The sequence below is a fragment of the uncultured Arcticibacterium sp. genome (assembly GCF_964021845.1).
Lineage (GTDB): Bacteria > Bacteroidota > Bacteroidia > Cytophagales > Spirosomataceae > Arcticibacterium.
Genome location: NZ_CAXHZC010000001.1, coordinates 1 through 57,671 on the forward strand (window position 1 = coordinate 1; position 57,671 = coordinate 57,671).

The 57,671-nt window shown below is 37.3% G+C and carries 49 protein-coding genes (1 of these 49 running past the window's edge); 15 read left to right on the forward strand and 34 right to left on the reverse strand.

All coding sequences use genetic code 11. The features are described from left to right. Positions 1–1,556: hypothetical protein (locus AADJ06_RS00005; RefSeq protein ID WP_341224327.1), on the forward strand; the 1,556-nt coding region annotated here is incomplete at its 5' end. On the opposite strand, the gene AADJ06_RS00010 is transcribed toward AADJ06_RS00005, so the two are convergent. Further along, complete coding sequence (locus AADJ06_RS00010) at positions 1,548–2,255, reverse strand: NUDIX domain-containing protein (RefSeq protein ID WP_341224328.1); 708 nt, start codon at positions 2,253–2,255, stop codon at positions 1,548–1,550. The two genes, AADJ06_RS00005 and AADJ06_RS00010, sit on opposite strands and share 9 nt — an antisense overlap. A gap of 101 nt (positions 2,256–2,356) precedes the next feature. Between AADJ06_RS00010 and AADJ06_RS00015 the strand changes: the two genes are divergently transcribed. Further along, entirely contained in the window at positions 2,357–3,337 is a 981-nt protein-coding gene (locus AADJ06_RS00015; RefSeq protein ID WP_341224329.1) for an ABC transporter ATP-binding protein, read from the forward strand. 1 nt (position 3,338) lies between these two features. Here the strand turns inward: AADJ06_RS00015 and hpt are convergent, their stop codons facing one another. Beyond that, entirely contained in the window at positions 3,339–3,869 is a 531-nt protein-coding gene (gene hpt, locus AADJ06_RS00020; protein WP_341224330.1) for a hypoxanthine phosphoribosyltransferase, read from the reverse strand. Between the two features lie 96 nt (positions 3,870–3,965). On the opposite strand from hpt, the gene AADJ06_RS00025 reads away from it, so the two are divergent. Further along, a complete protein-coding gene (locus tag AADJ06_RS00025; protein WP_341224331.1) occupies positions 3,966–5,198 on the forward strand; it encodes a tetratricopeptide repeat protein in 1,233 nt (410 codons plus the stop codon). Here the strand turns inward: AADJ06_RS00025 and AADJ06_RS00030 are convergent. The 8 genes from AADJ06_RS00030 to AADJ06_RS00065 form a co-directional block, all read right to left on the reverse strand. Continuing rightward, on the reverse strand, positions 5,184–5,654 hold the full coding sequence (locus tag AADJ06_RS00030) for an Lrp/AsnC family transcriptional regulator (RefSeq protein ID WP_341224332.1): 471 nt from the start codon (positions 5,652–5,654) through the stop codon (positions 5,184–5,186). The genes AADJ06_RS00025 and AADJ06_RS00030 overlap by 15 nt on opposite strands. 126 nt (positions 5,655–5,780) lie before the next feature. Beyond that, entirely contained in the window at positions 5,781–6,107 is a 327-nt protein-coding gene (locus tag AADJ06_RS00035) for an MGMT family protein (protein ID WP_341224333.1), read from the reverse strand. Then, positions 6,094–6,657: a DUF3109 family protein gene (locus tag AADJ06_RS00040; protein ID WP_341225646.1), complete on the reverse strand. Its 564-nt coding sequence runs from the start codon at positions 6,655–6,657 to the stop codon at positions 6,094–6,096. Before AADJ06_RS00040 ends, AADJ06_RS00035 begins: the two co-directional genes overlap by 14 nt. Before the next feature lie 51 nt (positions 6,658–6,708). Continuing rightward, positions 6,709–8,796, reverse strand: coding sequence for a LysM peptidoglycan-binding domain-containing protein (locus AADJ06_RS00045; protein ID WP_341224334.1), 2,088 nt, complete (start codon positions 8,794–8,796; stop codon positions 6,709–6,711). Between the two features lies 1 nt (position 8,797). Beyond that, a complete protein-coding gene (locus AADJ06_RS00050; RefSeq protein WP_341224335.1) occupies positions 8,798–9,439 on the reverse strand; it encodes an O-methyltransferase in 642 nt (213 codons plus the stop codon). A 131-nt stretch (positions 9,440–9,570) separates the two neighbouring features. Next, positions 9,571–12,498: a translation initiation factor IF-2 gene (infB, locus tag AADJ06_RS00055; protein ID WP_341224336.1), complete on the reverse strand. Its 2,928-nt coding sequence runs from the start codon at positions 12,496–12,498 to the stop codon at positions 9,571–9,573. Positions 12,499–12,550: 52 nt separating this feature from the next. After that, positions 12,551–13,795 carry a transcription termination factor NusA gene (gene nusA / locus AADJ06_RS00060; RefSeq protein WP_341224337.1) on the reverse strand — a complete coding sequence of 415 codons (1,245 nt, stop codon included), beginning with the start codon at positions 13,793–13,795 and terminating at the stop codon, positions 12,551–12,553. A 20-nt stretch (positions 13,796–13,815) separates the two neighbouring features. Then, entirely contained in the window at positions 13,816–14,277 is a 462-nt protein-coding gene (locus tag AADJ06_RS00065; RefSeq protein ID WP_341224338.1) for a ribosome maturation factor RimP, read from the reverse strand. A 360-nt stretch (positions 14,278–14,637) separates the two neighbouring features. On the opposite strand from AADJ06_RS00065, the gene AADJ06_RS00070 reads away from it, so the two are divergent. Next, positions 14,638–15,567, forward strand: a complete 930-nt coding sequence (locus tag AADJ06_RS00070) for an endonuclease/exonuclease/phosphatase family protein (protein ID WP_341224339.1) — start codon at positions 14,638–14,640, stop codon at positions 15,565–15,567. On the opposite strand, the gene nadE is transcribed toward AADJ06_RS00070, so the two are convergent. The 3 genes from nadE to AADJ06_RS00085 form a co-directional block, all read right to left on the reverse strand. Continuing rightward, a complete protein-coding gene (gene nadE / locus AADJ06_RS00075; protein WP_341224340.1) occupies positions 15,564–17,588 on the reverse strand; it encodes an NAD(+) synthase in 2,025 nt (674 codons plus the stop codon). The genes AADJ06_RS00070 and nadE overlap by 4 nt on opposite strands. Positions 17,589–17,679: 91 nt before the next feature. After that, positions 17,680–18,141 carry a RidA family protein gene (locus AADJ06_RS00080; RefSeq protein WP_341224341.1) on the reverse strand — a complete coding sequence of 154 codons (462 nt, stop codon included), beginning with the start codon at positions 18,139–18,141 and terminating at the stop codon, positions 17,680–17,682. Between the two features lie 21 nt (positions 18,142–18,162). Further along, positions 18,163–18,936 carry a prolyl oligopeptidase family serine peptidase gene (locus AADJ06_RS00085; RefSeq protein WP_341224342.1) on the reverse strand — a complete coding sequence of 258 codons (774 nt, stop codon included), beginning with the start codon at positions 18,934–18,936 and terminating at the stop codon, positions 18,163–18,165. Positions 18,937–19,109: 173 nt separating this feature from the next. Here AADJ06_RS00085 and AADJ06_RS00090 point away from each other — a divergent pair, with 173 nt between their 5' ends. Next, a complete protein-coding gene (locus AADJ06_RS00090) occupies positions 19,110–19,706 on the forward strand; it encodes a trimeric intracellular cation channel family protein (protein WP_341224343.1) in 597 nt (198 codons plus the stop codon). Between the two features lie 3 nt (positions 19,707–19,709). Here the strand turns inward: AADJ06_RS00090 and AADJ06_RS00095 are convergent, their stop codons facing one another. The 6 genes from AADJ06_RS00095 to AADJ06_RS00120 form a co-directional block, all read right to left on the reverse strand. Then, complete coding sequence (locus tag AADJ06_RS00095) at positions 19,710–21,647, reverse strand: GDSL-type esterase/lipase family protein (RefSeq protein WP_341224344.1); 1,938 nt, start codon at positions 21,645–21,647, stop codon at positions 19,710–19,712. A gap of 9 nt (positions 21,648–21,656) precedes the next feature. Continuing rightward, positions 21,657–22,025 carry a glyoxalase gene (locus AADJ06_RS00100; protein ID WP_341224345.1) on the reverse strand — a complete coding sequence of 123 codons (369 nt, stop codon included), beginning with the start codon at positions 22,023–22,025 and terminating at the stop codon, positions 21,657–21,659. A 152-nt stretch (positions 22,026–22,177) separates the two neighbouring features. Beyond that, positions 22,178–23,179, reverse strand: coding sequence for a sugar phosphate isomerase/epimerase family protein (locus AADJ06_RS00105; protein WP_341224346.1), 1,002 nt, complete (start codon positions 23,177–23,179; stop codon positions 22,178–22,180). Between the two features lie 162 nt (positions 23,180–23,341). After that, positions 23,342–23,947, reverse strand: coding sequence for a Pr6Pr family membrane protein (locus AADJ06_RS00110; protein ID WP_341224347.1), 606 nt, complete (start codon positions 23,945–23,947; stop codon positions 23,342–23,344). A 221-nt stretch (positions 23,948–24,168) separates the two neighbouring features. Then, entirely contained in the window at positions 24,169–25,476 is a 1,308-nt protein-coding gene (locus AADJ06_RS00115; RefSeq protein ID WP_341224348.1) for a gluconate:H+ symporter, read from the reverse strand. A gap of 151 nt (positions 25,477–25,627) precedes the next feature. Next, the gene (locus tag AADJ06_RS00120; RefSeq protein WP_341224349.1) at positions 25,628–26,059 is read right to left on the reverse strand and encodes a MarR family transcriptional regulator; all 432 of its coding nucleotides are present in this window, start codon (positions 26,057–26,059) and stop codon (positions 25,628–25,630) included. Positions 26,060–26,268: 209 nt separating this feature from the next. On the opposite strand from AADJ06_RS00120, the gene AADJ06_RS00125 reads away from it, so the two are divergent. Then, positions 26,269–26,940, forward strand: coding sequence for a porin family protein (locus tag AADJ06_RS00125; RefSeq protein WP_341224350.1), 672 nt, complete (start codon positions 26,269–26,271; stop codon positions 26,938–26,940). Between the two features lie 51 nt (positions 26,941–26,991). Here the strand turns inward: AADJ06_RS00125 and AADJ06_RS00130 are convergent, their stop codons facing one another. The 12 genes from AADJ06_RS00130 to AADJ06_RS00185 all read right to left on the reverse strand — a co-directional run bounded on the left by AADJ06_RS00130 (position 26,992) and on the right by AADJ06_RS00185 (position 37,692). Continuing rightward, positions 26,992–28,599: a M1 family metallopeptidase gene (locus tag AADJ06_RS00130; RefSeq protein ID WP_341224351.1), complete on the reverse strand. Its 1,608-nt coding sequence runs from the start codon at positions 28,597–28,599 to the stop codon at positions 26,992–26,994. 70 nt (positions 28,600–28,669) lie between these two features. Further along, positions 28,670–29,569, reverse strand: a complete 900-nt coding sequence (locus AADJ06_RS00135; RefSeq protein ID WP_341224352.1) for an SDR family oxidoreductase — start codon at positions 29,567–29,569, stop codon at positions 28,670–28,672. A gap of 16 nt (positions 29,570–29,585) precedes the next feature. After that, entirely contained in the window at positions 29,586–30,281 is a 696-nt protein-coding gene (locus AADJ06_RS00140) for a peptidylprolyl isomerase (RefSeq protein ID WP_341224353.1), read from the reverse strand. A gap of 3 nt (positions 30,282–30,284) precedes the next feature. After that, the gene (gene hemC, locus AADJ06_RS00145; protein ID WP_341224354.1) at positions 30,285–31,202 is read right to left on the reverse strand and encodes a hydroxymethylbilane synthase; all 918 of its coding nucleotides are present in this window, start codon (positions 31,200–31,202) and stop codon (positions 30,285–30,287) included. A 2-nt stretch (positions 31,203–31,204) separates the two neighbouring features. Beyond that, the gene (locus AADJ06_RS00150; RefSeq protein WP_341224355.1) at positions 31,205–31,777 is read right to left on the reverse strand and encodes a hypothetical protein; all 573 of its coding nucleotides are present in this window, start codon (positions 31,775–31,777) and stop codon (positions 31,205–31,207) included. A gap of 129 nt (positions 31,778–31,906) precedes the next feature. Then, positions 31,907–33,403, reverse strand: a complete 1,497-nt coding sequence (gene rpoN / locus AADJ06_RS00155) for an RNA polymerase factor sigma-54 (RefSeq protein WP_341224356.1) — start codon at positions 33,401–33,403, stop codon at positions 31,907–31,909. Between the two features lie 246 nt (positions 33,404–33,649). Further along, a complete protein-coding gene (locus AADJ06_RS00160; protein WP_341224357.1) occupies positions 33,650–34,837 on the reverse strand; it encodes a chorismate-binding protein in 1,188 nt (395 codons plus the stop codon). Between the two features lie 6 nt (positions 34,838–34,843). Then, the gene (locus AADJ06_RS00165) at positions 34,844–35,281 is read right to left on the reverse strand and encodes a cytochrome c maturation protein CcmE (protein ID WP_341224358.1); all 438 of its coding nucleotides are present in this window, start codon (positions 35,279–35,281) and stop codon (positions 34,844–34,846) included. A gap of 4 nt (positions 35,282–35,285) precedes the next feature. Next, the gene (locus AADJ06_RS00170; protein ID WP_341224359.1) at positions 35,286–35,477 is read right to left on the reverse strand and encodes a CcmD family protein; all 192 of its coding nucleotides are present in this window, start codon (positions 35,475–35,477) and stop codon (positions 35,286–35,288) included. After that, a complete protein-coding gene (locus tag AADJ06_RS00175; RefSeq protein ID WP_341224360.1) occupies positions 35,478–36,146 on the reverse strand; it encodes a cytochrome c biogenesis protein in 669 nt (222 codons plus the stop codon). It lies immediately after the preceding gene. A gap of 32 nt (positions 36,147–36,178) precedes the next feature. Next, positions 36,179–36,841, reverse strand: coding sequence for a heme exporter protein CcmB (locus tag AADJ06_RS00180; RefSeq protein ID WP_341224361.1), 663 nt, complete (start codon positions 36,839–36,841; stop codon positions 36,179–36,181). A gap of 32 nt (positions 36,842–36,873) precedes the next feature. Further along, on the reverse strand, positions 36,874–37,692 hold the full coding sequence (locus tag AADJ06_RS00185) for a DUF1080 domain-containing protein (protein WP_341224362.1): 819 nt from the start codon (positions 37,690–37,692) through the stop codon (positions 36,874–36,876). 301 nt (positions 37,693–37,993) lie between these two features. Here AADJ06_RS00185 and AADJ06_RS00190 point away from each other — a divergent pair, with 301 nt between their 5' ends. The 4 genes from AADJ06_RS00190 to AADJ06_RS00205 all read left to right on the forward strand — a co-directional run bounded on the left by AADJ06_RS00190 (position 37,994) and on the right by AADJ06_RS00205 (position 46,715). Then, complete coding sequence (locus AADJ06_RS00190) at positions 37,994–41,188, forward strand: TonB-dependent receptor (RefSeq protein ID WP_341224363.1); 3,195 nt, start codon at positions 37,994–37,996, stop codon at positions 41,186–41,188. A 10-nt stretch (positions 41,189–41,198) separates the two neighbouring features. Further along, positions 41,199–43,043 carry a RagB/SusD family nutrient uptake outer membrane protein gene (locus AADJ06_RS00195; protein ID WP_341224364.1) on the forward strand — a complete coding sequence of 615 codons (1,845 nt, stop codon included), beginning with the start codon at positions 41,199–41,201 and terminating at the stop codon, positions 43,041–43,043. A 72-nt stretch (positions 43,044–43,115) separates the two neighbouring features. Then, on the forward strand, positions 43,116–46,415 hold the full coding sequence (locus tag AADJ06_RS00200) for a VCBS repeat-containing protein (RefSeq protein WP_341224365.1): 3,300 nt from the start codon (positions 43,116–43,118) through the stop codon (positions 46,413–46,415). Positions 46,416–46,424: 9 nt separating this feature from the next. Then, a complete protein-coding gene (locus AADJ06_RS00205) occupies positions 46,425–46,715 on the forward strand; it encodes a hypothetical protein (RefSeq protein ID WP_341224366.1) in 291 nt (96 codons plus the stop codon). Here the strand turns inward: AADJ06_RS00205 and AADJ06_RS00210 are convergent. Then, entirely contained in the window at positions 46,701–47,705 is a 1,005-nt protein-coding gene (locus AADJ06_RS00210; RefSeq protein ID WP_341224367.1) for a LacI family DNA-binding transcriptional regulator, read from the reverse strand. The genes AADJ06_RS00205 and AADJ06_RS00210 overlap by 15 nt on opposite strands. A 414-nt stretch (positions 47,706–48,119) precedes the next feature. On the opposite strand from AADJ06_RS00210, the gene AADJ06_RS00215 reads away from it, so the two are divergent. The 5 genes from AADJ06_RS00215 to feoB all read left to right on the forward strand — a co-directional run bounded on the left by AADJ06_RS00215 (position 48,120) and on the right by feoB (position 56,449). After that, entirely contained in the window at positions 48,120–49,286 is a 1,167-nt protein-coding gene (locus AADJ06_RS00215) for a galactokinase (RefSeq protein WP_341224368.1), read from the forward strand. 16 nt (positions 49,287–49,302) lie between these two features. After that, the gene (locus AADJ06_RS00220) at positions 49,303–52,362 is read left to right on the forward strand and encodes a glycoside hydrolase family 2 TIM barrel-domain containing protein (RefSeq protein WP_341224369.1); all 3,060 of its coding nucleotides are present in this window, start codon (positions 49,303–49,305) and stop codon (positions 52,360–52,362) included. A 34-nt stretch (positions 52,363–52,396) separates the two neighbouring features. Next, complete coding sequence (locus tag AADJ06_RS00225; protein ID WP_341224370.1) at positions 52,397–54,037, forward strand: FAD-dependent oxidoreductase; 1,641 nt, start codon at positions 52,397–52,399, stop codon at positions 54,035–54,037. A gap of 76 nt (positions 54,038–54,113) precedes the next feature. Further along, positions 54,114–54,359, forward strand: coding sequence for a FeoA family protein (locus AADJ06_RS00230; RefSeq protein ID WP_341224371.1), 246 nt, complete (start codon positions 54,114–54,116; stop codon positions 54,357–54,359). Continuing rightward, the gene (gene feoB / locus AADJ06_RS00235; protein ID WP_341224372.1) at positions 54,356–56,449 is read left to right on the forward strand and encodes a ferrous iron transport protein B; all 2,094 of its coding nucleotides are present in this window, start codon (positions 54,356–54,358) and stop codon (positions 56,447–56,449) included. The genes AADJ06_RS00230 and feoB overlap by 4 nt, the downstream gene beginning before the upstream one ends. Before the next feature lie 15 nt (positions 56,450–56,464). Here feoB and AADJ06_RS00240 read toward each other — a convergent pair whose 3' ends face one another. Then, positions 56,465–57,328: an ion transporter gene (locus AADJ06_RS00240; protein ID WP_341224373.1), complete on the reverse strand. Its 864-nt coding sequence runs from the start codon at positions 57,326–57,328 to the stop codon at positions 56,465–56,467. 94 nt (positions 57,329–57,422) lie between these two features. Continuing rightward, positions 57,423–57,671 carry the 3' portion of a DUF2200 domain-containing protein gene (locus AADJ06_RS00245; protein WP_341224374.1) on the reverse strand. The gene runs 120 nt beyond the window's last position, so the window shows 249 of its 369 coding nt (coding positions 121–369); its start codon lies off the right edge, out of view; the stop codon is at positions 57,423–57,425.

A 57,671-nucleotide genomic window follows, 5' to 3' on the forward strand; every position in this document is an offset into this window, starting at 1 on the left:
TTGAAAATGATAGCCTAAGTGACGGAAGTTCTATTGTAGACCTAACAGACATCACTTTAGATTTAGACCCAGCGACAGCCGGCATCCAAGATACTTTGATAGTAGCAGGTGAAGGAGTTTATGTGTATGATACCTTGACAGGTGAAGTGACATTTACCCCAGAAGTAGGTTTCACAACCGACCCAACACCAATCGTTTATAACTTGATAGAAGACGCAACAGGTTTAGATAGCACGGCAACGATAACGATTACGTATTTAGAAGTTAATCCTCCTATTGCGGAAGATGACTCTAGGTTTGATGTACCTGTTGGACTCGAGGTTACCCTTAATATTGTTGGTAATGATAGTTTAGGAAATATTAATAATATTATTATTGATTTAAACCCAGGAGTTCCTGGAATTCAGGACAGCCTTATTGTTGATGGTGAAGGTATTTACGTTTATGATACTATAACGGGTTCGGTTACTTTCACGCCAGAAGATGATTTTTATGGCCAACCAACCCCAGTTACGTATGAATTGATTGATGGTGAAACCGGCCTTTCTGATGATGCAATAATTACCATAACCTACCAGGATATTGACATGAAGCTTTCTAAGAGTGTTAGCAATAGTTCACCAATGGTAGGAGAGGTAGTGACATATAGTATTACGGTAAGTAACGCAAGTGCCGATACGGTAAACAATATCAGTGTTGTAGATTACCTACCCAATGGCCTCATAAATATTGATAGTATCTCTGGAGGCGGAGTGGTAAGTGGTGATAGTATCATTTGGACTAACTTCACTTTGGCTAATGGGCAGGATAGTGTCTTAACCTTTAATGCAGAGATAGCGGCTTCAACTGATAGTGTAGTCTATGAGAATTTTGCAGAGATTACAACTGCTAATGGTTATGACGATAATTCTGAGCCTAGTAATCTAGATGGTCCTCCAGCTGAGGATGACGAAGATGCAGCATGTGTATTTGTAGATCAGTTCGAAACAATCTATAACTACTGTACGGGTGATTCTATTAGATTGCAACCAGTTGGTATAAATGCAGTTAACTGGACTTATGAATCTGATTCTGTTTCTTTAAGTAGAAGTTCACTTATTATGAATGCACTTACGCAGGCTGATTCAGGAAATTATCTGATTACCTATACTGGAGCATCTGGATGTACATTTACAGAAGATGTTTTATTAAGATATCAGGGTAAGCCATCTGCTATAATAACACCTGTTCCGGCAGAATGTAATGGAGGTAGTACTTTAGACAATGGACACATCATAGTGGTGCCAACAAGTGGAGCTGTTACATACCAGATTTCTGAAGGAACGAGCTTTGACGAAGCCATGGCTACGAGTTTAACACCACAGGCAATTCCATCTGATGGAGTTGTAATTAGAGACTTGGCAAACCAAGTAGGTGGTAGAACCTTCACAGTGAGATTATTCAATAGCAACGGCTGTAGCGAAGACTTTGTGACATTGGTACCAGAAGCTAATTGTAGTTGTCCAGTAGAAGTTTGTGTACCAATAATCTTTAAAAAGACTAAAAGCTTAAACTAAGGAATCGATACTAGGAACAAAATAAAGGTTTGAACTCGCAGCTTTTTCGGAAGTCTGCGAGTTCAGTTTATATAGGTAGGCTCCTTTTTTTGAAAAACCTTTTTGCTTTTCATCTAGCTTAGTTAGTAGCCCACTAGAAAGTATTTTTCTGCTGAAGTTTCTTTTATCAAAAGCCATGTTAAAAATAGCCTCGTAAAGTGCTTGAAGTTGGGGTAGCGTAAATTTCTCAGGAAGTAGCTCAAAACCCAAGGGATGAAAAGCTGCTTTGTTTCTTAATCTTTGAATAGCATTATCTACCATTTGGCCATGGTCAAAAAGAAGTTCAGGTAAATCGTCAAAATCAAACCACTTCGCTTTTTGAGAATTCGCACTAAATTGTTCATAATCGTCTACATTAATTAGAGCAAAGTATGTAACAGAAACAGTTCTTTCTACGGGGTCTCTATCTGGTAGTCCGAAAGTGCTGAGTTGCTCAAGATAAATGTTTTGTAGTCCTGTTAAGTTCTCTAAAATTCTATTAGCTGCTTGGTCAAGCCCTTCTTTAGGCTGAAGCCAGCCGCCCATAAGAGACCAAATATCTTTACTTTCTTCAATCCCCCTTTTTACTAGTAAAAGCTTAAGTTTGGAGCCATCAAAACCAAAGATTATAGAATCCAAAGCCACTAAACATTTGGTTTGTTCGCTGTATAATTCAAGCATAGTAGGGAGTAGGGTAGTTCTTTTTTTTAAGATTTTGGTTTAAACATAAGACTTCAAATTTGGAATTGCTTATTATTACCGAAATTAATTTAATGTAAGATTTGACAAAAGTACTGGAAGTACACAAGCTCAATTTTAGTATTGAGGAAAAAAAAATTGTTAATAGTGTCTCTTTATCATTAAAGAAGCATCAAATTTTAGCATTGCTAGGTCAAAGTGGTTCTGGTAAATCAACCATCTTAAAGCTTATTGCGGGCTTGTTAGAACCCGATTCTGGTAAGTTGTTAATAGACCATGAGAGAATAACACCACCTTCTGAAAAGCTTATTGCGGGACATCCAAAAATTAAGATTGTCCGTCAGGATAATCCGCTTTTTCCAAATATCTCTTTAAGAGAAAATATTGAATACGAACTTCGTTTTTTTAATGAAGAGTATAAAGCAGAGCGAGTTGAAAAGCTTTTGAAAATGACTGGATTGAAAAAAGCAGAACATCAACTACCTAGGCATTCGTCAGAAGGTGAGCAACAGCGTGCGGCTATTGCTAGAGCATTGGCAGACAAGCCGTCATTACTTTTATTAGACGAGCCTTTTTCTAATTTAGACTATAAAAATAAAAGCACCTTAAAAGAAGAGGTAAAACAGCTGGTGGCGGAAGAAAATATGGCTTGCATTTTTGTGACGCATGATATCTCTGATGTTTTTGGAACTGCCGACCAACTGGCAATTCTTAAAAAGGGCAAAATAACCCAGATAAATGAGCCGCTTAGTGTTTATAATTACCCAAATGGCACTTATGAAGCATCTATTTCAGGTGAGTTTAATTTGGTTAAGCAGGATACTGTTTCGCAATTGTTTAAAATTAAGGCCAAAAAAAGAAGGCTAATTATAAGGCCTGAAGCTATTAAGATAGATGCTTCTGGAAAATACAAAGCTAAAATAACTGCTGTAATAGAACGAGGTGTTTATAAGGAATTAGCTCTGAAAATTGAGTCTGAAATTTTAAAATGTTTTACAATGGAAAGCTACACTGTGGGAGACAGTGTCAATTTTGACATACTTAGGTATGCTGAGTTAGATTAGGCTATTCTGCCAAAATCATAATTTCGTCAATATTGCGGCCTAAACCGTCAAAATCTAAACCAAAACCAATCACAAACTTATTGTCTACTTCAAAGCCTACATAGTCAATTTTGAGAGGAACCACGGTAGCCGCTTTTTTATGAAGCAAGGTTAAAATAGAGATGGAGGCTGGGTTTTGTTTTTGAAAGGCAGGGAGTATCTCTTGCATAGTTTTTCCGGTGTCAATAATATCTTCCACTATAACTACATGGCGGTTTTCAATATTTTCACTAAGGCCTATTAATTCCTTAACCTGGCCAGTAGAACTCATTTCTTCGTAAGATTTTACTTTAACAAAGCTCACCTCACAAGCCATTTGAATGTTTTTAAAGAGTTCTGATAGAAACATAAAAGAACCATTTAAAACCCCTACAAAGAGTGGGTCTTTTCCGGCAAAGTCTTTTTCTAACTGGAGGGCCAGCTCTTTTATTTTATTATCTAAAACTTCTTTAGTAATTAAAGGTACAAACTGCTTGCCTTTTATCGTTCTCATTAAATACCAATTGATTTATTTATCCAATAAAGGAAAAAATTAGCTATTTCTATCTTATGAAAGGATATTTGAACAGAATTCACCGATTCTAAATTTATGAAGATACTTTTTAGACTATTAGTATTACTAAGTCTACCTGTTTTGCAAGCTTCGGCTCAAATTTATGATGTTTTTGAAAAAGAGAAAGAACGCCCTGCGAGGCTTTTGACCGATAGGGCTATTCAAATAGAAACTACGGCTGCCATAGATTACATGTATAATTTTAATTTCTATGAGTCGGAACGAGAGTTTAAGTGGCTTTTGGTTAAATATCCGCATCATCCTATAGGCTTTTTTTTGGTAGGCCTTAATTACTGGTGGAGATTAGTGCCAGACACTGGCGTAAAAAAGTATGATGATGTAATTCATGGCTACATGGATAAGAGCATTGACCTGGCTGATGATTTATTAAAAGAAGACAAGGGAAATAATGAGGCCGCTTTCTTTTTAGCGGCGTCTTACGCTTTTAAAGGAAGGCTATATGCTGAAAGAGAAAACTGGGTTAGGGCAGCTTGGGCTGGTAAGCAATCTCTAAAATATTTAGAATTAAGTAGGGGTGATGACTCTATAAACCCAGAACTTATTTTTGGTGATGGTTTGTATAATTTTTATTCCAAATGGATTAGTGAAAACTATAAATCATTGAAACCTCTTTTGACCTTTTTTAAAAAAGGTGATAAAGATTTAGGGATAACTCAACTGGAGAACGTCAGCCGAAATGCCTTTTATACTAGAATGGAGGCTCGTTACTTTTTGGTTCAAATTTATGCTATGGAAGGGCAGCACTCCAAAGCCAGAGAGCTATCAAATCAAATGCATGTTTTGTACCCCAATAATTCATTTTTTCATAGATACGCGGCTAGAAGCAGTTTTGTGTTGGGACGAATGAGGGAGGCCGAAACTTATGCAAAGGAGCTCCTTGATAATATTGCAGCCAATAAATATGGCTATACGGCTAATGAAGGCAGGTATGGGGCGTATATTTTAGGTTATGTAAACCAAAACTATAATAAGGACATAGGGGCAGCTAAGTTTTATTATCAAAAATGTACCGAATTTGCTCAAAGTAATGATTCAGAAGAGTCCGGTTATTACTTAGGTTCTCAGCTAGCTTTGGGAGATTTTGCTATGGACGAGGGTGACTTTTTGACGGCTGCTAGAAAGTATAAACTGATTATTGATACAAAACAAAAGAAATCCGCCTCTTACAAAACTGCAAAAGAGCGGATTAAGACTTTGAAAAAGAAAATTACCGAAGCTAAGAAAAAGCGTAAATTAAGGAATCGGTAATACTTTGCTATTCTTTATTGTTTGAAGAATAACCATTGTTTGCGTACTAGAAACTACATCAATTTCATTGATGGTATCCATGATAAGTTCTTGGTAGTTAGTTATGTCTTGGGCTATAACCTTTAAAAGGAAATCGCATGAGCCAGTCACATGATGGCATTCAATAATCTCAGGAACGCTGTTTATCTTATTAACAAAAGCGTCAATGATAGTTTTTTGATGTCCTTTCAGTGTTACTTGAACAAAAGTTATAACGCCTAAACCTACTTTTTGGCGGTTAACTTGAGCATGATAGCTTTCTATTATTCCTGATTGTTCTAGTTTTTTTACTCTTTCTAAAGTTGGGGCAGGAGATAATCCTACATCTTTAGAGAGTTGTGCATTTGTGATTTTACCGTTGCGTTGTAAAATCTCTAATAACTTGTGGTCGATGACGTCTAATTTTCCAGTTGCCATGTTTTTTATATCAAAATTAAATTTGGTATAAAGTTACAATAACCGACGTTGATTTTATAATTTTTATAAATAAAAATTAATATTCTTAATTCGAAAGTCTTAAGCTAAACCGAAAAATTAATGAATTTAGAGAAGTTCTATGTTTGGATCCCAAAAGTATTCTGCTAAATCTTGGACTTTATCATCAATAATCACAAGGTTCTCAGCCTCTAATTTTTCTTTCATCATATTGGGATGAGGAAAGGCATTTTTTCCAGAAAGAACCCCGGTTTTATTAAGTACTCTGTGGGCAGGTATGTCAGATCTATTATTTAAAGCATTCATAGCCCAACCTACTAGTCTAGCACCTCTTTTTGAACCTAAATACTCCGCTATGGCACCGTAAGAACTCACTCTACCAGGCGGAATGAGTTTAACTACTTCATAAATTTCTTCAAATTTATTCTCCTTCAATTTCCGTTGTTAGTTTTTTGTACCACTCTTCACCATAAGCCCTTTCTAAAGGTTCTTTAAGAAATTTATAAACGGGTACACCTAGTTTTTCTCCTAGCTCACAGGCATCAGAACAAATACTCCATTGGTCATAGTTAAGGGCATGGAATTCCTCATACTTTGTTATTCTAATAGGATAAAGGTGGCAAGATATTGGTTTTAAAAAGTCAATGGCCTTATCGTTATAGGCTTGCTCTATACCGCACTTTAACATACCGTTTTTTTCATATACGGCATAAGCACATTCTCTGTCGCCAATGGTGGTGGTACTGTAGTCGCCTTCTTCGTCTTCTATATAAACACCCTGCTCTTCTATAGCCTTAATGCCTTCTGGAGATAGGTAAGGCTTAATTTTCTCATAAAGCTCAATTAGTACAGGAAGTTCAGATTCTTCCAGAGGTGCACCTAAATCACCTTCTACACAACATGCTCCTTTACATTTCTCTAGGTTACAAACAAATTGTTTTTCCTTGATGTCTTCGCTAATACAGGTGTCGTCTATTAATATCATATCGTAAAAATTCCAATCAGGAGTGTCAAATTGAGCCATGGGTCAAAAACGTTATTTAATACGCAACACTTGCCCAATTTCTATAATATTGCTGTTGATATTATTTATTGATTTTAAGTTTGAAAGAGAAATGTTATAACGTTTTGAAATACTATATAATGTTTCTCCTTTGCTTACGGTATGTGTGCTTGGGTTTTCTGAAACATAGTTACTGACGTTTATTCCATTTTGAGAAACAATCAATTTTTCGCCAATTGATATATTTGTGCCTCTTATGTCATTCCAGTTCTGAATATTTCCAACAGTAGTGTTATACATTTTTGACAAAGAATAAAGAGTTTCTCCTTTTTCTACATTATGGTAAACTACTTCACTTCTAGAAGAGCTAGCCACCGAACTTGCCGCATTACGGTTTACTATTAATTCTTCTCCATACCTAAGTATGTCACTAGATGACATATTGTTAAGACGTCTTAATTCGCTAAGGCTAAGTCCGTATTGTTTAGAAATAGAGTATAACGTTTCTCCTTGTCTTACTAAATGCGTTCTGCGAGTAGGTTCTTCTTTAGGTTTAGGAGTAGTAGGCCTTGTTTTAATTGGTTCTGCTTTGGTATCTATTACTTTTGGTTTTATCGGCTCTGGTTTTGGCTCAACCTTTTTAACCACAGGTTTTTCTACTTCTGGTTTGTCCTCTTTGGAGCTAAGTTTTATTACACCATTATTTGTTCGCGAGGTGTTGTCTAGAATATCTTCTTCAGTATCATCTGGGTCAGATGTTACCACATCATCTCTTTCATACCTAGTTTCAACAGGTATGGTAGGGTATTCATCTTCAGAAAGAACTTCTTCCACAATCTCAATTGGTTGATTCTTTGGACGTTTCTTTTGCAACCAAATGACTCTCCCCGGCTGGATAGTTTCAGGTGATTTTAAGCGGTTATACTTTAGCAACTTTTTAAGTTTGATGGCATACATTTGAGAAATATCCCAGAAGGTTTGCCCTTTTCTGGCGGTATGAAACTCTACAGGTGCCTTGTTTGCTTTCTTTTCCAAATAATAAACTCTTCCAGTTTTTACAATGTGCTTGTCGTCAAGATCATTTAGTTTTAAGAAAGTACTTAGAGGAAAGCCAGCTTTACTGGCAAGTTGCGAGGCTTCATCTCCAGGTTCTGCAAGTATTCCAACTCGTCCATTGATGTCGTACAAAATTGGCTGGTCATCAGATGTGGTAACCAAGGTTTTCTTAACCAAAACAGGGAAGTTTGAGTTAGAAGTGATAGTCTCTTTTCTATTAGAAATTAGCTCTAAAATTTCTTGTTCTCTAGCTTTGTTAATAGGTATCAGTACCTTGTATTCTACACCTGAAGGTGTAGAGGCTGAGTTTAACCAGGCATTGTAGGTACGTAGTTCACTTAAGTCTACACTTAGCTCTACTGCTATTTGTGCTAGTGACTTTGAGCGAGTAGGGTACACGAGCAATTTTCTTGGAGACGCTTTTAGTCTGTTAAGGCGATGTTCGAAAGCAATTCTATGAGCTAGTGCTTTTAATAGATACTCAGGGGTGTCTTCATTAAAGTCTACTTCACTGGCATATGACCAGTTATCAGGAATAGCCTTTGTAGCTCCTGTAGGCCCTTGATTATATGCGTATATACAAGAAATCCAGTTTTTGAAAATCAGGTTATTCTTTTTGAAATAGGTAGCAGCAGCCTTAGTACTTGCGAATAAGTATTTACGCTCATCAATGTTATTATTGATTACTAAGCCCAACTCTTTTCCTGTAGCTTCTTTAAATTGCCAAAAGCCTACTGCCGCCGATGAAGAAAGAGCATCAGGTTTTAAAGCACTTTCTTGAACTGCAAGGTATTTTAAATCGTCTGGTACATTCTCTTCATCAAGAATTTCTTCAATGTATGGGAAATACCATTGCATTAGTTCTAACTTATTTTCCAAATAAGAGTTTTGTGGAGTAAGAAGTGAGGTTACATAGTTGCCTACTTTCTTTTGGGTTTCGATGTCAAGATTTACAATAACATTGGCAAACTCAATTTTTTTTGGAGTTTCCGGAATACTGTAATCAACTTGTGCCAGGGTTGGCAAACTCACAAGAGTAACGAGTAAGAGTATAATGTTTTTCATATTAGGAAATTTTTCTTGCCACCATCAGGCCGTCCCTTAGTGGTAATAGCACTTTTTGTATTCTTTTATCTTTTTTAAGCTTTAAATTATATTTTCTTAGAGCTTTGGTGGTAAGGTCTTTTGAGCCTTCGTCATAAACTTTTCCGTCCCAAAGAACATTGTCAGAAATTATTAAGCCATTAGGGTTTACTTTATCAATTACTAGGTCAAAATAATGTTCATAGTTTCTTTTATTAGCATCAATAAAAACAAGGTCAAAACCGTTTTCGAATTTAGGGATAAGTTGTAATGCATCACCAACTATGTGCTCAATCTTATCTTCAAAACCAGCCTTTAATATATTGTTATTTATTCTTTCTTCTAATTCTTCATTAACGTCAATCGTGATAACTTTTCCACCTTCTGCTAGGCCTTCTGCCAAACAAATGGCTGAATAACCCGTATAGGTACCTATCTCAAGTACTCGCTTAGGTGAAACCAAATATGATAGTACAGATAATAATCTACCTTGAAAATGCCCAGACAGCATTCTTGGCTGTAAGACATTGGCATTGGTATCTCTCCTAATTTCTTTTAAAATTGGAGGCTCCGGGTCACTTATTGATGTACAATAGGTTTCCGCTTCAGAATTGATTATTAGCATAGCACTTTAACTTAAAGCAAAATAACCCCAAAAAACGCATTTTTACAAGTTATTAATAATATTATATTTTCAGAATATATTGAAAATACAATTCATTAAAATAGAGCTATGAATTTCATAGCTCTATTCTTTTATTTTAGTGTTCTTTTTATCTCACGAGTTTCATAAGATTCAATGATATCTCCAATTTGAAGGTCATTAAACTTATTGATTTTGATACCACATTCGTAGCCTTTTTTGACTTCAGAAACATCATCTTTGAAACGTTTCAATTGGTCTATAGAACCATCATGTAATACAATTCCGTCTCTAACAATTCGCACATTATTAGCTCGCTTGACATAGCCGTCCGTTACAAAACTACCAGCAATAGTACCAACTTTAGAGATTTTGAAGATTTCTCTAACCTCTATTGTTCCTGTAATGACTTCTTCCTCCGTAGGGGCAAGTAAGCCTTCCATGGCATCTTTTATCTCGTCAATAGCGGCATAAATTACAGAGTAAAGTCTGATTTCAATTTCCTCGGTGTCAGCTATTCTTCTGGCATTTCCTGAAGGTCTTACTTGGAAACCTAAAATAATAGCATCTGCAGCACTTGCAAGAAGTACATCAGATTCAGAAATTTGACCTACACCTTTGTGAATAATCTTTACTTGAACCTCTTCAGTAGAAAGTTTCAATAAGGAATCAGAAAGTGCTTCTACAGAACCATCCACGTCACCTTTAACAATTACGTTAAGTTCTTTAAAAGAACCAATAGCCTTACGTCTACCAATTTCGTCCAGTGTAATATGTCTTTTGGCTCTGATACTTTGCTCACGAATAATTTGCTCACGTTTGTTAGCAATTTCTCTCGCTTCTCTATCAGTCTCCATTACGTTAAACTTATCTCCAGCCTGTGGAGCACCTGGTAAACCAAGTATCTGAACTGGTGTTGAAGGTCCAGCTTTCTGAATTCTTCCGCCCAAGTCATCAATCATGGCTCTAACACGTCCAAAGTACTGACCAGCTAAAATAATATCACCAACAGCTAAAGTTCCTGCTTCTACCAAAATGGTAGCCACATAACCTCTACCTTTATCAAGCGTAGCCTCAATAACAGTTCCATTTGCTTGTCTATCTGGATTAGCCTTAAGTTCTAATAATTCAGACTCAAGCAATACCTTATCAAGGAGTTCTTCAATACCTACTCCTGTTTTAGCAGAAATTTCTTGTTCTTGATATTTACCTCCCCAAGATTCTAAAAGAATATTATCTTTAGAAAGGTCTTGTCTGATTTTATCAGGGTTAGCTCCTTCTTTATCAATTTTGTTTAAAGCAAATACGATAGGTACACCAGCGTTTTGAGCATGGTTAATTGCTTCTTTGGTTTGTGGCATGACAGAGTCATCTGCAGAAATAACAATAATAACCACATCGGTTACTTTAGCACCCCTTGCTCTCATGGCCGTAAAGGCTTCGTGACCAGGAGTATCTAAGAAAGTTAATGACTTTCCTTTGTTCTCACCGCTTTGCACTTCCACATTATAGGCTCCGATGTGCTGCGTAATTCCTCCAGCTTCACCAGTAGCTACCTTGGTAGTTCTGATATAATCTAGTAAAGATGTTTTACCATGGTCTACGTGACCCATTATAGTAACGATAGGTGCTCTCGGCTTTAAGTCTTCAGGGGCATCTACTACTTCAAGATTATCTGCTTGAATTTCTTCTTCAGCAGAAATAAATTCAACTTCAAAGTCATATTCAAGAGCAATCATCTGTATAGATTCAGCATCAAGACGCTGATTAATGGAAACAAACATTCCCATCTCCATACAAGTACCTATAACTTCATTGACCGATACATTCATCATTGAGGCTAATTCAGAAGCTGAAATAAATTCAGTTACTTTTAGGTAAGTGCTCTCGTGTTGTTCGATAGCCTCATCTAGTTCGGCTCTTTCTGCTCTACTTTTACGTTTTTCTCTTCTTTGTTTGGCACCAAAATCTTGGCCACCTCTAGATTGCATTCTAGCAAGTGTTTGCTTAATGCTATCTTTAACATCAACTTCTTTTGGAGCTTCTTTTCTTCCGCCTCCGCCTCTTTTCTTATTTGCTGAACGGTCGTTTGGTTTGTTTTGACCTCCTGTACCCGATCCTGGACCTGTTTTCTTAGCTTGACCTTCGGTTTCTTTCTTTTTGAAGAATTGCTGATCAGTAATACCCGTAAGCTTGCCCATGCGGCTCACATGCTTACGTTTTCTTTTCTTACGGTCTCCACTAGACTCCGGTTTCTTTTCAACAGGAAGTTCTATTTTTCCTAGTACCTTAAGACCTGCCAATTTGTCTCCTTTGGCTTTTATAATTCCACTATCTGCAGGTTTAGCAGGTTCTGCTTTTTCCTCAGTTTTTGGTGCTTCAGTCTTGGCAACTTCCGGTTTCTTAATTTCTGGAACTACCTCTTTTTTAGGAGCCTCTTCTATTTTAGGTTCTGGAGTTTTTTTCTCTGCTATTACAGGAGGTGCTACTGGAGCGGGTTTCTCTACAGGCTTTTCTTCTACTACAGGTTCAGGTTTAACTTCTGGCTCTGGAGTTTTTTCTGGTTCAGCTTTAACCTCAGGTTCTGGAATTATTTCAGGCTCAGGCTTAACTTCTGGAGTTGGCTCTGGTTTTACAACCTTAGGTTCCGGAATTGGTTCAGGAGTTGGTTTTTCCGGAATAGGCTTAGATTTAGCATCTAAATCAATTTTACCTAAAACTTTAGGTCCATCAAGCTTAGTCTCAAATTTGACCTTCTCAATTTCTGGTTCCTCCTTGGCTTTAGGCTCCTCTCTAAAATAAAGTATTTCAGAATCCTGATTTTCAGGTTTAGTTTCTTGGGCTTTTGGCTTGTTATCACCAATTAAGACTGTAGACTCATATTTGTCTTGCAATATTGCAAGTAAGTCGGAGCTTAATTTGGCGTTTGGATTAGTTCCTACGTTGTGACCTTCTGAGGCAAGTGCTTCCACCACATGAGATAAACTCACGTTTAATTTTCTTGCCACTTGGCTCAATCGCATCACTTTATTTTCTGCCATAAATCTGTTTTAACACTTTTTTGTTTTGAGGATTCGTAAAGATACAGCGTTTTTATTCAAATTCGCTTGCTAAAATAGCTAATACCTCTACTACTGTACTTTCCTCAAGTTCGGTTCTTCTTACCAATTCTTCTTTATTAAGAGCCAATACTGATTTTGCAGTATCTAATCCAATACCATGAAGCTCTTTTAATACCCAAGCTTCAATTTCATCAGAAAACTCTGTTAAGTCCACATCTTCTTCGATGAAGTCTTGCTCTACATCTCGGAATACATCTAGCTCCATGCCTATAAGGCGGCTAGCTAATTTGATATTCAAGCCACCTCTACCAATAGCCAAAGACACTTGGTCTGGCTTTAGGAATACAGAAGCTCTTTCTCCATTCTCATCTATCTGTACAGAACTTATCTTAGCAGGGCTAAGTGCTCTAGATATGAAAAGGTGCGTATTATCAGTCCATTGAATTACATCAATGTTCTCATTTTCAAGTTCACGCACAATGCTGTGAATTCTACTACCTTTCATTCCTACACAAGCTCCTACAGGGTCAATTCTGTCGTCAAAAGACTCTACAGCTACTTTAGCTCTGTCTCCTGGCTCTCTAACAATTTTCTTAATGGATATTAAACCATCAAGAATCTCAGGGATTTCTTGTTCAAAAAGTCTTTCTAAGAAAACAGGAGAGGTTCTAGATAATAATACTCTCGGGTTTCCATTATTGAGTTCAGCTTTATGAACTACAGCTCTTATGCTGTTTCCTTTACGGAATCTATCTTTTGGGATTTGCTCAAACTTCGGTAAAGAAAGTTCATTGCCATCCATGTCAAGACAAATTACTTCACGACCTAGAATCTGATAAACTTCTACTGTCAAAAGTTCGCCTACTTGATCTTTATAAAGATCATAAAGCATTTCTTTTTCAAGGTCTTTAATTTTCTGAATAAGTGTTTGACGAGCTGTTTGAACCACTCTCCTTCCAAAATCGATAAGTTTCACCTCTTCGGCTACTTCCTCACCAATTTCAAAGTCAGGCTCAATTTTTCTAGCCTCTGTTAACGGAATCTTATCAGTATCCCAAATGTCTTCAGAGTTATCGTCAACAATTTCACGCGTACGCCACATTTCTAAGTCGCCAGTTTCGGCATTTAGAATGATGTCAAAATTATGGTCGTCCTCGTATTTCTTACGAATCATGGTACGTAAAACGTCCTCCAAAACCGCAATCATGGTAGGTCTGTCAATGTTTTTTTCACGGGCAAACTCCGAAAACGACGCTACTAAATCTCCACTATCCATTATAGAAAATGTTTAAATTTTTAATTAAAAGAAACTTGTACACGAGCTTCTTTAATATTTTCAAAAGCCAAACTAACTTTTTCTGGCTGTTTTTTTTCTTTCTTTTTTTTCTCTGGCAAAAGCATTATCTCTAAATCGCCTGCTTCCAGCAGCTCTCCTTTGAAATCATCCCCGTCTAAGGTTATTACTCTTAAACTCTTACCAATGTTTTTATGATACTGACGTTTTAATTTTAGCGGAGTGTCTAAACCGGGAGATGAAACTTCTAAGGTGTAAGCATCATCAATCAATTCTTCTAATCTGTCGCCTAATTCTCTACTTACTCTGCTGCAATCTGCAATTCCTATGCCCTCATCAGTATCAATTAATACTGTAATTTTCTGTCTAATTTTAGAGCTACTTACCTTAACATCAACCAAGAACTGAAGTTCAAGGTCGAGTAGTTCTTCTACTATTAGTCCAATTTGTTGAGAGTCGAGCATGCTTTGATTCAGAATATGTAGCAATAAAAAAGGAGGTCTAAACCCTCCTCAACGTCACCATTCTGCTGCAAAGGTACTTTAATATTTCTTTTTTGCCAATTTTTGTTTTCTATTTTGAAACTAAGGTAATGTGACTGTCCTAAAATTAAAAATTCCTATCTTTCGGCATCTTTTTGAGACCAATAAACAGTGCATTTTCTGAAAAAGTTTGTCATAAAATTTTACTTCCTTTTAAACTTCATAGTGGGTTTATATGCTCTATTTGTATTTCAACTGTCTTATCAGTCAAATATAAAGCATTGGTTTGTTGGTTTTTTGACACTAACTGTGCCTTTAGCTTTCGCGGGTAACTTGTTTTTTATGTTTTCATACATTTTTGCAAAGTCATGGAAGTTTATTCTTTCTCTTTTGATTTTGGTGGCTGGCTTTCCGCTAATAGAACGTACCATCAAATTTAATTTTCCAAAAGAGCAGCAGACTGGCTTACCTAAACTTTCGGTTTTAAGTTATAATGTAATGTACTGCGATAATGCTAGGGCTAATACTGAAGAGGGGAAGGCCGTATCTTTAAGTTTAATTAATGATATGGATACCTTGACTGCAGATATTAAATGCTTTCAAGAATTGTATAATAAGCCAAAGGATAGTGTTTTTGATGTTTTTAGTCGTTTAAAGAGACATACGCCGTATTTTACTTATATGCATTCTGATATTGACGAGAGTAGTAAAGTAGGGTCTGTAGGGCTAGCCATATTTTCGAAATACCCAATTATTCATAAGGAGGAGATATCTTGGAAGACAAATAATAATGGATTGCTTTTAGCCGATATTGTGGTGAAAAAAGATACCATTAGAGTTTTTAATGTTCAAATGAAATCGATGGGAATTAGGGTGGCAAAAGCCATTACAAGAAATGAGGTGGTAAGGAATAAGGAAGCTAAAAATATTCTATCGCAATTGAAATTAGGCTTTAAAGACAGAGGTTTTCAGGTAGATGAATTAGAAGAACTTATTAAAGTGAGCCCTTATCCTGTGATAGTAGCAGGTGATTTTAACGAGATGCCCTATGGTTACGCCTATGGTAGAGTTAGAAAACAATTAGAAAACAGTTTTGAAGATAGTGGCTATGGTTTTGGATTTACCTATCATAAGATGCCCAGCTTCTTAAGAATTGATAATATTTTTTACAAAGAAGATAAGTTTCAAATTCAGGGATTTGAAACTTATCGAGATTTAGAAAATTCAGACCATTATCCTATTCGGGCTTCTTACGGAATAAAACCGTCTTAAAATCCTATTTTCTTACTTTTTGAGATAGGCTTACCTTCAAAATATTCCTTTAGTTCTTCTAATTCCTGCTCAAAACCTCCACTCAAAATTGGGAATCGGCACCAGCTTCTTGGGTCTAAGTTTCTATTATCTAAGTGAAAAGATGGGGCATACCTTTCTCGTTTCCATTGGTTTCTGCTCCAAAGTTTAAAGAATCGGGTTGTCCAATTGAATAAGTCTTCTCTAGTATAGTCATTTGCCCATAATACTTCCATGTATTGAAAGCTTTCGGTAGGAGATTTTTTGTCTTTAACAGCTACTTTTTCAATAGCATTGAGAACTTCATAAGGCATAAGGTCTTTTTCGTCACTTTGCATTTGGTCTTTAGGCCTCAGCTCGGCAGTTGGGTTTAATGCATTGACATACTTTAATCCTTCTATTTTTATGTGTTTTCCTTTTACATGACAACCTTTTTTCTCTAGCCAAATTAACCAGCTTCTCAGCCAATGTTTGTCAATACCAGCAATAGGGCTAATACTACCAGCAGTGTCTCCGTCCATGGTACAGTAACCCACTGCCACTTCAGAACGATTTGAGGTGGCTAAAAGCAAATGCCCTGTTATGTTATTTAACAACCAAACGCCTGGGGCCCTAACTCTAGCTTGAATGTTTTGCAAAGCAATATCATCCGTAGCCCAAGTTAATTCACGGTCAATCTGGCCTTCAATCATGCCTGTGTACTGCTCTACCAGTCCATTAATATTGACATCATAAAACTTTGCACCCATTGATTCTGCTAAAGCACGAGCAGAGTTTTTTGTTTCATCTGAACTGTTTTCAGTTCCTTGATAAATAGTATGAATAATTTGGTGTGAAACTTCCTCTTCTGTTTTACAAGCTTGAATTTTTTTAATGTGTCCTAAGCGAGCCTTCATGGCATCAAAACCAATACTTTCGTCTGCTAATCTTATCATTAAGCCACATAGTGCAGTACAAGCACTAGAATCTGCACCACCAGAAAGTGAAATAGTGAAACCTTGTGACCTAGACTTTCTTAAATAATCAAAAAGGCCCAAACAAACTGCTCTTGCAAACTCTTCTTCCTTTAATGAGCCACCGCTTTCAAAAGCCTCTAAAGTAGCTTCTTCATAGCTTGGTTTGATATTCGTCGGAAACTCGAATGGGAAAGAGATTTTATTTGGCGTAGCCTTAGGTCTTGTTTTGATTTTAGTGAAATCTACGGCCGTTTGGTCGGTGTCAATTACTGCTGTGGTAAGCGTATGAGATGCATAACTAAACCTATCGCTAGAGCGAAGTAAAACGCCATTACTGGCAATTTGGGCATCACCGTCAAAAACCAATCTGCCTGATTCATTACCGAGTAAATTGGTATAAATGTAGCTACAGGCATGACTGCGAGAACTTTCGATAATTAATCTCTCCCGCGTTCTGAATTTGTTGAACTCAAAAGGAGAGGCACTCGGATTTAGTACTATGTCTACACCACTGTTGAAATAAGAGTCTGCTGGTCTGTTTGGAACCCATGCGTCTTCACATATTTCTATGGCAATTTTCACATTGTCTAGCTCAAAAATCAAGTCACCCACTGGATATTTAAAACCATTAATACTTACCTCGTCTTTTAAATTATCCGGCCATCTATGAAACCATCTATCTTCATAAAATACGCCATAGTTAGGTAGGTGCCTCTTACAGGCAAAGCCGAGAATATTCTTGTCTGCTAGTAAACATGCGGCATTGAAAAGTTTATTGTTTATCTCAAGTGGTAAACCCACACAAACCACTATTCCAGCAGTATGGTCTTTGATTTCTTTTAATGATTCTAAAGCTTTACGCTGTACATCAGGTGAGTAAAAAGCGTCTTCACAGCCATAGCCTGTAATGGCTAGTTCTGGCAAACAAAGAATAGCGACTCCCTGCTTTTTTGCCGCTTCAATGGTCTCAATGCAGTTTTTGACATTCTGTTTCCAATCTAGAGGGGTCTGATTTAAGGCCCCGGAAGCTACTTTAAGAATCTTCATGAATTAGTGTAAGAGATTTATACAAAAATAAGACAAATATCCGAGTAGAGATTTGTCTTATTTAAATGGAAAAATGGCCTGATTAGGCCTATTAATGAATTTCAAATTGTCCTTCTATTTCTACAGAGATACGTCCCGGAAGTGAGCCAAAACCTACGGCACTTCTAGAACCCAATCCATTTTTGTAGCCCCACACTTCTTCAAAAAGCTCGCTACAGCCATTTATTATCTTTGGGTGGTTTTCAAAATCTGGGTCAGCGTTTACCATACCTAAAAGTTTAACAACTCTTTTAACTTTGGTCAAGCTACCAAATTCTGCTTTAAGGGTTGCCAACATGGTTAAACCCGTTTGAAAGGCTGCTTCTTTTCCAAAAGCTTCATCTACTTCAGAGCCTACTTTGCCGGTATGCTGGCTGCCGTCTGGTAGGTTTGGGCCATGGCCACTCACGTAAACCATTTTGCCAACAATTATTAATGGTTTGTAAACACCACCTGGGGCAGGTGCTGGAGGAACCTTGTCAGCGTATTTATTGAAAACTTCGTCTAAAATCATGTGTATTAATTGGTTTGGAGTTTATCTTTTAAATTGAAATAACCAAGTAGGGTAGGTAGCTTCTTTGAAAGTATTATCCCAGCTATTATGATTGACCCCAGGGTATTCAGTATAGGTTACATTGGCATTTAAAGCCTTCAGCTTGGCGTACATTTCTCGTGAGTTTTTGACATCAACTACACCGTCTACATCGCCATGAAAAATCCAAAAAGGTACTTTTGCTTGTTTTTTGCCGTAGGCTAAAACTTCTCCACCACCACAAACTGGCACGGCTGCCGCAAATAGTTTTGGGTATCTGTAAACGGCTTCAAATGTTCCCATACCTCCCATGGATAATCCTGTGATATAAACTCTGTGCTTGTCTGCCTTTTTTGATTTAATAAAACTTTTGGTCAGTTCAATAGCTGCATGTAAAGAAGGAGTTTCTTTATTGTTGTAGTCAAAGTTGATTTCTAGTGGATATTTGCCGCGGCTTATGTCCGCCGAACTCCAGTATCCTTCTTTAGGGCATTGTGGTAAAATAACTATAGCTGGATTATCCTTTAACCTTTCTGTGAAAACCCATGAGCCATGCTTTAATTGAGACTCGTTATCACTGCCTCTTTCTCCAGCTCCATGTAAAAAGAGAATTAATGGATATTTTTTGTCGGACTCATAATTTTCAGGGTACAAAATTCTATAATCTATCTGCGTTCCTTGACTGTCTGTGAAGGAGGCTGATTGATACTTTTCTTTTTGAGCGAATCCTGAAAAGACTAGAAATGAAAAAAGTAAGGATAAGGATAGACTTCTCATTGATTTTAGGGATGGTTTATTCTCTCCAAATATCGGTTTATTACTTGAGTATGTCAAATAAGAGGGATTAGCTGGGCTTGTTATTTTATAGGTTCGTGAACATAAATGTAATCTTTTTGGTTAGCCTTTTTCTTATTACTTTATCTGTCACAAGTTGACAGCAAATAAAACGAATGAATTGGATTTACTTTTTTGAAATTCTTGGTACTATAATTTTTGTTATAAGTGGTGTGATGACTGCTATCGATGACGATTTTGATGTAGTAGGTTCTATTATAATAGGTATAGTGACCGCTGTGGGTGGCGGAACAGTTAGAGATGTGCTTATAGGTCAAACTCCTGTAGGCTGGATGAGAGATACAAGTTACCTATGGGCTATGCTAGCAGGTGTGATTTTATCTTACTTGTTTAAAAAGTATATTGTCAAATTAAGAAGAAGCATGTTCTTTTTTGATACCATGGGAATAGGTTTGTTTACTATTCTAGGATTACAGAAAACTCTAAATGCTGGTTTAGAGGTGCCTTTTGCTGTATTAATGGGTATCGTCTCTGCTGTTTTTGGTGGTGTTATTAGAGATGTGTTGACTAATCGTGTTCCGCTTATATTTAGAAGAGAAATTTACGCCACCGCCTGTTTGGTAGGTGCCTTGGTTTTTCTGGCATTAGAGCAATTTACTGATGCCCTTACTATAAACATGGGCGTGTCTATGCTGGTGGTTATGATAATTAGGTATTTGTCTGTGCGTAATAACTGGGGTTTAAAACTTTAAAGTTTATTCATTGATGTAGAAATATCTTATTCTACAGGCGTTTCCATTACTTTTAGCATCTTTTGTTTCGGCTATTTTAATCTGGAGTTTATGCTTTTTGTTTTCCAATTCTGAACTCAGCGTATAATACCACGGAAGATGTAGAGAAGCACTCCATGGAGCGAAAAGGTTTAGCTTTTGCCAAGCTCCATTGTCAATTTTATATTCGATATAACCTGCGTCTTGACCAGCAGCAACGGCTATTCCTACGGCTTTCCCAATAAAGTTTAAAGTCAGTTTACTACCCGAGCTTTCGCTGATAAGCATAGGTACTTCATGATAATTTGGTCTTACGCCTGTATCATCAGAAGGAGACCACGCATTATTTATAGCCCAACCCTTTGATAGTTGAGCTTCTTTAATGTCTATCAGTTTTCCGCCTTCATATGCGAAAGGATCTAAGATGCTTGGAAGATTTTTAGCAATAATCTTATCATCGGCATCAATGTGCGAGTTATAGGCATTTTCTAAAAACTTGAGTAGAGAGTGGGCGTAAATTCCTTGACCGAAAGGAGAGGGGTGAAGGTTTTTGAAGTCATCTTCCCAAGTGAACTCTTTGTTGTTGATTCTTTCGGTAACTTCTCTAGCAAGGTTAATAGTAGGTATATTATAATGTGCAGCTACTATATTATGATTTTGGATGACTTCGGGCTCTGTACCATTGGTATAATCCTTTATCTTACTTGGGTCTACAAAATGCATGAGTATAATATCAATTGAAGGATTCTCTTTTTTGAGATGTCTAATTATACCCTCTAGAGCACGTGTTTGTTCTTGGGAACTTCTACCGTTTGAAGCATCATTTACGGCAGCTTCTTCAAAAAGCAAGTCAATACTTTTTAGGTCTTTAATGTCTCTGGTAAGCCTAAAAGCTGCTGGCGTAGTACCCATAGATGGTATTCCTGCAGCAATGAATTCAAAGTCGGTTTCTGGGAACTTTTTGACCAAATAATTGGAAATGCTGTCTCGCCATCCAGAATTATAGGTGATGGAACCACCCAAAAAAGCTACTCTTCCCTTTTTTGATGTCTTAAATTTGATATGGCTATTTTTAAGCCCATCCCCAATGGTATGGTAAAGTTCTGAGTTTAGTTTTCCATGCTTTAGTGCATTGTATTTTATAAAATCAGCCACATATCTAGGTGTTTCTATGTCAAAGTGGTGACCTTCTAGCTCCTGCTTCCCTTCTGTGCAAGGTACTGCGGTGGCTATTCCACCGAGTTCTATATATCTATTGATAAGTTTTAAACTGTTTTCTGCCGGTGGAACTATTTTATCTTCCAAACCTATCATGTGCATAATAGGCACCTTGGCGTTTGCTAATGCATCTAAGTTATCTATAGGGTTGTTTTTATAGTTTTTAGCTTCTTCATCTGATTTAAAACCGTATTCCGTTTTAAGTTTTTCCCAGTCTTTGGCACTGCCTTTTCCTTCACCAAAACCGCCTGGCCAACTGGTAAAATCACAAACAGGAGCTTCAGCATATATGCAAGCCACTTTTTCTGGATTTATCTTTGCCCAGTTGTAAACAAATAGTCCCCCTCTGCTCACACCCATTAGGGCTACTTTCTTATGAAGGGCGTATTTGTTGCTGACGAAATTGTAGAAATCATCCCAAACCTTTACAGCATCTGGACTACCAAACTTGTTGTCGGTATTTATGTAAACCAAATGAAAGCCTTCTGCCACTAAAATGCTGTCTGCTTCTGTGTGCCAATCTGGAAAGCGAGCTCGCCAAATCCATGGGTTTCCGCTCGCTACTTTTTTGGGAATTATAATTCTGGCTTCTCTTTCTTGAAATAGGAAGTCTACTCTTTCAAAGCCCTTCCAAGTGTTTTGGGCCTTAAGACCTGAAAATGATAAGCAAAAGAAAATAAGGCTTGCAAAAGCGGATTTGAACATAAAAATGGATTATTGATAAAATTTGCCAAAATGCCAGAGTACGCCAGACGGGTCATGCATAAAAATTTCTTCGCCCCAATCGTTTTTAATAATTTCGGTAAATCTGACCCCTTTGAATTTTGAAGGGAGGTTTTTTGAAAGTAATTCAGCTTGACATTTTTCTACATCATCTACTTCTAAAAAGACCATAGAGTTATTTATCCATTTCTTTTCGTAATAGTCTTGGAGGTAAAAGGCTAGGTTTTGGTTGACCTTGAATAATGACATGGAATTGTCGATGACTACTTCTTCAAAACCTAAGGCAGTGTAAAATGCTCTGGACAGAGAAAAGTCCTTTGCTCCAATAAAGGTTCGGATTGATTTTGATTCAAAGGGCATGGCTAAGCTTTTTAGTAAATATAAGGGAATCTCGAGTCAAATAGAAAGGTCTGTATTCTAAGATTAGATGAGAAGCAGATTTGTGAGGGCTTAAACAAAAAATGCAGCAAGAAGTATTTCCTGCTGCATTAGTTAAATGAAATGAGCGTTAATTAAGCTTCAATTTCTTTGAGAGATTTTTCAATAAGAGCTTTAGTGGCTTTGATACCTTCTTCTTCAGAAAGGTCAGAACCTTCATACTCAATTCCAATATTGCCTTTAAAACCTGAGTCTTTGATGATTTTAAATATTTTCGTAAAATCAGACTTTGTTTCATTTCCTTCAGCATCAAAGTTGTGCGTTTTAGCACTAACTCCTTTCGCGTAAGGCATTAATTCTTCAATTCCTTTATATCTATCATACTCATTAGCACAGCCATCTGGTGTTCTTTCCATGCAGAAATTTCCAAAATCAGGAAGTGTTCCTACGTTTTCCATATTTACAGCTGCCATTACACCTGCTAACCAAGACCCATCAGAAGAATATCCACCGTGGTTTTCTACTACTACATTAATGCCTTGCGTAGCTGCATATTCGCCTAATTTAGAAAGCCCTTGTACAGCGTTTGCTGCTACTTCTTCAGCCGTTCCTTCTCCTGCTGCGTTAACTCTGATGGTTTCTGCACCTAAAGTTTTGGCTATTTTAATCCAGTTGTAGTGATTTTCTACAGCTTTCATACGAGCTACAGAGTCAGCATCGCCAAGGTTACCTAAAGCATCACACATAATAAGACCTACGGTTACGCCTTCTTCGTCGCATTTTTGTTTGAAGGCTGCCCAATAGGCGTCATCTTCGGCTTTGCTGTAATAGAAAGTGTTTACTAATTCAATGATATTCACACCATAACTTTTAGCTAAAGTCGGGAAATTTACTGGGTCAATATCGCCTTGAAGTAAAGAGTCTGGAGCTTCTTGAAGTAATCTGAAAAAGTTTCCAAAACCACCATTAAGAGCATCGCCAAAGTAGGCTTTGTGTAAAGACCACTGAGCTAAGGAAATTTGATAATCTGGTGTTGTTAAAGTTTCTTCAGAAGTTTCTGAGCTCGTATTACAGGCAGAAAAAATAAGCGTGAAGGCTGTAAAAAGTACTAAAAGAGAATAGTGTTTTTTGTTCATTGTAAGAATGATTTTAAAGAGTTGATTCTTTTCAAAACCTCATAAAGGGTTATGGATGGCTTGAAGAAACGAAAGTACCGCGAAATCTTTAATGTTACAAACTGAGTCAATAAACTTAGTTTTGACGCCCTTTTGGTCAATGGAAGTTTAACTAGGCTGTTTCTATTTGGCCGGAAGTCGTTTTCCTATCAATACAAAAGCTGCTGAAAGCACAATGAATACCAGAAGTAGTATTACGGAGTTTGTCAATACTTGGGGCATGCCAATCTCTAGTACATTTACAAAAGGGTATGGGTAAAAGTCTGAAATACTACCTCTGAGCAAAACAAATACTAAATAGACAAGAGGATAAACAAGCCAGTTGATAATGTTTTTTAGTTCAATTTTCGATTTTTCTTCATACAAATACCAGAAGATGAGTGTGGTGACTGGTACTACGCTATGAAGTAGCTCGTCTACTATTTTTTGAAGACCAGTAGGCTCCCAAATGGCTCTTAGAACAAATTGATAAACTAAACCAACTACTAAAATGTAGACAGTAATAGCTGTCAATGAACCTGGTTTGCTCAAGAGTTTTGAGTTTTTTCCCAGTGCTAGATAAGTGAAGTAAATAGCGACGAGCGTATTGGTCAAAATAGTAAAGAAGCTAAAGAAGCGGATAGTAGCCTCGGTGGTAGACGTAACCCGATTTTCTATCATCAAAACGTACTGAGCGATAACAGCAAACCAGCCAATTAAGGCTAGAGCTATAGCGATATTCTTTTTCATGATGAGGTTTAGATGGTTGGTTTAGTAAACTTAGTGAAAATTGGTAATTCTACATCGCTATGGTGTTTTCATGGTATGGTGAGCTTACTTATGATAGTATCATATGATACTACTGATAACGTAAAATGATGAAGAAAACGTTAATTCGTTAAAAGAGGAATAAATTTGAAAGAGAGCCCTTTTTGTTATAAGGACTCTCTTTAGAATATTGAAGTTTGATATCAAACCACCAAACTCAAAAGCATAACACCAATCAAACCAACTACAGAAACAAGGGTTTCCATAACTGTCCAAGTTTTTAAGGTGTCTTTGACCGATAGGTTAAAGTACTCTTTGAAAAGCCAAAAACCGCCGTCATTAAGATGACCCATTATTAAACTTCCTGAGCCTATGGCTAACACCATAAGTTCTGGTTGGAAATCTGGCTGAGAACCAAAAAGAGGGGCTAAGATTCCAACGGCTGTTAAACCTGAAACTGTGGCAGAACCAACACAAATTCTAATAAAAGCTGCTGTAGCCCATCCTAATAGTAATGGATTGATGTTTACGTGTTGTAGCATTTCTCCTATATAAGTACTGGTACCTGAGGCAGAAAGGATTTCTTTCAATGCTCCCGCTCCTGCAATAATCAATAATATTACGGCGATGTCTTTAAAGGATTCAGCCAAAGATTTTGACACATCTTCTAAGTTTCTGCCTTGTTTTATTCCTAAGAAATATACCGCAAAAAATACAGAGAGAAGCATACCGAAATATGGCTGGGCTATTAAGAGTATAAACTGACTGTCTGGAAAGTACCCTTTGATTACTGAGCCAGCCGAAAGAAGAATTACTGGCATGAGTGCCACTAAAAGGCTGATACCTAAACCTGGTTGAAGTTCTTTAGGAACTGGTTTGAAACCAAAAATAGTTGGGTCTGGTGTGATATCGAAATTCTTTAAGGTCTTAGCGAAAATAGGCCCTGCAACAGCTATGGCAGGAATAGCCACTATTAAACCATAAATTAAAGTTTTACCTAAGTCGGCGTTTAACTGAATACCAATGGCTGCTGGCGAAGGGTGTGGAGGTAAATAACCATGAGCCACAGAGAGCGAAGCTAACATAGGAATACCCACATAAAGCATATTAAAACCAGATGCTTGAGCTACGGCAAAAATCAATGGAATAACAATGATAAAACCAGCATTATAGAATAAAGGAATACCAATGATAAAACCTGCAAGGGCTAAGCCCCATTGTAGGTTTTTCGTTCCTACTTTGTCAAGGAGGGCGTCGGTAATTTTAGAGGCAGCACCACTTTCTGCCACCAGTTTACCAAGCATGGCTCCAAAACCAATGATTAAGGTCAGATCACCTAAGGTTCCACCTATTCCGTTTTGAATGGCATTTCCCACTTCCACCACGTCTAATCCGCTGGCTATTCCTATCCCGAGCGATACCACTACAAAGGATAGAAAGGTGTCTAATTTTACTACGGCTATAAGGAGGATTAAAGCCAAAATTCCAAGGAGGGCAATAACTAAAGGCATGTTTTTGGGTTAGGGTTGAATTATGAACAACCGAAAAACGCACAATTTTTTAACAAGTGCAATAATACAGCTTGAAGGTTTTGATATAGGTGTGAATATTGGTGAATTTAGTATTAGCCTGAAGGGATTTCTTAAAAGTAAGAGCCTTTTTCTACTCCAAATTATTATAAATGGTATCCATAATTCTTACTAATTCTTCAAAATCGTTATCGCTTAAGTTTTCCCAAGCTTTGTTACGCATTTTTAGCACTATGGGGAAGGCCTCTTTATGAAGTGCTCTTCCTTTCTCGGTTGGAAAAAGCATTTGTTTTCTTCGGTCTAGTTTTGCCGTTTTTCTTTCTACAAATTCTTTTTTGATAAGTATACCCAAAATTCTGGTGATGGTAGGGGCATCTTTTGCGGTAGCTAAAGCTAAATCGTTTTGTGAAATGCCGGGTACAGGAATTAGGTGATCTAAAACCACCCACTGGTCTACCGTGAGGTCAATACCCCCTTTTATGAGCTGTTTCTGTAGATAGTTCCTGACCTTTTTTACGGTGGTGTCTATTTTATAGAAGTATGCCCTTTGGTCAGATTTAGTCATGTACGGCTCTTTGATTCTTTTAATGAGGCAAATATAAGTTATATATCTAATTTAAAATTATTGAACATACAATAATTAATGATGTTTCAGAAATTACTGAAAATTAAATATTGATACTTTTTCTTATTAACGCAGTCTTAACATTTGAAAGGGAAACCCAGAGGGCTTCCTGTGCATCTAAGAGGCATACAATAAAATAAACTAATACAATGAAAAAGATTTTAGCATTACTATTCACATTAATAGCATCAGTAGGTTTTGGTCAAAATGCAATAGGAGTAAGGGGGGCATTTACTGGCTCTACCGTTACCAAATTTCCTTTGATAGAAAACATTACGCCAGATTTTAAGTTTTTGCCTTCTGGAAGTGCGGCAATATTTTTAGAGATTCCTTTAGACGCTAATTTTTCGGTCCAACCTGAAATTGCCTTTACTCAAAAAGGATTTAAAGTAGATGAGGCTATAAACGTAGGTGGTGATTTCCTTGGGATTAACATTCCAGTTGGTGGAAGGGTTAACTTCAAAACCAATTATATAGAGCTTCCCGTTTTGGTGAAATACCACGTGGGAGATAAAGAAGCAGCTCACTATTATGTAGCTCTGGGGCCATCAATAGGCTTTATGGCAGATGCTAATATGACCGTGAGGGTTTTGAATATATTTCCAATAAAGACAAATTTGAATAATAATATGTACAAGGCTTTTGAGTTTTCAGGAGTAGCAGCTATGGGTTTTGAATTACCAGTGTCAGCTAAGATGAAGGCTTTTGTAGAAGGTCGTTACCAGCACGGTTTTTCTAGGGTTCTTGATACACCCATATTTGAATTACCAGTAAGAAATAGAACACTCTCAGGAGGGTTAGGAGTGAAGTTTAATATTTAATTTTAGTAGTTTGTTTTTTAATTGCCAGGTCCATTTGGGCTTGGCAATTTTTTATTTGGTGTTTACGTAATAATCGTCATTAACTTGAAGAAACTTGCCTTTTACTTTTTTCCATTTTTTAGATGGGTTAATAAGTTGGTTCTTTTTATCGTCAATAGATACTCTCAAAGGCATCTCAAAATCATCTACTGTATTAGTGTAGCGATACTTAATTTTTCTTCCTTTGTTCATCCACTCCAGTTTAGGTATTTGGGTGGTTCTTAAATACTGTGTGAAGAAAGGCTCTAAAGTTAAACCGGCTTTATCAGCGATGTATTCTTCTATTTGCTTAGAAGTTACTGTTTGATGGTAAAAATCTTTGTTTAAACCTCGTAAAATGTCTCTCCAAAGTACGTCGTTATTAATCCACTGGCGTAAAGTGTGTAGCATGTTACCGCCTTTATAATACATATCAGAAGAGCCTGATTTCTTAACGCCATAATCGGCTATGATAGGTGAGTCGTTTTGAATTCTCTCCCTAGTACCAATTACATATTCGGCTCCTGCTTCCTTGCCATAGAAATATTCTACAAAAAGACTTTCTGAATAATTGGTAAAGCTTTCATGAATCCACATGTCGGCCACATCTTTGTTTGTGATGTTATTTGCAAACCACTCATGACCACTTTCATGTACTATGATAAAATCCCATTTTAGTCCCCATCCGGTACCTGACAAATCTGTGCCTTGGTAACCGTTTTTATAGCCGTTGCCATAGGTTACCGAACTCTGATGTTCCATGCCTAAATAGGGCACTTCCACTAATTTATAACCGTCTTCATAAAAAGGATAGGGGCCAAACCAGTGTTCAAAGGCTTCTAATGTTCTGTAGGCATCTTTAAACTGAATTTTGGCCTTCTCTAGGTTTTCACGGAGTACATAAAAAGAAACTTGTAGTGGTCCCTTTTCTCCCTGAAAAGAGTCTTGCCAACTCAGATAGTCTCCTATGTTAATATTGACTCCGTAATTGTTGATAGGATTATTTACAAACCAAGTAGTAGTTCTGCTACCATTATCGTGTAGCTCCATGTTTCTTAATTGTCCGTTTGAAACATTCCATAGGCCATCGGGAACTGTAATGCTAATTTGCATGCTGTCCACCTCATCTGCCATGTGGTCTTTACATGGCCACCATACACTTGCACCTATGCCCTGATTAGCTGTAGCTGCAAAAGGTTTACCATTGCTATCTTTTGACCAAGTAAGGCCACCATCCCATGGTGCTTTTGGTGCTATTTTCGGTTTTCCCTCAAAGTTTATTGTAATAGCCCCCATTTGGCCCTTTACTTGAGGCTCGGCCAGGGTTACCAAATAAGTATTTGGACCGTCTTTAGTAATAGTGGTAGCTAAATCAGCCTGCCTTACAGCCGTGATTTTCATGGGAGCTTGCAGGTCTATTTGGAGCGTTTGCCCATTATCCACCGCCTGATAATAAATAGTGTTTTGACCTTTAAAATATCTATTGTCAATATCTACATCAACGGCTAAATCATAGTATTTCAAATCCCACCAAGCTCTCTCTGGCGTAACACTCCCTTTCAAAGAATCCTCATGAGTGTATTGAGCATTTGCCAAAAGGTTGAAGAATACTAGAAAAGAAGCAAGTTTGAGAGATTTCATACAATTTTCATGTTTGTTGAAACAAATATATCTAAAAGTCGCTAAGGAATTAGGAAGCCGTTTTAAGCTCCTAAGCTATTTGTTTTGCTAAAAAAGCAATCCCTTCCTCAAAAGAAAGTGGTTTGTAGCCTAATTCGTTTACCGCTTTGTCAATATTAAATCCAGTACGTGGCGGTCTTTTAGCTGGCTGTGAGAAAGTGGCCGCTGTAGCTTCTTTGATAAAGCTCTTATCTAAATTAAAGAAATCGGCGGTCATATGAGCCATTTGGTAAGGGTTCAATAAGTCTTTGCCAGAAATATTGAAAACCCCCTCTGCTTCTTTTTCTGCTATTAAAGCACAGCCTTTAGCTAAATCTTCCGCCAGGGTAGGGGTTCTCCACTGGTCGTTTACCACGTTAATTTGTTTACCATCTTCTAAAGATTTTTTAACCCAAAGTATGATGTTAGAGCGGCTCATGTCATGAGCAATTCCGTAGACTAAGACCGTTCTGGCTATTGACCATTTTATGTTTGAATTAGTTACCAAATGCTCTGCAGCTAATTTGCTCCAGCCATAAAAACTTATTGGATTTGCGGCTGCCTTTTCGTCATAAGGTCCGGCACTACCGTCAAAAATGAAGTCGGTAGAAAGATGACATAAGAATGTACTATTTCTTTCGCAAGCATCTACCAAATATTCGGTGGCAGTTACATTCAGAGCCCAGCACGCTTCTTTTTCTGCTTCGCACTGGTCCACATTGGTCATGGCGGCAGTATGAATCAAAACGTCTGGCTTGAAAGTATCCATCACCTCATCCACATTTTCCTTGTTGGTAATGTCCATGCTTTGGTAGGTGTAACCATCGGCTATTGGTAAGCGGTTTCCTCCTCTTGCCGTGGCAATGATTTCAAACTTTCCTTCTTCTAATAATAGGGCTACTAGCTTTTGACCAAGTAGGCCATTAGAGCCTGTAATTAATACTTTCTTCATGTTCTGATTGTAGTTCTTAGTATTGGTATCCGTACAGTTTTGTGATTTTCTTTTTTCTCATTTTTTTCACAGACACCTTCATGCTTATATCTTCTATTGGCTTGTCAGCCCTACTTTTTTCTACTTTTTCAATTGTGTCAGCTGCTTCAATACCACTAATCACTTGACCAAAAACTGTATAGTTATTATCAAGGAAAGGAGTCCCGCCTTGTTCTTGATATGCTTTTAACTGCTCATCAGTATAGGTCAATTTAGTTCTGGCCATCATTCCCTGCATCTGCTTAGCAGAGTATTTTTTACCTGTAACTATATAAAACTGACTGAAAGAAGATTCCTTTTTTGGATTATTAGTTCTGGCTGCCGCCAAAGCTCCTTTAATATGGACGTGTTCAGGTACAAACTCATAAGGGATTCTTTCCTCCTCTTTATTATAGCTGGTACTTCTGGTTCCGTCATCTGCTTTTTTTGTAGCTAAGTTTCCACCTTGAATCATAAATTCATCAATAACGCGATGGAAAATAGTGCCGTCGTACTGCTCGTTTTCTGCTAGTTTGATGAAGTTAGCTTTGTGCAAAGGTGTCTCATCAAAAAGTATAAGATGCATGGTGCCTTTACTCGTTTCCATGGTAACTAAATAATCCTTTTTGCTCACTTTCTGAGCGAAGGTGTTTAGGCTAAGTCCTATCAGTATTAAGAGAAGTAGTTTTTTCATTATTTATTTCGAAATTTCAGTTCTTATTTCTGACAGGATTTCTTTTCCGCCTGCGGCCAAAAGCCTTTCGCCGACTAGATTGCCAAGGTTTTCTGGTTCTGTTCCGTTTTCTTCAATTCTTAAAACTTTTTGGCCGTCAAGGCTAATGATTCCGGCATTTAAAGATATTTCATTTTCAGCGTTTAAACTCGCTGTTCCAAAAACTGGTATTGAACAGCCACCGTTTACGGTTTTTAAGAAAGCTCTTTCGGTCAAAAGGCATAATTCCGTTTCTGGATGATTACAGGCATTTCTTACAAAATCTCTTTTTTCGCTGTCAATGTTTACGGCCGTTTCAATAGCTACAGAGCCTTGTCCCACAGCAGGAGTAAATGTTTTTTCATCTATCACTTCCTGAATAATGTCATGGTACTCCATTCTGTGAACACCTGCGTAAGCTAGCAGGAGAGCATCACAAACGCCGCTTTCCATTTTTGCAATACGGGTTTGTAAATTACCTCGCATATCCACAATTCTTATTTGTGGGTAAAAAGCTCTCAGCATCGCAATTCTGCGTGTACTTGAGGTTCCAACCACAATATTGTCAGTAAGTTTGACTTGTTTTTTACTAGCCAAAACATCGTTTATCTTTTCTCTTTCTAAAAAGGCTATAACCTCAAATTTATTACCAAGGTCAGATTGTAAATCTTTGGCACTATGCACCGCTATATCTACGGAGCCATCTAATAGCTGTTCTTCTAGCTCTTCAGTGAAGACACCTTTACTGCCAATTTTTGATAAAGACCTATCCAGTATCTTATCACCTTTGGTATGAATAATGACTATTTCTGTGGAAGCACCGGCTTTGTTTAAAAGTTCTTCCACGTGGTAGGCTTGCCAAAGTGCTAGTTTACTACCTCTTGTACCTATTTTTATATGCATGATTATATGAATATTGAGCCAATAGAGCTTACGATAATCCCAACCAGAAGGCCAGCTATGACCTGTAATAAAGTATGGGCGTTTAATTTTAACCTTGAAGATAATACTAGGCCGGCAACTATAATTGCCAGAAAGAAAGGGGTATTTAGCGACATTTCGTCATACTTGAATTTAAGCATGAAAAATGCTCCAATTAAGCCGCCAATACCAGCTGCATGAGCACTTATTTGCCATTTGAGGCTAACCAAGGCTATAATAAAGATAGTTACGGCTATAAATCCTATGACAATGGCAGTGCCTTGTAGTTGAGGTCCTTTTTGATAAAGGAAATAACTCAGGAAACCAGAACTGATGATTGAAAAAAGGAAAGGAAACCTTCGGTCTGAAAGTTTTTCCAATGTTATGCTTTCTATGGATTTTCTTTTATAAAGCCATAAAACCATTAAAGAAGGGAAGAAAAAAGTATAAGCAAAAACAAAAGCCAATAGTATGAACTTTGCTTTTATGGAGGAGCCGTCAATTCCGATAATGTATGGGCAAACAAAATACAATGTTGCCAATAAAGCCGTGGGCATGATGCCTGGGTGAAATAGATAGGAAAAAAAGCTAGCGAGTTTTTTGCTCACAAAAGAAAATGGAATTCTGGTGTACTATTATAGAAATACAAATATAACACCGTGAATTGACTAGAGAAGAGTATTTGCTTACAATTGTTTTCTAAGTCTAGCTACAGGGATATTTAGTTGTTCTCTGTATTTTGCTACAGTTCTTCTTGCAATTTTATAGCCGCGTTTCTTTAATTGTTTTTCCAGTTTGTCATCAGATAGTGGAGCATGTTTAGGCTCAGAGTCTATCAGTTCTTTTAGGATATTTTTCACTTCGCGGCTAGAAGCGTCTTCACCAGAGTCTGTAGAGATACCTTCTGAGAAGAAGTATTTAAGTGGGTAAATACCAAAATCAGTTTGAACAGCCTTACTATTGGCTACTCTGGATACTGTAGAAATATCCATTTCTATTTTTTCTGCAATATCCTTAAGAATCATTGGCTTAAGCTTGCTTTCATCACCTTCCCAGAAAAACTCTTGCTGGTATTTGACAATGGCTTCCATAGTTCTAAGTAGGGTTTGCTGACGCTGAACTATAGCATCAATGAACCATTTGGCAGCATCCAGTTTTTGTTTTACAAAACTAACCGTCTCTTTTATCTGCTTGTTTTTCTTATCACTCTTATCATAAGTGTCAAGCATATCTGAAAAAGACCTGCTTACTCTTAGTTCCGGAGCGTTTTTAGAATTTAAAATAATATCTAGTTTGCCATTGTCTTGTGTGACTATAAAATCAGGCATTAAATACGTAGCTGTAGCTCCTGAGGCTCCTACACTTCCTGGCTTAGGGTTTAACCTAGTAATAAGAGTAATGGCATCTTTTAAAGACTCATGGTCTATATCTAGTTTTCTTTGAATAGTGTCAAAGTGTTTTTTTGTAAATTCATCAAAGTAGCTTTCTAAAATCTTTTTAGCATTTTCACCTGGTATTGTGTGGTATTTCATTCGTTCCACCTGAAGCAGTAAGCACTCTTGAAGGTTTCTTGCTCCTATACCTGCAGGTTCAAAAAGTTGAACTTTATGCAGTACAGAAATAACTTCTTCTTCAGAAACATAAAGGTTTTGACCAAAAGCTAAATCGTTACAAATAGAACGTATAGGTCTCCTGATGTAACCATCATCTTCAATACTGCCAATTAGCTGTAAACCTATAGTAGTTTGCTGTTCATCTAACTTTAAATAACCTAGTTGCTGATTCAAACTCTCAGTTAAAGAGTCCATAGCTACCACAGGCATGCTTTCCCTGTCTTCATCCCAAGAGTCGCTTTGCATTTTATAGCCAGCATAATCATCCTTATTAAGATAATCAGAAACATCAACTTTCTCTTGACTTAGACTCTCATAGTCGGTAAAATCATCACCAAAGTCATCATATTCTGCTCCGTACTCATCATTACCATAGTCGTCTGTCTGAAATTCTTCTTCCTTGGTTTTCTCTTGAAATTCCATCCCTTCTTCTAAAGCTGGGTTTACTTCAAGTTCTTCTTCTATTCTTTGGTCTAATTCAGCAGTAGGTATTTGCAACAGTTTTATGAACTGAATTTGCTGTGGAGATAAACGTTGCTGTAATGATTGGTTTAAGGAAAGTCTTTGCATCGTAAGTCGTTTTATGAATAAATAAGAAAGTCAGATATCTACCCTTTCTCATTAACCGTGCCAAAAATATTTTGCTAGTTTCGAAATAGGTGCAAAATAAAACGTATGCGGTCTGGTAGTTCAGTTTTTCTTTATTTAAGTTGTTGTTGGTCAGTGTTTTGTCCTGATATCAAAATCTGTGCCTTGTTTTTATGATAATGATACAAAAAAAAATGGAATTTTCAATTTTTTGCAAAGATTTCCTGATTAAGCCATCACGGTTTTTAGCTTCATTTCTGTCTCATTCCACTCTTTTTCGGGTTCAGAGTCGCCTGTAATTCCGCAGCCAGCATAAAACGAAATATGATCTGGAGAGGCTTTTAAAGTTCTAAGATTTACAAAAAGGTGAGTGTTGTTTTCAACATTTACAGGGCCTAAAAAACCACTGTAAAAGCTTCTGTTGTATGTTTCGTTCTTTTTGATAAAAGCCTGTGCAGCTTCTCTAGGCATACCACACACTGCAGAAGTGGGATGTAGTAATTCTAGCATGACACTGCCTAATTGCGGAAATTCAATGGCCTTTGTGTCAATTTTAAAAGTTGTCTGTAAATGAAGTAAATTGCCCGCATGGATAGTTTTGGGACCAATTTCTACAAATTCTCTAACCCTTATCCTTTTTAGACAGTTTATGATGTATCGACTTACAAAAGCCTGTTCTTCTATTTCTTTTTGACGCCATAATGCGTCTGCGGTTTTAATATTGTTTCCAGTACTGTTTACCGATGCTTGGGTACCCGCTAATGCCATAGTTCTGAAAATTCCTTCTGCATCTTGCTGTACTAAACTTTCTGGTGTTGCACCTATCCATATTTCGTTTTCCCAAGGCAAATAGGTAAGTGAGCAAAAAGCTGAACTATGTTTTTTGCTCAGCGTGGCAAAATGATTAATCGGAGAAAAATTATCTGGTCTTTCTATTTTCTTTTCTCTTGAGAGCACCACTTTGTCAAAGAAGCCATCATTAATGGCTGTAATGCCTTTTTGCACTATTTTCAAGAAGCTCGACTTCTCAGAATAGTTACTTTCTGTGTGTGATTTAAGGTTGACTTTGTTTTCGGGAGATGCTGCTTTTTTTAGCTCAAAGAAATTGCTAAGCTTGTCTTCAATGTTTTGGTCTAAGTTTTCTTCTAAAGAGGTAAAATTGAAGAAAATGTCTCCTTGTATAAAGATAGATTGGTTAGCCTCTGAGTAATTAAACGGGGCAAAAGCGAAACCTGCACCTAATTCTTCCAAGTCAATCTTTTGCCAATTTGGCTCTTCATTGGTCGAAATAACACAGTTAAACGATTCACTAGAAGGCATTCGCCATATGGCAAAAGGTAGGTTGCCTACTATAAGTTGGGCAAAAATATCTTTTAAGGCGAATTGAGATTTCTCTATGATATTCGTCTCTGCCATTGATTATTAACGTAATGCAGTTTGAGATTTAGCATCTAAATCTCCGTTGTTATATTTTGAAGGGCATTTAAGTAAAATTTGTTCAGCTAAGAAGTAGTCTTTTTCAATGTTCATTTTACCTACCACCACTACTTTTTCAGAACGCTCCATGTCTTGAGGTTTTGCTTTCATATAAACCACTTTTGATTCAAAGTTCATGGAATCAACCATGATGAATTCAAACTTGTTAGGGTCAATAGACGGTTCATACTTCATACCTTCTATTTCGCCAATGGCGTCTTTTTTTAGTTCTCCTACTACATGTACAGAAGTACTAGAGCCACTTTTAGCTAATTTTTTGGCTTCATTAAAATCGGAGTAGGTACTTGCATCGCCTACAGTTGATATTATCATTATGATAGCTACTGCTATTACACCTAATGCTATAATATGTGATTTCTTCATAGTCTTATTTTTTTTGAAGCTCTTCTAGTTTTCTTACCTTCCTATCCAACATGAAAAGGTAGATTATAATTCCAATAGTAACTGTTGCTACCACCATTATTACTATCCAAAACTTACCGTCAGAACGCAGGTTGTCTGCCATTTCTATGTCTTGCTGAAGCATCAAGAAGATGCTCATGATGAAGTTATATAACATTTATTTTTCGTTTTTAGCGTATTCTAATTTTTCTATTCTGTGCTTGATGTTGCTTATCCAAATACCAATGAGTATCCATCCAATAACAGCAGGGTAAAACACCATTTTCATGGTGCTATCCATGTCGTATTTACCAAAGGCTGGATTTCCTCCGTTTCCAGGATGAAGTGAGTCTGTTACACGTGGTAAAATCCAAACTAAAGGCATAAATGCTGCAAAGGCAAAAATATTATAAACAGCAGAAAGCCTAGCTTTCTTTTGCTCATCATCAAAAGACCCTCTTAAAATAAAGTACGCTGCATAAATTAGCATACCGATTTCAACAGCTATTAATTTAGGATCTAAGGGGAGGGGAGAGCCCCAAGTGAAATTGCCCCAAATGGCACCAGTAATAAAACCAAGTGCTCCAAAAAGAAGAGCCACATGGGCAAATGAGAAGGCTTCCTGATCTAAAGAAATGTCTCCTTTCCTTAAGTATTGAAATGACTTAAACATCGAGATTGACATTAATACCATCATCGCAAACCATAAGGGAACATGGAAATATGTATTTCTTATGGTTTCATTAAGAATAGGTAAACGGGGCACTTTACCGGTTAGGCCAGCTACAGAAGCGTAGCATATTAGCAGTGCTCCTAAAGCTTTCCACCAAGTATTTTTAAACGTCATATTAATTATTTCAAAATCTTTTCAAATAAAAACTAACTCTTCCAGAGGTAAGGGAAAAGAACGAAACTCAAAGCTATTACAATACCATCAATGCCTACTAAAGTCCAAATTTCGTCTTTACTTACAAAGAAAGCTAAACCATCCATTGCGTTTTTTGACAGTCTCATAAGCATCAATAACATTGGGATGATGATAGGGAAGCTTAAAAGAGCCATCAATGAACCCGTGTTTTCTGCGTTTGAGGCTATTGCTGCTACTAGGGTCAGAACTCCTGAGAATCCAAGTGCTCCTAGTGTCAAAGATGCCGCGTATAAAGCTAAATCTTGAACTGGATTTTCTAAGAATAAAATGTAAATTCCAAAACCCACAAATGTCAAAATGAGCATTAAAACGAAATTGTAAATTAATTTTGACAGAATAATGGCTTCTGGGTTTGCCAGTGAATAGTAATAAGGCTGTCTGTTCTTGTGCTCTTGAGCAAAGCTTTTAGAAATGGCGTTTATGGCAGTAAAAAGAATAATAATCCAAAACAGCGTATTCCATACAGGAGGTGTCAATGAATTTGACTTTATCCTAAAACTCAGGTAGCAAATAAAAACAGTAGATACCAAATAGAGTATCATGCCATTGAATGCGTATTTATTACGCCATTCTAAGGTGAACTCTTTACCCAGAAGTGCTATTATTTCTTTCATTTACTTTTCTCACCGCAAATGTACTTCACAAATCACTCTGAACCATTAGTTTTGTTGCCTTTTGATAAATCTAAGATTTCAATATTTCTAAACCAAACAGGGTGCCCTTCAGCTTGGAGAGCTATATGGCCTTCTTTTAGCGGGGTGCCAGCCATTTTGGTAACCCAAGTTTTATCTTTTAGCCATCGGTCAGTATTGTCTGTTTCCCAGCCGCCTATTTGCGGGTTATAATAAGTAAGAACAGTGTCTCCTTCTACCACATGATGTACCACAGAGTCCCCTAAAACTATAGCTTCCACATTAACCCACTGGTCTTCATATGTTTTGCCATCGGCGTACATCATGTGGTCGGTGTATAGTTTATTGTCTCGCATCACATGTGTTCCTGGAGATGCTAGGTTTCCGGTGGCCCTGTCGTTGCTGTCAATTCTTGAAAGAAACTGCATTTCTATGGATGCTGGGAAATCTTGATTTAATTGTTGGCTTGCCGCCGACTGGGAATGAAGCATCACGCCACTATTTGCTTCTGCGTAATACGGGCTACCGGGAGTAAGCTCTCCAAATATTCTGTACTGCATTCTCAATCTATATTTAGAATAAGGTACTTTATAATAAAGGTGACCAAATTCGTGGGTGAAAGTATCGTATTCAGCATAGTTTACCTTTATGATGCTGTCTTCTACGATAAAGGTATTCTTGAAATTTTCATTTAGCTCGTGACCAGATATTTTAATATCCCATCCATCTAAGTTTGTACCATTAAAGAGCGATTTCCATTCTTCTTTTGGTTTTTCGGGTTTACACCCAACTATGGAAAGGATAATTAGAGCTAGTAGGCTTACGTTTTTCATGATGTTATTTTAAGACTTTAAGGGTTGAATAAAAAACTATAATGCAGTGTTACGTATAATGATAACGTTATGCAGTTTTGATTGCTTCGTATTTTTCATATTTAATGCAATTATAGTGGGAATTTTACCGGCAAATAAGTTTTTATAAAGCTATCTGTATGAAAGCTAGAGAAGTATACCATTTGACCTTTTCTGCCTATGAAAATTCTTCTTTTATATTGAATTATTTATATCTTTGCATTTCCTAATACTACCTAATAGGGCCTACAAGACAATAAATACACTCTAAACATTTGTTGATATGACAAAAAAAACTACTTTATCAAAAGTAGGTAGAGGACTGTTAATGTATTCTTGTAAAAGCTCAACCCTCAAGAATGTATTCTCTGTTCTTTGCCTCCTTCTGTTTGTCCTTCAGGTTGAAGCGGCACAAAGCATTTCCGGAAAAGTAACCGACGAAAATGGTGAAGGTCTACCGGGAGTTTCTGTGATTGAAAAAGGAACTACAAAAGGAACTACCACTGATTTGGAAGGTAATTTCAAATTGGAAACTTCTAGTTCTAATTCTGTTCTAGTTTTCTCTTTTATTGGTTATAAAAGTCAAGAGTTGGTGGCTGGTAACCAATCTGTTATTAATGTTTCTATGGTGCCAGATGCTGCTCAGCTAGAAGAAGTAGTGGTAGTTGGTTATGGTACTCAAAAGAAGGAAACGGTGGTAGGTTCTGTAGCCTCTGTTCAAGGGGCAGAGCTTATTAAGTCGCCTGCCGTGAATGTTTCCAACTCTATAGCAGGTAGAATACCAGGTGTAGTAGCTGTAAACAGAAGTGGTGAGCCTGGTTATGATGGTTCTGAAATTAGGATTCGTGGGTCAAATACTTTAGGAAACAACAGTGCCCTGATAGTAATTGATGGTATTCCTGATAGAGCAGGTGGATTTGAACGTTTAAATCCTAATGACATTGAAAGTATTTCGGTACTTAAAGATGCATCTGCAGCCATCTATGGAGCAAGAGCTGCTAATGGGGTTATTTTGGTTACTACTAAAAGAGGTAAGAACGGGAAACCTGAATTATCTTACCAGTTTAATCAAGGGTTTTCTCAGCCAACCAAAGTTCCAGATTTGGCAAATGCAAGACAGTATGCTGAAATGCTGAATGACTTAAGTGTTTACGAGCTTCCTACATCTCAATGGCAGGCTGCGAATGATGCGTATAAGGCTACAGGTGCTTTTGGCGATAGAACAGCACCGTACTCTCCTGAAGATATGGAGCTTTACTCAAACGGTTCTAGCCCATGGACGCATCCAGACACAGATTGGTATGGAGAGACTTTGAAAAAATGGTCTCCACAGTCTAAGCACAATATTCAATTAATAGGTGGAGGAGAGAATGTAAAATACATGACTTCTCTAGGGTACCAGAAGCAAGATGCATACTACAAAAACTCCGCTACGGGTTATGAGCAGTATAACTTGAGAATTAACTTGGATGCCAATATTAATAAATATGTTGACATGCAAATAGGAGCAGCTCTTCGTGAAGAGTTTAGACATTATCCTACGGAATCTGCAAATGCTATCTTTAGAATGTCTATGAGAGGTAAGCCAAATCAGCCAGCATTCTGGCCAAACGGTAAGCCAGGTCCAGATATTGAAAACGGTCAAAACCCAGTAGTGGTAACTACAGATTTAACTGGTTATGATAGAGATAGAACAGATTATATTCAAACCAATGGTTCGTTAAATATAAAAATACCAGGTGTTGATGGTCTTAAGTTTACAGGTACTGCGGCTATTGATAAAAAAATAAGAAACAGAAAAGTATGGAGGATTCCTTGGGTACTTTATGAAAAAGGAAATGGATTTGAAGCTGATGGCGTTACACCGGTTTTAGTGCCAAATCAAAGGGGACCTGCAGAACCAAACTTAACACAGTATAATGAGAACCAACTCAACATACTATTAGGTGGAATAGGAACTTATGAGAAAACTTGGGGAGACCACTCTGCCACAATCTTAGCTGGTGTTAATAGAGAGACTATTGAAGGTGATAATTTCGATGCTTACAGAAGATACTTCCTGTCTCCAGCAATCGACCAGATTTTTGCTGGTGGTGATTTAGAGAAGAATAATGGTGGAGGGGCTTTTGAAAGAGCTCGTTTAAATTATTTTGGTAGAGTTGCCTATAATTATAAAGAGAAATACTTAGCCGAGTTCTTATGGAGAAATGACGGTTCTTATATTTTCCCAGAAGAAACAAGGTTTGGGTTCTTCCCTGGCTTTTTGGCTGGTTGGGTAATGTCTGAAGAAAGCTTTATTAAAGATAATATTCCTGCCATTAGTTTCTTGAAACTGAGAGGTTCTTGGGGGCAAATGGGTAATGATAATATCTATTATGATGATGTGCTTCAGGAGTATCAGTTCTTATCTACCTATGGTTTTGATAGTTACATAATTAATGGTGCTGAAACTAAAACTTTATATGAAACGCGTGTGCCTAATCCAGGTATTACTTGGGAGGTAGCTAACAACTCAAACATAGGTATAGAAGGAGATCTTTTCAAGAGCTCTTTGTTCTTCGAATTTGATTTATTTTATAATAAGAGAACAAACATCCTTTGGAGAAAGAATGCTTCAGTACCTCAGAGTACAGGATTATCTCTTCCTGCTGAAAATATTGGTGAAGTTGCCAATAAAGGATTTGACTTTAACATAGGTTATAGAGGTCGCCAAGGAGAAGTTAAGTACCAAGTAAGTTTAAATGGTGGTTATGCAAAGAATAAGATTCTTTTCTGGGATGAAGCACCTGGAGCACCGGATTGGCAAAGATCTACTGGTAAGCCTATTAATACTTTCTTGGTTTATCAGTATGATGGTGTATTTAAAGACCAAGCAGAAATTGATGGTAATCAGTTAGATTATACGGCATTAGTAAATACCCTAAGACCTGGTGATATGAAGTATCAAGATTACGATGGCGATGGTAAAATTACACCAGATGATAGAGTAAGAATGGATTTCAATAATATCCCTCTTTTCCAAGGTGGTGCTAACTTGTCAGTGTCTTACAAAGCTTTCGATTTATCTGTTTTACTTCAGGGAGCTTTCGGTGCTAGACAGTACATCAGTGCTGGAGAGTCTGGAAACATTGGTAACTACTTCTTAGATATTTACGAGAACAGATGGACGGTAGATAATCCAAGTAGTGAACATCCAAGAATTGCAAACAGAAGTGACCAGTATTTCTCTGGTGGAAATACTTATTGGTTTAGAAAAGCTGATTATATCCGTTTGAAAAACTTCGAATTGGGATATACTTTACCAGCCGCAGCTAGTACCAAAATTGGTTTGAGTAATCTTAGAATTTATGCCAATGGATTAAACTTATTCGACTTCATGAATAAGCTTAAAGTGTTAGACCCAGAATCAGCATCTTCTAATGGTCAGTACTACCCACAAGCCAGAGTTTTAAATACTGGTATTTCGGTAACATTTTAATTAAGGACAAATGAAAAAAACAAAATATATATTATTACCATTTTTGGTCTCATTGTTTGCAGTAACAGGCTGTAATGATGATTTCGTGAATACACAGCCACTTGGTGAAGTTTCAGAAGCATCTGTATGGACAGATGCGGCCTTAGCAGAAGCAGCTGTTACCAACATCTATAGAGGTATAGGAAACGGTGGAATGGATGAACAAATGTTGGCATCTTTAACAGATGAAACAATGTTTACACACCCAGGTAGAAGCATTACTACCATTACCGAGTCAAGATCTAATTCTGCAGATCCCGGTTGGATTAACAACACTTACGAGTGGGGGAACATGTTTAGCTATATCAGAGCTGCCAATATAGCGATAGAGCAATTAAGCGAGCCTCAACTTCAGGATGCAGGTTTAGTGGACCGTTTAATGGGTGAAGCTAAGTTTATGCGTGCGTATTATTATCAGCAGTTACTTCGTTATTTTGGAGGTTTTCCAATTATCGATAAAAGCTATGGCTTAAGTGATGACGACTTCTTAGTGGCGAGAGATTCATACGAAGATTGTGTGAACTTTATCGTGAAAGATTTAGATGATGCAGCTACCCTTTTAGCTGGGAAAAATCTAGCTTCAGGAAGAACTACAGAGTTAGCGGCATTGGCATTAAAATCTAGAGTGTTGCTTTATGCAGCCAGTGATTTACATGATATACCAACTGCTTCTGCAAAGTCTTCTGTAATTTCTGGTTTTTCTAACAAAGAATTGTTGGGATACACTTCTGGAAGTCAAGAAGCTAGATGGCAAGCTGCTAAAGCCGCTGCTAAAGCTGTTTTGGATAAAGGTACTGGTGCTTTTTTAAATAATTCTGAACCAGTTTCTGCTGAGCAAGGAAAAGAGAACTACATGAATACTTCTCTTTCTAGAAATGGTGGAGAAGAAGATTTAATATTCGGAAGGTATTTTATTAGTGCCAAAAGAGAAGGTGGTGGACGTCAAGGTCTTTTTAATGGCCCTAACGGATACAATAACTGGGCAGGAAATACACCGGTTTCATTATTAGTAGATGATTACGAAATGATGGATGGTTCTTCTTTTGATTGGTCTAACGAAGAGCATGCTGCTAAACCTTACGAAAATCGTGACCCAAGGTTTTATGCCTCTATTCTTTACGATGGTGCACAGTGGAAGCCAAGAGCGTCTGCTAATCAGCCAAGAGACCCATTAGGACAAATTCAAACAGGACAATATGAGCTTCCTAGTGGAGATACTCATTTTGGTTTAGATACTAGAAATGGTCCTATTGAAGATTGGAATGGTAGCTATACTGGGTATTATATGAGGAAATTTACAGAGCCTGCTGACGATTTTGTAGATCAAAATACATGGCAAGAAATACCTTGGCCTATATTAAGATACACAGAGGCTGTATTTAACTATGCAGAAGCTTGTATTGAATTAGGTGAAGATGCGGAAGCTAAAAATTGGATTAACAAAGTACGTTTTAGAGCAGGTTTACCTGCACTTACTGAGTCAGGCGATGCCTTAATGGAGCGTTACAGACATGAAAAAAGAATTGAAATGGTGTTTGAAGAGCAACGCTACCATGATACTAGAAGATGGATGATAGCCCCAGAGACCTTAGGGAGAAAAGCAAACGGTATTAATATCGTGGGTACTTTGAAACCAGGTAAAACTGTAGATGTTTATAGATACGATCCTGAAATTTACGATTACTCCTATGAAGTAATCAATATGGATGAAGGAAAGGAAAATAGACAATGGGCAGACAAAATGTACTTCCTTCCATTAAACAGAAGTGAATTAAATAGAAACGAAAACTTGATTCAAAACCCTGGTTTTGATTAATCGAGCCTATTTAAATTGAATTATTAAAAATCTATCCCAACATTGGGATAGATTTTTTTACATTTATAACCAATGAAAAAACACCTTAGCCTTAAAATATTAGGTCTTGCGTTTGGCTTTCTTATACTCTCTTCGTGTTCTAATTCTGACACAGATAAAGTAGAAGAGAATGAGAGCCTGTTTACCTTACTATATCCCACAAAAACCAATATTAACTTTCAAAACACCCTAACAGAAGGCCTTAATACAAATATTTTAATGTATGAGTACTTTTATAATGGAGCTGGCGTAGCGGCAGGAGACTTTAATGGAGATGGCCTAGATGATTTATACTTTACCGCAAATTTGACGGAGAATAAATTATACCTAAACAATGGTGATTTTAATTTTCAAGACATAACTAAAATCTCGGGTGCTGGAGGAAGACCAGGCCCTTGGAAAACAGGAGTAAGCGTGGTAGATATCAATGCCGATGGCAAATTAGATATTTATTTATGTTACTCCGGAACGCTCCCTGCACATAAACGTGTCAATCAGCTCTTTGTCAATCAAGGAAATACAGAAGCGGGAATACCCCAGTTTAAAGATGAAGCGGCTAAATATGGAATAGATAGCCCTGGATTTAGTAACCAAGCCTACTTTTTTGATGCAGACCGTGATGGCGATTTGGATATGTTACTGCTTAATCATAACCCAAAGAATTTACCAATTTTAAACGAGGCGAGTACTGCCGAGTTTATGAAAACAGACGACCCTGAGAAAGGAATAAGATACTACCAGAATGAGAATGGATACTATACAGATAAAACTACTATCAGTGGTATAAATGGCTCTGCTTTAAGTTACGGACTAGGTTTGGGTATTTCTGATTTTAACGATGATGGCTGGCCAGACTTTTACGTTTCAAACGACTACTCGGTACCTGATTATATTTACATCAATCAAAAAAACGGAGTATTTAAGAATGAAATGGATCAAAGTATAGGGCATACCAGTCAGTTTTCTATGGGTAATGATGTGGCCGATATTAATAATGATGGGCATACAGATATTTTTACACTAGATATGCTCCCAGAAGATAACAAGCGTCAAAAGTTACTTTTAGCACCTGATAATTTTAACAAGTTTGACCTTAATGTAAGAAGTGGTTTTTATTATCAGTACATGAGAAATATGCTTCAGCTGAATAATGGGAATGGTACTTTTTCTGAAATAGGGCAACTTTCTGGCGTCTCTAATACAGACTGGAGTTGGTCAGCTTTACTGGCAGATTATGATAATGACGGCTGGAAAGACCTTTTTGTAAGCAATGGCTATTTTAGAGATTTTACCAATCTCGACTTCATAAAATACATGAATGATTTTGTGAAAGAAAAGGGAAGACTACAGCGTGATGATGTGTTGGAGTTGATTTCTAAAATGCCTTCATCCAATGTAGGTAACTACATTTTTAAAAATCAGAATGGCGGAGGTTTCCAAAATAAAACCCAAGATTGGGGCTTAGGAGAAGCATCAAACAGTAATGGAGCAGCATATGCTGATTTAGATAATGATGGTGATTTAGATTTGATTGTTAACAATATCAACAAAGCTGCTTTTGTTTTTAGAAACGATAGTAAGAATAATTACCTAAAAGTAAAGCTAAACGGTTCTGCTAAAAACCCCTTGGGAATAGGAGCAAAGCTAAGCTTAGAAAATGGCTCTGAAATAATGGCCGTGGAGCAAAATTTAGGTAGAGGTTATCTTTCCTCTGTTTCACCTGTGCTAAATATAGGTTTGGGTCAAAGAGAAACAATTGACAAATTGACCATTACATGGCCAACAGGCGAAGTACAGGTTTTGACAAATGTCAAAGCAAATAAAACTTTAAGTATAAATATAGTCGATGCTTCAAATAATCAGGAGTCGGTAAAGCGTACTAATGCATTGTTTGCGGAGCTTAAATCTCCTATTTCTTACAGTCACAGTAAAATCAAGTATAGAGATTTTGACCGTCAGCCGCTTCTAATTCATGAGCAGTCTTTTTCTGGACCGTTTATGCAAAAGGCCGATTTAGATAAAAATGGCTTGGAAGATATCTTTGTAGGAGGAGCTGCTGGCGAAACCGCCATGGTTTTTCTTCAAAATGAGCATGATGATTTTAGTAAGCGTGTTCTGCCAAATACGGAAACAGGCAAAAAAGCAGAAGACCAAGATGCTGCTTTTTTAGATGTTAATAGCGATGGCTTTTTAGATATTTTGGTAGCTAGCGGAGGATATCATCAGCTAAAAGCAGATGACGTAAGCTTAGCTGATAGGCTTTATATAAATGATGGAAATGGAAATTTCAAGCTGAGTAATGTTGCATTTTCGAGTAAAGCAAGCTCTTGTTTTGCTGTCAACGATATAAATGGAGATGGTTTGGCAGATGTTTTTGTGGGTGGAGGTATTTCACCGGGTAGATATCCAGAGCATGAAAAAAGTCATTTCTTAGTAAATGATGGAAAAGGAGGATTAAAGCCCATTGAAGAAACATTGTTTGAAAATTTAGGTTTGGTGAAAACCGCAGAATGGATAGATTTAGATGCTGATGGAAATAAAGAATTGATGCTAGCAGGAGAGTGGATGAGCATCAAGATATATAAAAATGACGGCGGAAAGTTTACTGATGTGAGCGATTCTTACTTAGGAAAATCATATTTAGGTTGGTGGAACACCCTAGCGATCAAAGACCTCAATGGAGATGGTAAACCAGATTTAGTTATTGGGAATGAAGGCCTGAATACTCAATTTAAGGCCTCTGAAAAAGAGCCTCTTGAGCTTTACGCAAAAGATTTTGACAATAACGGAATAGTAGACCCGCTCTTTTGTTTTTACATTCAAGGGAAAAGCTACCCTTATATTACACGAGACGAACTCTTAAATCAGTTGCCACAGTTTAGACCAAGTTTCACTAACTACAATAGCTTTTCAGAAGTAGGTTTGGATAAATTGTTTCCAGCATCCGAACTTAAAACAGCCAGTTATTTTAAAGCTGATTACATGGGCACTACTTTACTTTTAAGTCAGCCAGAGGGTAAATATAAAGTTGCTAAACTTCCTAAAGAGGCTCAGTATGCTCCTGTATTTTCAATTAATATTCAAGATTTTGACAAAGACGGTAAAGATGATATACTGCTTTTGGGGAATAATACACATAGTAAATTACGTCTTGGCAAGTCGGATGCTAATTATGGTTTGCTGCTGAAAGGAGATGGTAAAGGTGATTTTCAAGCAGTGTCTCAGTTGGCTTCTGGCTTAAATATTAGTGGGGATGTAAGAAGTAGTCTCTATCTAAATAATGTTCTTTATGTGGGCTTAAATGGAGAGCCTATAAGAGCGTTTAACTTTTAAAAATGATTTATGAAACTTAGTTGGAGTGTTATTGGCTTTGTATTGGTGGCAATTTTTGCGGCCAAGAGTGATGTTATAGGAAAAGTAAATTTCTCTTCAGAAAAGGTATTTTCAAACCTTGGTTTTCTTAGTCAATCTAAGGGATTGGAAACAAAACTGAACTCAGAAGAGGTCATTGAAGAAGAATTAGAAAAAGAAGAAGAAACTCAAATATCGAACTCCTTCTATATTGGTGCTTTAATAGTGATTATTATAGCTGGCTATTTCATGAATAAAAGAAAGCCATTAATGAATCCTTAATTCGGTGTCTAAAGTTATTTCTTCATAAGGCATTGTTTCATCAGATTGCATCCTTTTAAGAAGCAATTCGGCTGCTTTAGCTCCCATTTCACTTGGAAACTGCTCTACAGAAGCCATTGGTGGGTTTTCTAAGAGACTAGTAAATGGTAAATTGGCAAAACTGACAAATAAAATGTCTTTGTTGGGTATGATTCCTTTTTGTCTGCAGGCGGCCATAGCATCCAAAGCTACATAGTCGTTAAAAGTTAATATAGCCTCAGGTCTGTCAGTAAGCTCACAAAGCTCAATCGTTCCTTTCGTGGTGTCTTCACGAGTTAAATTACTTGATTTGATGTATTTCTGAGAAGTGGGTAAACCAAATTTTGCAATAGTTTCTAAATAACCATTTAACCTTTGGTCAGAAGCATCAAGGTTTCCGGGACCATTAATAAGAGCTATTTTCTTAATTCCTTTGTTTACCAAAAACTGAATGGCATCACTGGTGCCTTTAGTAACACTGCTATGTACTTTATTGGCTTCAAAGTTCCTTGGAACCCTATCAAAGAAGACTACCGGAATACCATATTCCTCTAAGAGTTTAAAATGGCCATAATGATTTGTTTCGGCCGAAACTGATGCTATTAATCCATCTATTCTAGTAGATATAAACGCATCTATCATCTTTTTCTCTCTTTCTATGCTGTCTCTAGATTGACTTACCATCACATGGTAATTATGCGGAAGTACGGCGTCTTCAATTGCCGAAATAGCCATGGAGAAAAACTCCTCTTTTAAAAAAGGAAGTAAGACACCAATTTTTAAGGTTTTATTGTTTTTTAGAAGTTTTGCAGCTGGATTAGGTACATAATGTAGTTTTTTCGCCAGTTCTCTAACGCGTTCTTTGGTTTTGATTCCTATCCTAGGGTGATCATTAAGAGCTCTAGAAACCGTACTAGCCGAAATGCCTAATTCTAAGGCAATATTCTTTATGGTGATATTGGTCCTAGCCATAGCTTTATTTTTGTTGTTGACAGTGGCAAGATATAAATATTTCTTATCGCAGTGCAATTGTTTGCATTCATAATAGACTTTCGATTATTTGGTGTGCAAACGGTTGCACGCACATTTTTATCATTTTATGGTAATATTTTAATAAGAGTTTGGACTAAAAGCTATCTATATTTGTGATAGGCCAACTTTATAACTGTATGATTTCTTATTTTTTTACGTAAGAAAACCTCTGGTTTTTTTGAGTGAAATGTAATTTCATAAAGAAGTAAGGTTAAAATTTAGGTAGAGAAACTGAAACTATGCCGACCCTGTTGGCATAGTTTTTTTGAATTTTAGCCGCATATTATTTTCATTAAGTAATAAAGCTACCTTTGCTTTTTAAGTTTAAAACTCAAGATTTACCTCTGATACACTATGAACGAAAAGGTAGTAGCTAAAACCTTTGAAGATAAGTTTAAATCATCTCCTAGTATTGCCGTTAGAGCTCCGGGTAGAATTAATTTAATTGGAGAACATACAGATTATAATGACGGATTTGTACTTCCAGCGGCCATAGATAAGGCTATTTATTTTTGCCTTTCTAAAAGAGATGACAATACCGTTATTCTGAATTCTGTAGACCTAAATGATGAGCATGAGCTAAGTCTTGATGATATTAAAAAATCAAATAAAGATTGGGCGAATTTTCTGATAGGTGTTATCAAAGAAATCAAAGACACCAACCCTAAACTAAATGCGGGCTTTAATCTCACTTTTGGTGGTGATGTACCTTTGGGTGCTGGTTTATCTTCTTCGGCTGCTATAGAAAGTGGTTTGGCATTCGCCCTTAATGAACTATTCAACTTAAATTTTAGCCTGCTAGATTTGGCTAAAATAGCCCAAAGTGCAGAACATAACTTTGCTGGAGTAAGGTGCGGAATTATGGATATGTATGCCTCATTAATGGGCAAAAAAGGGAAGGTTATTCAGTTAGATTGTAAAAACCTAAAACACACTTATCTTCCTTTTGAAATGGATGAAATAAGTGTAGTTCTTTTTAACTCAGGTGTAAAGCATAATTTGGCAGAGTCTGCTTATAATGAGCGTCGTGAGCAATGTGAACAAGGTCTTAGCTTCTTCCAAAAAAACTATCCAGAAGTAAGCAGCTTTAGAGATTTAAGTTTTGAAACTTTAGAAAAGCATAAAGCAGATTTAGATGAAAAAGTGTACGATCGCTGCCTTTACGTACTGTCTGAAGAAGATAGAATGAAAAAGGCCACAGTGGCATTGACGGAAGGTAATTTACCAGCCTTTGGCGAATTGATGTATCAAACACACGATGGTCTTAAAGACGACTATGAAGTTAGCTGTGATGAGTTAGACTTTTTGGTTGATTTAACAAAAGATAAACCAGGTGTTTTAGGTGCCAGAATGATGGGTGGAGGTTTTGGAGGTTGCACCATAAATATTGTCAAAAAAGATTCAGTTTCTAATTTAATAGAGGCTGTGAAAATCGCTTATTTAAGTAAATTTGATATTAATATAGAACACTTCCAAGTTCAGATAACAGACGGCTGTTCCGTTATTTATGAGCTTGCTTAACTAATCAACATACCCTATGAAATTTTCACGAACCCTTACAGGACTGCTTTTGCTAAGTCCTTTTTTTGTTTGTAGTCAATCCTTCACATTCACAGAATGGGAAAATCCAGAGAAAGTAGAAATTAACAAACTAGCTCCCCATGCTGAGATGACTCATTTTGGTGGTTTAGAAGCAGCAAAAGCAGATGTAGAAGCCAGCCTAAACTATAAGAGTTTAAACGGAGAGTGGAAATTTAAATATGCTGATACACCAGAGGAAAGTCCTAAAGACTTTATGAAAGAAGGTTTTGATTCAAAACTTTGGACCTCTATACCGGTTCCATCTAACTGGGAATTAGAAGGGCATGGTATTCCTATTTATACCAATATAGTTTACCCATTCCCAAAGAATCCGCCTTACGTAGACCACGCTTACAATCCCGTAGGCTCTTACATAAAGGAGTTTACTGTTCCACAAAATTGGGAAGGCGATGATGTGATTTTAAGTTTTGGCTCTATTTCAGGGGCAGCTTATATCTGGGTAAATGGAAATGAGGTAGGTTTTACCAAGGTTTCTAAAACGGTAGCAGAGTTTGATATTACCTCTTTTCTGAAAAGTGGTACCAATACCCTAGCAGTGAAAGTTTTAAGGTGGCATGACGGAAGTTATATAGAAGACCAAGATTTTTGGAGGCTTTCAGGAATTGAAAGAGCGGTTGATATTTATGCAAGACCAAAAACGCACATTGCCGATTACTTTTCAAAGGCCTTATTGGTCAATGATTATAAAGATGGTAACCTATCGGTCAATTTGAATGTAGGAGGAAAAAACACTGGTGGATATGATGCTGTACTTTCACTGTTTGATTCCAACGGCAATACAGTAGCTCAGCAATCTCAAAAAATAACTGGTGCTCAGGTGAATTTCAAAGCCATTAAAGTAGAAAACGTAAAACCTTGGAATACGGAAACGCCTAACCTTTACAATCTCGTTTTAACTTTAAATAAAAACGGGGTATTGATAGACGCTGTAAGCCAAAAAGTAGGTTTCAGAACTGTAGAAATTACAGACAAAGGACTTTTGGTAAACGGAAATAGAATCTTTGTGAAAGGTGTTAACCGCCATGAGCACGATCCTAAAACAGGCCATGTCATTTCTAAAGAAAGTATGCTGGAAGATATCCGTTTAATGAAGCTTTTTAATATCAATACAGTGAGAAGCTCACATTACCCTAATGACCCGTTGTGGTTGAAGTTATGTAATCAATACGGACTTTTTGTAATAGATGAGGCCAATATTGAAACACATGGCATGGGAGCAGAGTTGCAAGGTTGGTTTGATAAAAGTGTTCATCCTGCGTATTTACCAGAGTGGAAAGAAGCTCACCTAGATAGGGCAAGAAGGGTTTTAGAAAGAGATAAAAACCATCCATCGGTAATAGTTTGGTCTATGGGAAATGAATGTGGTAATGGCTCAAACTTTCAGGCTATTTATGATTATATGAAAGGTCGTGATGATACTAGGCCAGTTCAGTCTGAGCAGGCAGGAGAAGAGGCAAATACTGATATAGTTACGCCGATGTATCCTACCATAAATGCTATGAAAAAGTATGCAAGCTCAGGAGCTAAAAGACCATACATCATGTGTGAGTACTCGCATGCTATGGGAAATAGTAACGGTAACTTTAAAGAGTATTGGGATGTGATTTATGGCAGCAATAATCTTCAAGGTGGCTGTATTTGGGACTGGGTAGACCAAGGCTTAGAAGTGAACGACCCATATAAGGGAAAGTATTTTGGCTATGGTGGAGATTTAGGAAGCCAAGACCTAAGGCATGATGAAAATTTTTGTGCTAATGGATTGGTGTCATCTGATAGAATACCACATCCAGGGCTTTTTGAAGTGAAAAAAGTTTATCAGAATGTACATTTCAAAAATTTTGACTGGAAAACAGGAAGCTTTGACGTAAGTCTACAAACTTTCTTTACAGATTATACTTACACCTATAAATTATTAAAAAACGGTTTAGCATTAAAATCTGGTGAACTAAGTGTGAACAATGGAAAAGGAAAAGTAAGCTTACCCGCTTTGGAAGATGGGAATGACTATGTTTTCCAAGTATACGCTTTGCAAAAAAGCTATGATGCCATGATTCCGGCTGAGCACGAAGTAGCTCGTGAAGAGTTTCTTTTTAAGCCACTTAAAGAGGTGATTTTAGTAAAGAATATAAAAGCTACTTCAAAGTTATCGGAGGATGGAGACCTATATAATTTCAACGAAAATGGAATCGAAATATCGTTGAACAAGAAAACGGGAAACGTTGCCAAATTTACTAAAGATGGTGTTTCTTATTTGAGCAGCATGCCGCAGCCATACTTCTGGCGAGCTCCTATTGACAATGATTTTGGACATAACTTTCAAGAAACAGCATCTGTTTGGCGTACAGCCCATACTAGCAAAACCTTAAAATCTGTAGAGCGTTTTGAGGGTGGTATAAAAGTTAACTATACCCTGAATGATGTTTCGGCAGACTATAGCATTAGCTATACCATTTTGGAGGGAGGAAGACTAGCGGTGAAGTCTGATTTAAGTATTAATGATGAAAATGTTTCAGAATTGCCAAGAATGGGAATGAGAATGCAGCTTCCAAAAGCTTTTAATGTGTTGAATTACTATGGCAGAGGGCCTTTCGAAAATTATCAGGATAGAAACACGGCCTCGTTTTTAGGTATTTATGACGGTTTGGTTAAAAACCAGTTTGTAGATACGTATATAAGACCTCAGGAAAATGGCTATAGGACAGATACAAAGTGGGTAGCCATATCTGATGATAAAGGTCATGTTTTTAAGGTAGAAGGTTTGCAGCCATTGAGTTTCAGTGCTTTACATTACATGACGGAGGATTTTGACCCGGGAATGACAAAAAAACAGATGCATCCTACAGATGTTTCTGAAAGAGACGCAACCATTCTTCATATTGATTTGTTGCAAAGGGGTGTTGGCGGAGACAATAGCTGGGGGCAAATGCCTCATGAGCCTTACAGGCTTCAAAATAAAAGCTATTCCTACGTATATATAATCACTTTGGAGGAATAAACTCATAATTTTAGCCTTCTTCAAAAAATAGGAAATGGATCGGAAACATCAGTTAGGAAAGTTAAGGACAGAGAAATTTGATATCTGTATTATAGGGGCAGGAGCAAGTGGTTCGGGTGCGGTTTTAGATGCAGTATTGAGGGGCTTTAAAGTAGCTTTAATTGATAAAAACGATTTCTGTGCTGAGACATCATCAAAGTCTACTAAGCTGATTCATGGCGGAGTAAGGTACTTAGAAAGAGCTTTTAAGCAACTAGATTTAGAACAGCTCAGGCAAGTACGTCATGGATTACATGAGCGTAAAACTTTATTGACTATTGCACCACATTTGGCAAAGCCTATTCCCTTAATTACTCCTGTATTTTCTTGGTTTGAAGGCATGTACTATAGCATTGGCCTTAAGTTATACGGAATGTTTGCTGCTGGTGACGGTTTGCCTTCAGCTAAATGGCTGAGTAAGGCAGATACACTAAAGAGGATGCCTGGGCTTACTGAGAAAATGCATAGTTCGGTGCTTTATTATGACGGTACTTTTAATGATGCCGGCTTTAGTTTAGCCATGGTGAGTTCTGCGGAGTTAAAAGGAGCCATAGTGGCTAATTATGTTTCTCTTAAAGATTTTGAAAAAAATGTTGAAGGGAAATTGACTAAAGCTTTGGTCAAAGACGAAATTAGTGGAGAAAATTTTGAGATAGATGCTAAGCTTTTTATAAACTGTACCGGGCCCTTTTCTGATGACGTAAGGCTCATGGCAGATAAGGATGAGGAATCTAGAATGCGGCCTTCAAAAGGTGTTCATTTTGTGTTTCCTTCTGAGTTTATGAAAGGTGAAGATGCCATGCTAATACCAGAAACTAAAGACGGTAGAGTGGTTTTTGTGAAACCTATCGGCAATAAAATAACGGTAGGAACTACGGATACAGCTTATTCTGACATGGCTAATGAGCCCATACTTGAAAGTGAAGAGGTAGACTATTTACTAGAAACTGTCAATCCGTTTTTAGAAAAGCCCTTAGAAAGAAAAGATATAACAAGTGGTTTTGGCGGCGTACGACCTTTGTTGGCTCCGAAGAGTAGTAAGCGAAAAGAGACAAAAGCTCTTTTAAGAGACCATGAAGTAGAATATTTGCCAGAGTCTGGACTGTTAAGCCTTTTAGGAGGAAAGTGGACCACCTACCGTGTCATGGCAAAAGACGTGATAGATTATGCTGGCGAACTGCTTAATAAGCAAGCCGAATGTGTCACGGCAAATCATAAACTAGTAGGAGCTCAAAACGCTGCTTTTTTAATGGATGTTTATAAAGTGAAAGCATCGAAATTATTATCAGAAGATACGGTGAATCACCTTTACGAAAACTACGGCGACCTTTCTCTAGAGGTACTTATGCTAGTAGAAAGAGAAGCTGGCTTGTCAGAAAAACTTCACCCAGATTATCCATTTATTTTGGCGGAAGCTGCTTTTGCGGTTAAAAGAGAAATGGCTACCAAACTGAGAGATTTCTTTGCAAGAAGAATTAGAATGGAGCTTTTAGACTGGGAGGCTACTAAAGCGTCTATAGATAAAGTAGCTCCAATTTTCCAACGGAACTTAGCTTGGTCTGAAGAAGAAATGACAGCGTATAAGAAGGAGTATGCCGACCTACTAGATAAATTTCAGAAGGTTTCTGGAATTTAAGGCATATTTCTAATGAGGGTAGAACCAAAATAATTAGTTTTGTGTTTTATTTAAACTGATTCTAAATAGTTTTCGATTGAGCAAAGCCACTAGTATATTATCTGAATTTTCACCGGGAGAATCTGTCTTAGTTGATGGTTTTAAAGACGAAGAATTGTCTTTAAAACTAATGGAAATGGGTTTTGTGCCAGGAACTGTAGTGAAGATTGACCGTGAGGCTCCTTTCGGTTGTCCAGTTTGCGTCACTATAGGTGGCGACTATCAAGTATCTCTTCGAAAATCTGAGGCCGCTACGGTTTTAGTAAAAAGCATTATTGTATGAAAGTAGCTCTGATTGGTAATCCAAACAGCGGTAAAACTTCTTTGTTTAATCAGTTAACTGGTCTTAGGCAGAAAGTAGGGAATTTCCCTGGCGTAACAGTTGATAAAAAAATAGGTATTGCAAAGTTAAATTCTGGTGAGAAAGTGGAGGTCATTGACTTTCCTGGAACATACAGTATTTACCCTACGTCTATAGATGAACAGGTAGTTTTAGATGTTCTTTCTAATCCCAAAAATCTTGATTATCCTGATTTAGCCATAGTGGTGGTAGATGCCTCAAACCTTAAAAGGAATATGCTTCTTTTTGAGCAGGTTTCTAATTTGGGCATACCCACGGTTTTAGCTCTTAATATGCTTGATACGGCATTGGATGCAGGTACAGCAGTAGATACCTTAAAACTAGAAGCTCATTTAAAAGTACCAGTAGTAGAGATTAATGCCAGAGAAGGAATAGGTGTAAATGGCCTAAAACTAAGGTTAGAGCAGGCTCTAGTGGAACGCAACGTTCATGAGAATGTGGAAATTGAGGAGAAAGATGCAGCAGCTATTTTAGCAGTAAAAGAAGCGTTTAATCTAGATAATAATTATTTAGCTAGTCAATATTTAGCACAAGGAGATAAATTTAGCTTTTTGGACGAAAGCGAAAAGGAGATAATTAAGGGAATAGCCCAATTACATGGTTTTAGTCCAAGTGCTTTTCAGGCGGCAGAAACGCTAGGTCATTTTCAAGATATAAGTGCCGCTCTAAAAGAAGTGGTACATGTAGGTACAGTAAGGGTAACTACCAGAACCAATAAAATGGATGCTATACTGCTCCATAAAGTTTGGGGTTATGTTATCTTTTTTGGAATCCTTTTCATGGTATTTAATGCCGTTTTTGCCCTTTCAGAATATCCCATGGACTGGATAGATGGTGGCATAGCAGATTTAAACAATTGGCTGAAGGCTGTTTTGCCAGACAGTAAGTTAACTTCATTATTGACAGATGGTGTAATTGCGGGAGTTGGTGGAGTTATTATGTTTATTCCTCAAATAGCCTTGCTTTTTGCGGGTATAGCCATTCTAGAAGAATCAGGTTATATGGCTAGGGTTGTGGTTTTGATGGATAAACTGATAAGACGTTTTGGGCTTAGTGGAAAATCGGTAGTGCCGCTTATGTCCGGCATTGGCTGTGCAGTACCAGCAGTTATGTCTGCCAGAACTATCGGTAGTTGGCAAGAAAGACTAGTAACCATTATGGTAACGCCATTAATGAGCTGTGCTGCTAGGCTACCTATTTATACCATTCTTATTGCTCTAGTAGTACCTAATACATCGCTGTTTGGTGTTTTTGGTTTACAGGGTCTTACGCTAATGGGGCTTTATCTTTTAGGATTTTTATCAGCTCTAATGGCTGGCTATGTCATGAAAAAAATCATGAAGTCTGAGAAGAGAAGCTTTTTTGTGATGGAGCTACCTACTTATAAAGCACCACGATGGGGGCAGGTTTTTTATACCATTTATGAGAAAGTTAAGACTTTCGTTTTTGAGGCGGGGAAGGTAATTCTTGCTATCTCCATCGTTTTATGGGTATTGGCTTCTTATGGGCCAGGCGATAAAATAGAGCAAGCTCCAGAAATAGTGGCTGCCGCAAATCCTGCTTTAGAAGGAACGGACTTAGAAAATGCTGTTTCAAGTTTTCAATTAGAAAATTCTTACGCTGGTTATTTTGGGAAAGCCATAGAGCCAGCTATCAAACCTTTAGGTTATGACTGGAAAATAGGAATAGCCTTAATCACGTCTTTTGCAGCCAGAGAGGTCTTTGTGGGTACCATGTCTACCATTTATAGTATAGGCGGAGACAGTGCCGACGATAATACCATTAAAGCCAGACTAAGAAGAGAAGTGAATCCTGAAACAGGCGAGGCTGTTTTTAACACCGCCACGTCATTCTCTTTGTTGATATTCTACGTTTTTGCTATGATGTGTATGAGTACCATAGCGGTGGTGTACCGAGAAACTAAAGGCTGGAAATGGCCAATGATTCAGTTAGGTTACATGAGCGTACTGGCCTATGTTTCTGCTTTTATTGTTTATCAGATTTTAAAGTAGGGGGTAACCTAGTTTTTAGGATTTTGGCTTATGCTTATGCTTATGCCTTTCAGCTAAATAGAAATCATGCTCGCAAATGGGGCAATGTACTTTTTCGTTGCCTCGTCGTTTGCCACGAATTTGCTCCGCAAAACCACTTGCCAAGATACCCGTAGGTAGGGCGAAAATAGACACTCCCAAAATTGCCATTAGCCCTCCCAAAACTTTCCCCAAAGGCGTTATTGGATGCATGTCGCCATAGCCTACTGTGGTCATGGCATTAACACCCCACCAAAGTGAAGCGGGAATAGAAGAAAAGGCTTCAGGTTGAGCCTCTTGCTCTATATAAAAAGCAAGGCTTGAGGAAATTAAGAGTAGAAATATGATGAAGGAAACACTAAGCAGAAGTTCCTCTTTTTTATCTCTTAATACATTTTGAATAACACGCAAGGCATGAAAGTACCTGCTAACCCTGAAGAGTCGGAAGATGCGAAGGAGGCGAAGTATCTTAACAAAGCCCAGGTCTGTTCTGAAAAACGAAAAGTAGAATGGGAAAATAGCTAGAAAGTCAATGATTCCCCAAGGAGAAAAAATGAACTTAATTCTACCCCAAAATGGATGTTTGTACTCAGTTTTTTCTACACTGGACCAAACTCTCAAGATGTACTCAATAGAGAAAATGGAGACGGAGAATAACTCAAAATCTAAGAAGAACATACGGAATTGATTTCCAATACTTGGGACCGTATTTAGGATAATAGCGACAGTATTAAGGAATATTAGAACCGAAAGGGCAATATTTACAATAAAGCTCAACCCACGCTTTCGCTGGAACTTAATCTCTAAAATTTCATGAATGTGTTTTCTTATTGTCAAAAATACTTGCTTTGCTTGGTGCAATAATAAGCGTTTTGTTAACTATTTAATATGACGATAGTTAGCTTTTCCTATTTTGAGAAGTTTTGATGTCTAAATATGTTTGTCGAAAAAGAATCTAGGCCTTACGGAGAATCTTTTCCATTTTTCGTCCTTTGGCGAGTTCATCTACCAGTTTGTCTAAAAATCTAACTTGCTGTGTCAAAGGAGTTTCTATTTCTTCAATTCTATAGCCACATATCACTCCTTTAATGAGCGGAGCATTTGGGTTTAGTTTAGCCTTTTCAAAAAACGTTTTGAAGGTTACCTTTTCGGCGATAAGATCTATTATTTTCGATTCATCAAAACCGGTTAACCACTCAATTAC

Excerpts from the sequence above, each read along its gene's own strand:
- AADJ06_RS00010 (WP_341224328.1), bottom strand. The coding sequence starts at position 2,255 with ATGCTTGAATTATACAGCGAACAAACCAAATGTTTAGTGGCTTTGGAT.
- hpt (WP_341224330.1), bottom strand. The coding sequence starts at position 3,869 with ATGAGAACGATAAAAGGCAAGCAGTTTGTACCTTTAATTACTAAAGAA.
- AADJ06_RS00025 (WP_341224331.1), top strand. The coding sequence starts at position 3,966 with ATGAAGATACTTTTTAGACTATTAGTATTACTAAGTCTACCTGTTTTG.
- AADJ06_RS00030 (WP_341224332.1), bottom strand. The coding sequence starts at position 5,654 with ATGGCAACTGGAAAATTAGACGTCATCGACCACAAGTTATTAGAGATT.
- AADJ06_RS00040 (WP_341225646.1), bottom strand. The coding sequence starts at position 6,657 with ATGATATTAATAGACGACACCTGTATTAGCGAAGACATCAAGGAAAAA.
- AADJ06_RS00045 (WP_341224334.1), bottom strand. The coding sequence starts at position 8,796 with ATGAAAAACATTATACTCTTACTCGTTACTCTTGTGAGTTTGCCAACC.
- AADJ06_RS00050 (WP_341224335.1), bottom strand. The coding sequence starts at position 9,439 with ATGCTAATAATCAATTCTGAAGCGGAAACCTATTGTACATCAATAAGT.
- infB (WP_341224336.1), bottom strand. The coding sequence starts at position 12,498 with ATGGCAGAAAATAAAGTGATGCGATTGAGCCAAGTGGCAAGAAAATTA.
- nusA (WP_341224337.1), bottom strand. The coding sequence starts at position 13,795 with ATGGATAGTGGAGATTTAGTAGCGTCGTTTTCGGAGTTTGCCCGTGAA.
- AADJ06_RS00065 (WP_341224338.1), bottom strand. The coding sequence starts at position 14,277 with ATGCTCGACTCTCAACAAATTGGACTAATAGTAGAAGAACTACTCGAC.
- AADJ06_RS00070 (WP_341224339.1), top strand. The coding sequence starts at position 14,638 with ATGTTTTCATACATTTTTGCAAAGTCATGGAAGTTTATTCTTTCTCTT.
- nadE (WP_341224340.1), bottom strand. The coding sequence starts at position 17,588 with ATGAAGATTCTTAAAGTAGCTTCCGGGGCCTTAAATCAGACCCCTCTA.
- AADJ06_RS00080 (WP_341224341.1), bottom strand. The coding sequence starts at position 18,141 with ATGATTTTAGACGAAGTTTTCAATAAATACGCTGACAAGGTTCCTCCA.
- AADJ06_RS00085 (WP_341224342.1), bottom strand. The coding sequence starts at position 18,936 with ATGAGAAGTCTATCCTTATCCTTACTTTTTTCATTTCTAGTCTTTTCA.
- AADJ06_RS00090 (WP_341224343.1), top strand. The coding sequence starts at position 19,110 with ATGAATTGGATTTACTTTTTTGAAATTCTTGGTACTATAATTTTTGTT.
- AADJ06_RS00095 (WP_341224344.1), bottom strand. The coding sequence starts at position 21,647 with ATGTTCAAATCCGCTTTTGCAAGCCTTATTTTCTTTTGCTTATCATTT.
- AADJ06_RS00100 (WP_341224345.1), bottom strand. The coding sequence starts at position 22,025 with ATGCCCTTTGAATCAAAATCAATCCGAACCTTTATTGGAGCAAAGGAC.
- AADJ06_RS00105 (WP_341224346.1), bottom strand. The coding sequence starts at position 23,179 with ATGAACAAAAAACACTATTCTCTTTTAGTACTTTTTACAGCCTTCACG.
- AADJ06_RS00110 (WP_341224347.1), bottom strand. The coding sequence starts at position 23,947 with ATGAAAAAGAATATCGCTATAGCTCTAGCCTTAATTGGCTGGTTTGCT.
- AADJ06_RS00115 (WP_341224348.1), bottom strand. The coding sequence starts at position 25,476 with ATGCCTTTAGTTATTGCCCTCCTTGGAATTTTGGCTTTAATCCTCCTT.
- AADJ06_RS00120 (WP_341224349.1), bottom strand. The coding sequence starts at position 26,059 with ATGACTAAATCTGACCAAAGGGCATACTTCTATAAAATAGACACCACC.
- AADJ06_RS00125 (WP_341224350.1), top strand. The coding sequence starts at position 26,269 with ATGAAAAAGATTTTAGCATTACTATTCACATTAATAGCATCAGTAGGT.
- AADJ06_RS00130 (WP_341224351.1), bottom strand. The coding sequence starts at position 28,599 with ATGAAATCTCTCAAACTTGCTTCTTTTCTAGTATTCTTCAACCTTTTG.
- AADJ06_RS00135 (WP_341224352.1), bottom strand. The coding sequence starts at position 29,569 with ATGAAGAAAGTATTAATTACAGGCTCTAATGGCCTACTTGGTCAAAAG.
- AADJ06_RS00140 (WP_341224353.1), bottom strand. The coding sequence starts at position 30,281 with ATGAAAAAACTACTTCTCTTAATACTGATAGGACTTAGCCTAAACACC.
- hemC (WP_341224354.1), bottom strand. The coding sequence starts at position 31,202 with ATGCATATAAAAATAGGTACAAGAGGTAGTAAACTAGCACTTTGGCAA.
- AADJ06_RS00150 (WP_341224355.1), bottom strand. The coding sequence starts at position 31,777 with ATGCCCACGGCTTTATTGGCAACATTGTATTTTGTTTGCCCATACATT.
- rpoN (WP_341224356.1), bottom strand. The coding sequence starts at position 33,403 with ATGCAAAGACTTTCCTTAAACCAATCATTACAGCAACGTTTATCTCCA.
- AADJ06_RS00160 (WP_341224357.1), bottom strand. The coding sequence starts at position 34,837 with ATGGCAGAGACGAATATCATAGAGAAATCTCAATTCGCCTTAAAAGAT.
- AADJ06_RS00165 (WP_341224358.1), bottom strand. The coding sequence starts at position 35,281 with ATGAAGAAATCACATATTATAGCATTAGGTGTAATAGCAGTAGCTATC.
- AADJ06_RS00170 (WP_341224359.1), bottom strand. The coding sequence starts at position 35,477 with ATGTTATATAACTTCATCATGAGCATCTTCTTGATGCTTCAGCAAGAC.
- AADJ06_RS00175 (WP_341224360.1), bottom strand. The coding sequence starts at position 36,146 with ATGACGTTTAAAAATACTTGGTGGAAAGCTTTAGGAGCACTGCTAATA.
- AADJ06_RS00180 (WP_341224361.1), bottom strand. The coding sequence starts at position 36,841 with ATGAAAGAAATAATAGCACTTCTGGGTAAAGAGTTCACCTTAGAATGG.
- AADJ06_RS00185 (WP_341224362.1), bottom strand. The coding sequence starts at position 37,692 with ATGAAAAACGTAAGCCTACTAGCTCTAATTATCCTTTCCATAGTTGGG.
- AADJ06_RS00190 (WP_341224363.1), top strand. The coding sequence starts at position 37,994 with ATGACAAAAAAAACTACTTTATCAAAAGTAGGTAGAGGACTGTTAATG.
- AADJ06_RS00195 (WP_341224364.1), top strand. The coding sequence starts at position 41,199 with ATGAAAAAAACAAAATATATATTATTACCATTTTTGGTCTCATTGTTT.
- AADJ06_RS00200 (WP_341224365.1), top strand. The coding sequence starts at position 43,116 with ATGAAAAAACACCTTAGCCTTAAAATATTAGGTCTTGCGTTTGGCTTT.
- AADJ06_RS00205 (WP_341224366.1), top strand. The coding sequence starts at position 46,425 with ATGAAACTTAGTTGGAGTGTTATTGGCTTTGTATTGGTGGCAATTTTT.
- AADJ06_RS00210 (WP_341224367.1), bottom strand. The coding sequence starts at position 47,705 with ATGGCTAGGACCAATATCACCATAAAGAATATTGCCTTAGAATTAGGC.
- AADJ06_RS00215 (WP_341224368.1), top strand. The coding sequence starts at position 48,120 with ATGAACGAAAAGGTAGTAGCTAAAACCTTTGAAGATAAGTTTAAATCA.
- AADJ06_RS00220 (WP_341224369.1), top strand. The coding sequence starts at position 49,303 with ATGAAATTTTCACGAACCCTTACAGGACTGCTTTTGCTAAGTCCTTTT.
- AADJ06_RS00225 (WP_341224370.1), top strand. The coding sequence starts at position 52,397 with ATGGATCGGAAACATCAGTTAGGAAAGTTAAGGACAGAGAAATTTGAT.
- feoB (WP_341224372.1), top strand. The coding sequence starts at position 54,356 with ATGAAAGTAGCTCTGATTGGTAATCCAAACAGCGGTAAAACTTCTTTG.